General features: G+C 43.0%; 53 protein-coding genes, 1 pseudogene and 1 riboswitch. Of the genes and pseudogenes, 29 read left to right on the plus strand and 25 right to left on the minus strand.

Annotation, left to right across the window (positions count from 1 at the left end; genetic code table 11):
• The 7 genes and pseudogenes from FTU82_RS03300 to FTU82_RS03330 form a co-directional block, all read left to right on the plus strand.
• Window positions 1-111 (plus strand): annotated as a pseudogene (locus FTU82_RS03300) (IS701 family transposase); the annotation flags it as partial.
• A gap of 66 nt (window positions 112-177) precedes the next feature.
• Window positions 178-564 carry a hypothetical protein gene (locus FTU82_RS03305; protein WP_005097047.1) on the plus strand — a complete coding sequence of 129 codons (387 nt, stop codon included), beginning with the start codon at window positions 178-180 and terminating at the stop codon, window positions 562-564.
• Between the two features lie 205 nt (window positions 565-769).
• Window positions 770-1,780: a 50S ribosomal protein L3 N(5)-glutamine methyltransferase gene (gene prmB / locus FTU82_RS03310; RefSeq protein ID WP_034609000.1), complete on the plus strand. Its 1,011-nt coding sequence runs from the start codon at window positions 770-772 to the stop codon at window positions 1,778-1,780.
• 13 nt (window positions 1,781-1,793) lie between these two features.
• Window positions 1,794-2,888, plus strand: coding sequence for a chorismate synthase (aroC, locus tag FTU82_RS03315; protein WP_180085341.1), 1,095 nt, complete (start codon window positions 1,794-1,796; stop codon window positions 2,886-2,888).
• A gap of 69 nt (window positions 2,889-2,957) precedes the next feature.
• Entirely contained in the window at window positions 2,958-3,476 is a 519-nt protein-coding gene (locus FTU82_RS03320; protein ID WP_180085343.1) for a GNAT family N-acetyltransferase, read from the plus strand.
• A 127-nt stretch (window positions 3,477-3,603) separates the two neighbouring features.
• Complete coding sequence (locus FTU82_RS03325; RefSeq protein ID WP_180085345.1) at window positions 3,604-4,512, plus strand: AEC family transporter; 909 nt, start codon at window positions 3,604-3,606, stop codon at window positions 4,510-4,512.
• A gap of 330 nt (window positions 4,513-4,842) precedes the next feature.
• Window positions 4,843-4,930, plus strand: a riboswitch (glycine riboswitch).
• 135 nt (window positions 4,931-5,065) lie between these two features.
• Complete coding sequence (locus FTU82_RS03330; protein ID WP_180001435.1) at window positions 5,066-6,310, plus strand: D-amino acid dehydrogenase; 1,245 nt, start codon at window positions 5,066-5,068, stop codon at window positions 6,308-6,310.
• A gap of 84 nt (window positions 6,311-6,394) precedes the next feature.
• On the opposite strand, the gene FTU82_RS03335 is transcribed toward FTU82_RS03330, so the two are convergent.
• Window positions 6,395-7,048 (minus strand): hypothetical protein, encoded by a 654-nt coding sequence (locus FTU82_RS03335; protein WP_005097039.1) that lies wholly within the window; start codon window positions 7,046-7,048, stop codon window positions 6,395-6,397.
• 100 nt (window positions 7,049-7,148) lie between these two features.
• On the opposite strand from FTU82_RS03335, the gene ispF reads away from it, so the two are divergent.
• The gene (ispF, locus tag FTU82_RS03340) at window positions 7,149-7,637 is read left to right on the plus strand and encodes a 2-C-methyl-D-erythritol 2,4-cyclodiphosphate synthase (RefSeq protein WP_005170695.1); all 489 of its coding nucleotides are present in this window, start codon (window positions 7,149-7,151) and stop codon (window positions 7,635-7,637) included.
• A gap of 2 nt (window positions 7,638-7,639) precedes the next feature.
• Here the strand turns inward: ispF and FTU82_RS03345 are convergent, their stop codons facing one another.
• The 3 genes from FTU82_RS03345 to FTU82_RS03355 form a co-directional block, all read right to left on the minus strand.
• Window positions 7,640-8,164 carry a protein tyrosine phosphatase family protein gene (locus FTU82_RS03345; RefSeq protein WP_100535153.1) on the minus strand — a complete coding sequence of 175 codons (525 nt, stop codon included), beginning with the start codon at window positions 8,162-8,164 and terminating at the stop codon, window positions 7,640-7,642.
• 63 nt (window positions 8,165-8,227) lie between these two features.
• Window positions 8,228-9,319 (minus strand): 3-deoxy-7-phosphoheptulonate synthase, encoded by a 1,092-nt coding sequence (locus FTU82_RS03350; RefSeq protein WP_180000403.1) that lies wholly within the window; start codon window positions 9,317-9,319, stop codon window positions 8,228-8,230.
• Window positions 9,320-9,446: 127 nt separating this feature from the next.
• The gene (locus FTU82_RS03355) at window positions 9,447-10,337 is read right to left on the minus strand and encodes a sulfite exporter TauE/SafE family protein (RefSeq protein WP_005097034.1); all 891 of its coding nucleotides are present in this window, start codon (window positions 10,335-10,337) and stop codon (window positions 9,447-9,449) included.
• Between the two features lie 389 nt (window positions 10,338-10,726).
• Here FTU82_RS03355 and lpxB point away from each other — a divergent pair, with 389 nt between their 5' ends.
• Window positions 10,727-11,899 carry a lipid-A-disaccharide synthase gene (gene lpxB / locus FTU82_RS03360; protein ID WP_005097031.1) on the plus strand — a complete coding sequence of 391 codons (1,173 nt, stop codon included), beginning with the start codon at window positions 10,727-10,729 and terminating at the stop codon, window positions 11,897-11,899.
• A gap of 15 nt (window positions 11,900-11,914) precedes the next feature.
• Here the strand turns inward: lpxB and FTU82_RS03365 are convergent, their stop codons facing one another.
• The gene (locus tag FTU82_RS03365) at window positions 11,915-12,838 is read right to left on the minus strand and encodes an AraC family transcriptional regulator (RefSeq protein ID WP_180085347.1); all 924 of its coding nucleotides are present in this window, start codon (window positions 12,836-12,838) and stop codon (window positions 11,915-11,917) included.
• A 187-nt stretch (window positions 12,839-13,025) separates the two neighbouring features.
• Between FTU82_RS03365 and FTU82_RS03370 the strand changes: the two genes are divergently transcribed.
• On the plus strand, window positions 13,026-14,243 hold the full coding sequence (locus FTU82_RS03370) for an alkane 1-monooxygenase (RefSeq protein WP_005170714.1): 1,218 nt from the start codon (window positions 13,026-13,028) through the stop codon (window positions 14,241-14,243).
• 404 nt (window positions 14,244-14,647) lie between these two features.
• Here the strand turns inward: FTU82_RS03370 and FTU82_RS03375 are convergent, their stop codons facing one another.
• Window positions 14,648-16,435: an acyl-CoA dehydrogenase gene (locus FTU82_RS03375; RefSeq protein WP_180085349.1), complete on the minus strand. Its 1,788-nt coding sequence runs from the start codon at window positions 16,433-16,435 to the stop codon at window positions 14,648-14,650.
• Between the two features lie 114 nt (window positions 16,436-16,549).
• Between FTU82_RS03375 and FTU82_RS03380 the strand changes: the two genes are divergently transcribed.
• Window positions 16,550-17,530, plus strand: a complete 981-nt coding sequence (locus FTU82_RS03380; protein WP_180085351.1) for a GlxA family transcriptional regulator — start codon at window positions 16,550-16,552, stop codon at window positions 17,528-17,530.
• A gap of 6 nt (window positions 17,531-17,536) precedes the next feature.
• On the opposite strand, the gene FTU82_RS03385 is transcribed toward FTU82_RS03380, so the two are convergent.
• Window positions 17,537-18,736, minus strand: coding sequence for an MFS transporter (locus tag FTU82_RS03385; protein WP_180085353.1), 1,200 nt, complete (start codon window positions 18,734-18,736; stop codon window positions 17,537-17,539).
• A complete protein-coding gene (locus FTU82_RS03390) occupies window positions 18,736-19,176 on the minus strand; it encodes a MarR family winged helix-turn-helix transcriptional regulator (RefSeq protein ID WP_159138084.1) in 441 nt (146 codons plus the stop codon). The genes FTU82_RS03385 and FTU82_RS03390 overlap by 1 nt, the downstream gene beginning before the upstream one ends.
• A gap of 256 nt (window positions 19,177-19,432) precedes the next feature.
• On the opposite strand from FTU82_RS03390, the gene FTU82_RS03395 reads away from it, so the two are divergent.
• From FTU82_RS03395 to FTU82_RS16135, 3 genes are read left to right on the plus strand one after another with little or no spacing between them, the layout of a single operon-like run.
• Complete coding sequence (locus FTU82_RS03395; protein WP_180101019.1) at window positions 19,433-20,878, plus strand: cytochrome ubiquinol oxidase subunit I; 1,446 nt, start codon at window positions 19,433-19,435, stop codon at window positions 20,876-20,878.
• A complete protein-coding gene (gene cydB / locus FTU82_RS03400; protein ID WP_005097023.1) occupies window positions 20,875-21,879 on the plus strand; it encodes a cytochrome d ubiquinol oxidase subunit II in 1,005 nt (334 codons plus the stop codon). Before FTU82_RS03395 ends, cydB begins: the two co-directional genes overlap by 4 nt.
• A gap of 9 nt (window positions 21,880-21,888) precedes the next feature.
• Window positions 21,889-21,996 carry a DUF2474 domain-containing protein gene (locus FTU82_RS16135; RefSeq protein WP_100328576.1) on the plus strand — a complete coding sequence of 36 codons (108 nt, stop codon included), beginning with the start codon at window positions 21,889-21,891 and terminating at the stop codon, window positions 21,994-21,996.
• Window positions 21,997-22,063: 67 nt separating this feature from the next.
• On the opposite strand, the gene FTU82_RS03405 is transcribed toward FTU82_RS16135, so the two are convergent.
• Window positions 22,064-22,618 carry a thermonuclease family protein gene (locus FTU82_RS03405; RefSeq protein WP_005170726.1) on the minus strand — a complete coding sequence of 185 codons (555 nt, stop codon included), beginning with the start codon at window positions 22,616-22,618 and terminating at the stop codon, window positions 22,064-22,066.
• A gap of 221 nt (window positions 22,619-22,839) precedes the next feature.
• On the minus strand, window positions 22,840-23,757 hold the full coding sequence (locus FTU82_RS03410; protein WP_074382731.1) for a LysR family transcriptional regulator: 918 nt from the start codon (window positions 23,755-23,757) through the stop codon (window positions 22,840-22,842).
• 92 nt (window positions 23,758-23,849) lie between these two features.
• Between FTU82_RS03410 and FTU82_RS03415 the strand changes: the two genes are divergently transcribed.
• The 5 genes from FTU82_RS03415 to FTU82_RS03435 all read left to right on the plus strand — a co-directional run bounded on the left by FTU82_RS03415 (window position 23,850) and on the right by FTU82_RS03435 (window position 29,303).
• Window positions 23,850-25,091, plus strand: coding sequence for an acyl-CoA dehydrogenase family protein (locus FTU82_RS03415; RefSeq protein ID WP_180085357.1), 1,242 nt, complete (start codon window positions 23,850-23,852; stop codon window positions 25,089-25,091).
• Window positions 25,092-25,146: 55 nt separating this feature from the next.
• Window positions 25,147-26,268: a phosphotransferase family protein gene (locus tag FTU82_RS03420; RefSeq protein WP_005097016.1), complete on the plus strand. Its 1,122-nt coding sequence runs from the start codon at window positions 25,147-25,149 to the stop codon at window positions 26,266-26,268.
• Window positions 26,265-26,963, plus strand: a complete 699-nt coding sequence (locus tag FTU82_RS03425; protein WP_005097015.1) for a histidine phosphatase family protein — start codon at window positions 26,265-26,267, stop codon at window positions 26,961-26,963. Before FTU82_RS03420 ends, FTU82_RS03425 begins: the two co-directional genes overlap by 4 nt.
• 53 nt (window positions 26,964-27,016) lie before the next feature.
• Window positions 27,017-27,760, plus strand: a complete 744-nt coding sequence (locus FTU82_RS03430; protein ID WP_100354797.1) for an SDR family oxidoreductase — start codon at window positions 27,017-27,019, stop codon at window positions 27,758-27,760.
• Window positions 27,761-28,241: 481 nt separating this feature from the next.
• Window positions 28,242-29,303, plus strand: a complete 1,062-nt coding sequence (locus tag FTU82_RS03435; protein WP_180101020.1) for a fatty acid desaturase — start codon at window positions 28,242-28,244, stop codon at window positions 29,301-29,303.
• A gap of 41 nt (window positions 29,304-29,344) precedes the next feature.
• Here FTU82_RS03435 and FTU82_RS03440 read toward each other — a convergent pair whose 3' ends face one another.
• A complete protein-coding gene (locus tag FTU82_RS03440; protein WP_257221893.1) occupies window positions 29,345-30,715 on the minus strand; it encodes an alpha/beta hydrolase-fold protein in 1,371 nt (456 codons plus the stop codon).
• Window positions 30,716-30,897: 182 nt separating this feature from the next.
• Here FTU82_RS03440 and FTU82_RS03445 point away from each other — a divergent pair, with 182 nt between their 5' ends.
• Window positions 30,898-31,608, plus strand: a complete 711-nt coding sequence (locus tag FTU82_RS03445) for an SGNH/GDSL hydrolase family protein (protein ID WP_180049332.1) — start codon at window positions 30,898-30,900, stop codon at window positions 31,606-31,608.
• Between the two features lie 32 nt (window positions 31,609-31,640).
• A complete protein-coding gene (locus FTU82_RS03450) occupies window positions 31,641-32,225 on the plus strand; it encodes a uracil-DNA glycosylase family protein (RefSeq protein WP_005097010.1) in 585 nt (194 codons plus the stop codon).
• A gap of 96 nt (window positions 32,226-32,321) precedes the next feature.
• Here the strand turns inward: FTU82_RS03450 and FTU82_RS03455 are convergent, their stop codons facing one another.
• The 3 genes from FTU82_RS03455 to FTU82_RS03465 all read right to left on the minus strand — a co-directional run bounded on the left by FTU82_RS03455 (window position 32,322) and on the right by FTU82_RS03465 (window position 35,122).
• Window positions 32,322-32,798 (minus strand): hypothetical protein, encoded by a 477-nt coding sequence (locus FTU82_RS03455; protein WP_005097009.1) that lies wholly within the window; start codon window positions 32,796-32,798, stop codon window positions 32,322-32,324.
• Between the two features lie 161 nt (window positions 32,799-32,959).
• Window positions 32,960-33,397 carry a hypothetical protein gene (locus tag FTU82_RS03460; protein ID WP_005097007.1) on the minus strand — a complete coding sequence of 146 codons (438 nt, stop codon included), beginning with the start codon at window positions 33,395-33,397 and terminating at the stop codon, window positions 32,960-32,962.
• Between the two features lie 168 nt (window positions 33,398-33,565).
• Window positions 33,566-35,122 (minus strand): phospholipase D family protein, encoded by a 1,557-nt coding sequence (locus tag FTU82_RS03465; protein WP_180077809.1) that lies wholly within the window; start codon window positions 35,120-35,122, stop codon window positions 33,566-33,568.
• 120 nt (window positions 35,123-35,242) lie between these two features.
• On the opposite strand from FTU82_RS03465, the gene FTU82_RS03470 reads away from it, so the two are divergent.
• The 4 genes from FTU82_RS03470 (at window position 35,243) to FTU82_RS03485 (ending at window position 40,113) form a co-directional block, all read left to right on the plus strand.
• Window positions 35,243-36,355: an S-(hydroxymethyl)glutathione dehydrogenase/class III alcohol dehydrogenase gene (locus tag FTU82_RS03470; RefSeq protein WP_005170751.1), complete on the plus strand. Its 1,113-nt coding sequence runs from the start codon at window positions 35,243-35,245 to the stop codon at window positions 36,353-36,355.
• Between the two features lie 210 nt (window positions 36,356-36,565).
• Entirely contained in the window at window positions 36,566-37,096 is a 531-nt protein-coding gene (locus FTU82_RS03475) for a hypothetical protein (protein WP_005097004.1), read from the plus strand.
• Between the two features lie 519 nt (window positions 37,097-37,615).
• Window positions 37,616-38,665, plus strand: coding sequence for a 3-deoxy-7-phosphoheptulonate synthase (locus FTU82_RS03480; protein ID WP_180085359.1), 1,050 nt, complete (start codon window positions 37,616-37,618; stop codon window positions 38,663-38,665).
• Between the two features lie 251 nt (window positions 38,666-38,916).
• Entirely contained in the window at window positions 38,917-40,113 is a 1,197-nt protein-coding gene (locus FTU82_RS03485; protein ID WP_180075408.1) for a PilT/PilU family type 4a pilus ATPase, read from the plus strand.
• Between the two features lie 55 nt (window positions 40,114-40,168).
• Here the strand turns inward: FTU82_RS03485 and FTU82_RS03490 are convergent, their stop codons facing one another.
• From FTU82_RS03490 to FTU82_RS03510, 5 genes are all read right to left on the minus strand, one after another.
• Window positions 40,169-41,353, minus strand: coding sequence for an MFS transporter (locus FTU82_RS03490; protein ID WP_100328583.1), 1,185 nt, complete (start codon window positions 41,351-41,353; stop codon window positions 40,169-40,171).
• A 242-nt stretch (window positions 41,354-41,595) separates the two neighbouring features.
• Entirely contained in the window at window positions 41,596-41,970 is a 375-nt protein-coding gene (gene gcvH, locus FTU82_RS03495) for a glycine cleavage system protein GcvH (RefSeq protein WP_005097000.1), read from the minus strand.
• An 82-nt stretch (window positions 41,971-42,052) separates the two neighbouring features.
• Window positions 42,053-43,081, minus strand: a complete 1,029-nt coding sequence (locus tag FTU82_RS03500; RefSeq protein WP_005096998.1) for an AraC family transcriptional regulator — start codon at window positions 43,079-43,081, stop codon at window positions 42,053-42,055.
• Window positions 43,082-43,232: 151 nt separating this feature from the next.
• Window positions 43,233-43,682, minus strand: a complete 450-nt coding sequence (locus FTU82_RS03505) for a MaoC/PaaZ C-terminal domain-containing protein (RefSeq protein WP_005096996.1) — start codon at window positions 43,680-43,682, stop codon at window positions 43,233-43,235.
• Window positions 43,682-45,535 (minus strand): ABC transporter ATP-binding protein, encoded by a 1,854-nt coding sequence (locus tag FTU82_RS03510; RefSeq protein ID WP_180085361.1) that lies wholly within the window; start codon window positions 45,533-45,535, stop codon window positions 43,682-43,684. Before FTU82_RS03510 ends, FTU82_RS03505 begins: the two co-directional genes overlap by 1 nt.
• A 207-nt stretch (window positions 45,536-45,742) precedes the next feature.
• On the opposite strand from FTU82_RS03510, the gene FTU82_RS03515 reads away from it, so the two are divergent.
• Complete coding sequence (locus FTU82_RS03515; protein WP_180101021.1) at window positions 45,743-46,399, plus strand: hypothetical protein; 657 nt, start codon at window positions 45,743-45,745, stop codon at window positions 46,397-46,399.
• A 132-nt stretch (window positions 46,400-46,531) separates the two neighbouring features.
• Here the strand turns inward: FTU82_RS03515 and FTU82_RS03520 are convergent, their stop codons facing one another.
• The 6 genes from FTU82_RS03520 to FTU82_RS03545 all read right to left on the minus strand — a co-directional run bounded on the left by FTU82_RS03520 (window position 46,532) and on the right by FTU82_RS03545 (window position 53,039).
• A complete protein-coding gene (locus tag FTU82_RS03520) occupies window positions 46,532-47,770 on the minus strand; it encodes a mechanosensitive ion channel family protein (protein ID WP_180085364.1) in 1,239 nt (412 codons plus the stop codon).
• A 187-nt stretch (window positions 47,771-47,957) separates the two neighbouring features.
• Window positions 47,958-48,494 carry a DUF2058 domain-containing protein gene (locus tag FTU82_RS03525; RefSeq protein ID WP_005096992.1) on the minus strand — a complete coding sequence of 179 codons (537 nt, stop codon included), beginning with the start codon at window positions 48,492-48,494 and terminating at the stop codon, window positions 47,958-47,960.
• Window positions 48,495-48,509: 15 nt separating this feature from the next.
• Window positions 48,510-49,184 carry a YoaK family protein gene (locus FTU82_RS03530; RefSeq protein WP_180049344.1) on the minus strand — a complete coding sequence of 225 codons (675 nt, stop codon included), beginning with the start codon at window positions 49,182-49,184 and terminating at the stop codon, window positions 48,510-48,512.
• 42 nt (window positions 49,185-49,226) lie between these two features.
• Window positions 49,227-50,423, minus strand: a complete 1,197-nt coding sequence (gene sstT, locus FTU82_RS03535; protein ID WP_180085366.1) for a serine/threonine transporter SstT — start codon at window positions 50,421-50,423, stop codon at window positions 49,227-49,229.
• A gap of 328 nt (window positions 50,424-50,751) precedes the next feature.
• Window positions 50,752-52,500 carry a SulP family inorganic anion transporter gene (locus tag FTU82_RS03540; protein ID WP_180085367.1) on the minus strand — a complete coding sequence of 583 codons (1,749 nt, stop codon included), beginning with the start codon at window positions 52,498-52,500 and terminating at the stop codon, window positions 50,752-50,754.
• Window positions 52,501-52,721: 221 nt separating this feature from the next.
• A complete protein-coding gene (locus FTU82_RS03545) occupies window positions 52,722-53,039 on the minus strand; it encodes a helix-turn-helix transcriptional regulator (protein WP_005096987.1) in 318 nt (105 codons plus the stop codon).
• A 281-nt stretch (window positions 53,040-53,320) separates the two neighbouring features.
• Here FTU82_RS03545 and cysK point away from each other — a divergent pair, with 281 nt between their 5' ends.
• The 3 genes from cysK (at window position 53,321) to cueR (ending at window position 57,612) form a co-directional block, all read left to right on the plus strand.
• Window positions 53,321-54,319: a cysteine synthase A gene (gene cysK / locus FTU82_RS03550; RefSeq protein ID WP_180085369.1), complete on the plus strand. Its 999-nt coding sequence runs from the start codon at window positions 53,321-53,323 to the stop codon at window positions 54,317-54,319.
• Window positions 54,320-54,505: 186 nt separating this feature from the next.
• Window positions 54,506-57,205: a heavy metal translocating P-type ATPase gene (locus FTU82_RS03555; RefSeq protein ID WP_180085371.1), complete on the plus strand. Its 2,700-nt coding sequence runs from the start codon at window positions 54,506-54,508 to the stop codon at window positions 57,203-57,205.
• Entirely contained in the window at window positions 57,202-57,612 is a 411-nt protein-coding gene (cueR, locus tag FTU82_RS03560; RefSeq protein ID WP_005246196.1) for a Cu(I)-responsive transcriptional regulator, read from the plus strand. Before FTU82_RS03555 ends, cueR begins: the two co-directional genes overlap by 4 nt.
• Window positions 57,613-57,671: the final 59 nt, after the last annotated feature.

Raw genomic sequence — 57,671 nt, forward strand, 5'->3', positions numbered from 1 at the left:
GAAAATGTATATCGTTGGCAGAAGAAATTATTTAGACCAGTTATCAAAAACTTCATTGATGACTTTATTCTCGATAAAAATCATCTGCTACCACAGAGAATCTATAAATAATAGTGCGTAAGTCCTAGATTGTTAAACATTTATTGGAATTATACCAGTTTAGGTAAAGGGGATTTTATGCGTCTTGCATGGTTTTTGGTTGCAGTTTTTGCGGGTAGTGCAGTTCAGACTCAGGCTGCTGTAGGATATTCCAAGGAATATTCGCAGTGTATGAACTTTAGTTATGGTAATACCGCTAAAGCAGAGAAATGCCTAAAGAAAGAGCTGAAACTACACAACAAACGTCTGAAGAAAAGCTATAAAAATTATCTAAAGCTGAATCCGAATCAGACCGCGGCCATCCGCAGTCAGCATGTGCTTTGGGAACGTAAACTGTCGCAGCAATGTAATTTAAGAGTGTCTGGAAAATATGCCAAACAGCAACAAGGTCAATGTATGCTGGCCTTGATTATGGATCAGGCAAATCTTTATCAATCCCGCTCCTATGCACCAGGTTCACGATAAATCACCACATGAGGCATAGTTTGAATTGTCTGAACTTGCTCTGAAAAAACTAGAATGACAGGTTGAGGATTGGGTAAAAAAAACACGAATTTTATCATTTTTATGAGCCTAGAGAATTCGTGTTTTTCATACTTTTAGCATTATAAAAGCAGGCAAAACAAGGTATCATAAGGCGTTTAAAAAAATGACCTTGGAGACGCCCTACGTGGATCGACCGACTATTAGCCCTGAACATATTCAGGAAGCCGCTGAAAACCTAAGCACAATTCGTGATTTTATCCGCTTTGGTGTGACAGCATTACGTCAATATGATGCGCACTTAGGCCAAGGTACAGAAGATTATTTTGCTGAAAGTTCAGCATTGGTATTACAAAGTATGTCATTGGAATGGAAAGCGGATGCTGAAATTCTCGAGGCAAAATTACTCCCAAGTGAAAAAGCTGAATTTTTAGGATTGTTGGAGCGCCGTATCAATGAGCGTATGCCAACTTCATATTTATTGAATTTAGCCTACTTTGACGATAAACCTTATTACGTGGATGAGCGTGTACTGATTCCACGTTCACCGATTGCTGAACTGATTCAAAATCGTTTTGCACCTTACTGTCTGGATGAAAATTATCAGGCTCGTGAAGGGGTAAACAATCTACCTGAAAATCCAGATCCAAAAATGCCTCGCCGTATTTTAGATATGTGTACAGGTTCAGGTTGTATCGCGATTGCTCTGGCTTATGCTTTTCCGGAAGCCGAAGTCGATGCCACTGATTTATCTAAGGATGCTTTAGAAGTAGCACAAATTAACTGTGAACATCATAACCAACAGTTTAATGTGGCCTTGCTTGAGTCTGACCTGTTTGAAAAAATTCCTGCTGAAAATCAATATGATTTAATCGTATCGAACCCACCATATGTGGATGCAGAAGATATGGCTGATCTTCCCGATGAGTTCCATCACGAACCTGAAATGGCATTGGCTGCGGGTCAGGATGGTTTGGACCTTGTACGTAAAATGTTGGCACAAGCTGCAGATTACCTGACTGAAGACGGTCTTATTGTCATTGAAGTCGGTAACTCGGAATGGGCGATGAAACAGAACTTCAATTCAGTCGATTTCTACTGGTTACAATTCCAGAAAGGTGGTTCAGGTATCTTTGCACTCACTGCACAGCAATGCCGTACTTACCGCGATTTATTCATTCAGTCTATTCAAGCATAAGGAGTCGTGTGACATGGCAGGTAATAGTATAGGGCAACTGTTCCGTGTGACGACTTGTGGTGAATCTCACGGTGTGGGCCTGATGGCCATCGTTGATGGGGTTCCACCGGGTATTGAGCTGTGTGAAGCCGATTTGCAAAAAGATTTGGACCGTCGTAAGCCGGGTACATCGAAATTTGCCACCCAGCGTAAAGAGCCGGATGAAGTAGAAATTATTTCTGGTGTGTTTGAGGGTAAAACCACTGGAACATCGATCGGGCTCTTGATTCGTAATACGGATCAGAAATCGAAAGATTATGGCAATATCGCGCAAACTTTCCGTCCGGGTCATGCAGACTATACCTATACCCAGAAGTACGGTTTCCGTGATTATCGTGGTGGTGGCCGCTCAAGCGCGCGTGAAACAGTGATGCGTGTGGCAGCGGGTGCCATTGCCAAGAAATTCCTGTTAGAGAAATTTGGCATTGAAATTCGTGGCCATGTCACACAAATTGGTACTGAAAAAGCAGAAAAACTGGACTGGAATGAAGTGCCAAATAATCCATTCTTCTGTGGTGATGCTGATGCCGTGCCACGTTTTGAAGCGCTCGTGACTTCACTACGTGAACAAGGCACCAGCTGCGGTGCAAAACTTGAAATTATTGCGTCTAAAGTACCTGTGGGTTGGGGTGAACCGGTCTTCGATCGTTTAGATGCAGATATTGCGCATGCCATGATGTCGATTAACGCGGTCAAAGGCGTTGAAATTGGTGATGGTTTTGGCGTCGCTGAGCAATTTGGTCATGAAACACGTGATGAGTTAACAACAGACGGTTTTCTGGCAAACCATGCCGGTGGTATTTTAGGCGGTATTTCTAGCGGTCAGGACATTCGTGTCGCGATTGCACTGAAACCAACGGCTTCAATCACTACTCCGGGTAAAACCATTAATATCGATCGTGAAGATACAGACGTGTTGACCAAAGGCCGTCATGATCCTTGTGTGGGCGTGCGTGCGACACCAATTGCAGAAGCGATGCTGGCGATTGTGCTGATGGATCACTTTATGCGTCATCGTGCGCAAAATGCCGATGTAGTTGCGCCTTTTGAGCCGATTGAACCAAAATAATTCGCTTTTCATCTGAAGCGGATACGATTAGAGTCAGACTTCGGTCTGGCTTTTTTTTATATTTATATAATGAAAAATAACAATATTCGCTTGGCAAAAACTACAGATATCCAGAACATTGTTGTATTGATCAACACAGCTTATCGTTCCAATCATGGCTGGACACATGAACATAAGATGGTTGCTGGTCAACGGATCAATCGTGATCAAGTAGTGAGTCTCTTGGTGCAGAGCAACGTTAAGCTTTTTGTATTAGAGAATCATGATCAGATCATTGGCTGTATTGGGCTGACTGAATTCGATGACTCTATGGAAATTGGAAGTTTTGCCATTGATCCAGACCAACAAAACTCAGGTTATGGAAAGCAGTTACTAGATTTTGCTGAGTCTTATATTCTTGAAACGTATCAGAAGAAAGTGATTCGCATGTCAGTATTGAATGTCCGTACAGAATTGATTGCTTATTATCAGCGCCGGGGCTATCAGCTGACTGAAAAGATCGAGGCATATCCACTAGATCAAAATGTCGGAGAGCCTTTGATTCCATTACATTTACTGATTTTAGAAAAAATGATCAGATCAATATAATGAGTTGATGAAAATTCAAGCATTTTACTTCTTAAATTAATTGGTGAAACAGCCATTAAATATGCTAGTTTTTGTGCACCGTCTAAAGGGTGTTGAAAAATAGACGGGAAACAGACCAGGATGGCACATGCTGCAAATTATTTTAACTTCTTTATTTCCTCTTATTGGCTTGATCAGCTTTGGCTATTTGCTTAAGCATGGGCAATGGTTGAGTGAAGACTTTTGGCGCGGTGCAGAAAAGTTAAATTATTATGCACTATTTCCAGTGATGTTATTTTTAAATCTGGCCACTGCCAAGATTCAGATGAATGTGATTCAGGATGTGGTACTGGTGGTATTTAGTATCATGATCGTGGTCAGTATCGTACTGTATATCTTGCGCCATATGTACCAGATATCTTATGCGCGTTTTGGCGTCTATGTTCAGGGCTTGTTGCGCTTCAATACCTATATCGGACTTGCTGCGGTCAGTAGCTTATTTCATCAGCAGGGCATGACCATCTTCGCTGTGATCATGGTGTTGTGTATTCCTTTGGTGAATATCTTATCGGTACTGGCATTTACCCGCAGTCACGATATGCAGCTGAAAAAAATCATTCTGGATTTGTCTAAAAATCCATTAATTTTAGGCTGTATGGTGGGTGGTGTGTTTAATCTTTCCGGTTTGGCACTCTGGGCAGGAGCAGAGCAATTTCTTAAACAGATTGCACTATGCAGTTTGCCACTCGGTCTGATGTGTGTAGGAGCAGCCTTAAAGTTTCAGGGCTTTCAGCGAGATGTATTGCCACTCAGTCTGATGACCTTTGGTCGCCTGTTTGGAATGCCGCTGATTGCATTTTTAGTCTGTAAAATTTTCCAGATTGATACATTCACCACGCAAGTATTGGTATTGTTCTTTGCCTTACCTACCGCCTCAGCGTCTTATGTGTTAACCCGGGTATATGGCGGCGATAGCCAGTTAATGGCGAGCATCATTAGTGTACAAACCGTCGTAGCGGCGGGAAGCTTAATATTGGTACTTTCCTGGATTATTTAAAATTCCTTGATTCTCAAATAGATGATATAAGATCTAAATCCTGAATTTAAACTCTCTATGCTTTGAACCATTAAAATAGCCTAAGCAATAAAGGTTCTATTTAAGCGCCAAAATCAAATCAATCCTAAAATCTTATAAAGTTTAGAATCTGTTGTATCTCGCTGAATAGAGCAAAAGTGAAATCTAAAAATTTGGTAGATGGGCAATATCAGTCAGCAGCAATAACTCAGTTTAATTCGGAACAGTAATTACAAATTGATTCACGTGAACTCACATAAATAAAAACTGTCTTATTGAATAAAATGGTATATAAATTGCTCATGATAATAAAACATTATTGCAGGAGAGAAATGCTTCTGCGTTCGCCGAAGGAGCAAGTTCCCAGGAAACTCTCAGGCAAAAGGACTGTGATAATGGATAAAAACTCTGGAGAGAAGTGTTCAATCACTCACCGAAGGGGAAGGTGCTCGCATTGATGTGCAATGCAGCGACCGAAGCTCTCAGGTACACATGACAGATGGGAAAAGACATCAATATAATCAAGGAGGTGTCTATGTGTCATGTCGTGGTGATTGGGGCGGGTATTACTGGGGTAACCACAGCGTATGAGCTTGCTTTGGCAGGCTATCAGGTGACTGTGATAGATCGACATCTCTATCCGGCCATGGAAACTTCTTTTGCCAATGGCGGCCAGCTTTCAGCCTGTAATGCCGAAGTATGGAACCAGAAAGCTACGGTACTCAAAGGTATCAAATGGATGTCTCAAAAAACTGCACCACTTTTGCTCAATCCTTCTTTTAGTGTGCATAAATATAGTTGGCTCATGGAATTTTTGGGAAATATCAAACATTATGAAGCCAATACCCGAGAGACTGTACGTTTGGCTTTATTGGCCAGAGCACGTTTGTATGAAATTGCCCAAACAGAACAGATTGATTTTGATCTGGAAAAACGCGGCATTTTACATTTTTATCATAACAAGACGGATTACGATGTCGCGATCAAGGTCAATGACCTGTTGTGTAGCGGCGGACTGGAGCGCAATGCCATTTCCAATGCGGAAATCAAGCAGATCGAACCTGCATTAACAGGCGATTACTATGCCGGATTTTACTGCCAGAGCGATGCGACCGGAGATATTCATAAATTCAGTACAGGACTGGCCAAAGCCTGCATGCAAAAAGGCGTGAAATTTGAATTTGGCCAAGATGTCTTTGCCGTCGATCATCAGGCTCAACATATTCGGGTGAAATGCAAACCCAGTACTGAAAATGTACATCATTCTACAGATGACATTCTGGAAATTAATGCAGATGCCATTGTGGTGTGTGCGGGTGTGGGCAGTTATCAATTGGCCGAGATTTTAGAGGAACGAGTCAATGTTTATCCGGTCAAAGGTTATTCAATTACCGTGCAGCTGAATGATGAACAGAGCCAAAACAATGCACCATGGGTCAGCTTGCTCGATGAAAGTGCCAAAATTGTCTTGTCACGTCTGGGTAAGGATCGTTTACGAGTCGCAGGAACCGCCGAGTTTAATGGCTATAACCGGGATATTCGTGCAGACCGGATTCAACCACTGATTGACTGGAGCAATCGTAACTTTGATCTGTGTACCGAGCATGTCGTACCTTGGGCTGGCTTACGCCCGATGATGCCAAATATGATGCCTGTGGTGCGCCGTGGTAAACATGAGCGGGTATTTTATAATACCGGCCATGGTCATCTGGGCTGGACCTTGTCGGCTGCAACGGCTGCACTGATTAGCAAGGAAATTGCTCAATACTATCCTGCTTAAATTGATGGCCCGCATGCGGGCTATTTTTTACATCAAATTTCTCATTTTATATAAGGTTAAGTTTTTAATATTTTTTAAATTGAATCAATCATATAAGCGATAAACCCCAGTAAAACGTTCACAACCTTTTTGCTGAGTGTTGACGGCTAGAATCGCTTTACTATAGTTAAACTCATAGCGGCAGTCATTTTCATTATCCATGATCTGTTCTTTTGCTGCAGGCGTGGTATAGGCTAAAAATGGAACAGTCTGCGTTTCGGCCCGGTTATTGGGATTGCGATAGGCCAGACCTTCAATCTTGATGCGGTCTTTAGTCAGTTGATGAATCTTGATATGCACAGGCTGTTTGGCCATTTGTCCCTGCTCGAACTTAATATAATGCTGAGTTAGGCTTTGATTCAGTGAAATATAGATATTTAAATCATCGAGGCGCCATTCAAACTGCTGTTTAAAACAGTCCAGCGTTTTGCATTGCTGTAACCGATTTGCCCATAACTGTTGGGTGTCTTGCAATAAGCGAACGGGGGCATCAGTAATTAAAAAAGCGGTCAAGTATTGGTCAGCGAGTTTTTCCCGAGCTTCGGACAGCGCTACTGAGCAGACTTTATTCATGGCCGCTGTTTTTTTGCTGTCGTTGTTACAGTCGAGTGGGTTCGCTGAACTACCCGCAGATATCATCCCCAGGCCGAGCATCAGGCCAATTATTTTCAACATATTTATATCAGTTTTCAGTAGCATGATCGCTTATACTTTCACTGTGTTACGCTTGGTCTAACTATAGCGAAATAGAAAGCAAGTGTACAAGATTTCAATGGGCTATTTCTAAAGGATGTATAAGGTGATCGCACAAATTCGTATTGGTCAGGGTCTGGATGTGCACGCATTTGAAGAGGGTGAGTTTGTCACTTTGGCCGGCATTCAAATTCCGCATACGCACGGTCTGAAAGCACATTCGGATGGTGATGTGATTCTGCATGCACTCTGTGATGCATTGTTGGGCGCGTTGGCACTTGGAGATATTGGCCAGCATTTTCCGGATACCGATCCGGATTTTAAAGGTGCGGATAGCCGGGTATTGTTGAAGCAGGTTTATCAGTTAATTCTGGATCGTGGCTATCAGCTGAACAATGCTGATATTACCGTCGCCTGTGAACGTCCAAAACTGGCGAAACACAATCTGGCCATGCGTCAAAGTATCGCAGATGTGCTCAATGTCGATGTCACTCAAATCAGTATTAAAGCCACTACCACTGAGCAGCTCGGTTTTACCGGTCGTCAGGAAGGTATTTTATCTATGGCAACCGTGCTGTTGAGCCATAATAAATAGGCTCAGACAAAATAATTTGGATTAATCAGGGATCGTTCCAGTTCCTGGGTTGCTTTACGGCCTTGCAGCTGTAGGGCAACTGCATGCATGAGACCTGTCCAGGTTTCATTCGGTTCCCAGATTTGATGCAAATGTTCATGCGCCGTAGGAAGATCCACGTCCATATAGTATTGACGATATAAATACATCAGACAGCTGACATGATAGTTTTGTGAACAGTGTACCCAGACCATCTGTTCCTTAATCAGGTGATTGATCAGCTCGAGTACCAGTAAACATTGATTGTCTGAAGGGGTTTCCCATGAAATCGGTAACTGGATATAGTTCAGGCCCAGCTCAAGGCAAATTTTATCTTCATGTGGCAGATATTGGTCGTTATCTGTTAATGCTACATTGATGACCGTAGACACACCGTATTCTTTAATCAGCTGCAGCTGCTCAGTTGTCGGTTGACCGGATGTAAATAAATGGTCATGTATAAACTGAAAATTATCAATCTGGCTTAATGCTGTTTCAATATCATTCATCAGATAAAATTTCCTTGTTCAGAAATGCAAACGCCATCTTGGCGATGGCGTTTGTCAGATCATTTAACGATTAGCTAAAGTATCTTTTAATGCCTCATGCATGTCGAGTAAGACTTTTTCAGTCGTTTCCCAGTCGATACAGCCATCAGTGACTGATTGGCCATACTCCATATCACAAAGGTTCGTAGGAATGTCCTGACGACCGCCTTTAAGATGACTTTCTACCATAATACCAACAATTGACTTGTTTCCATCAAGAATTTGTTCGGAAATATTTTTGAGTACAAGCGGTTGCAGGTACGGGTCTTTGTTTGAGTTGGCATGGCTGGCATCAATCATGATTTTGGTGCTGACTTTGGCCTTGGCTAATGCGGCTTCCGCATCTGCGACCGAGCCGGCATCATAGTTAGGCTTACCATTACCGCCACGCAGTACCACGTGGGCATACGGGTTGCCTGAAGTACGGATCACAGCGACCTGACCTTGATCATTTAGACCGAGGAAGCTGTGACCATGTTTGACCGATTGCATCGCATTGGTTGCCACGGTTAAACCGCCGTCCGTCCCGTTTTTAAAGCCGACTGGTGAAGACAGACCTGAAGACATTTCACGATGCGTCTGGCTTTCAGTCGTACGTGCACCGATGGCTGACCATGAAATCAGGTCTTGATAATACTGCGGTGAGTTCGGATCAAGTGCTTCAGTGGCACATGGTAAACCTATTTCATTCAGTTCAAGTAACAGCTTACGACCGATACGCAGACCTTTTTCGATATTGAACGAGTCGTTCATATCCGGATCGTTGATCAGGCCTTTCCAGCCCACTGTGGTACGTGGTTTTTCAAAATAAACCCGCATCACGATGTATAAGCTGTCTTTAACTTTTTCGCTTAACACTTTTAAGCGTTCAGCATATTCGTGTGCAGCCGCAGGATCATGAATAGAACAGGGGCCGATGACAACGAACAGGCGTTTGTCTTCACCATCCAGGATTTTACGAATCGTTTCACGACCATGCAGTACGGTTTGATAAGCAGTTTCAGTCAAAGGTAATTCTGCTTTAAGCTCAGCAGGGGTTACCAAAGGAATCATGCTGTGGATATTCACGTCATCAATATCTGATGCTGAAATGGGATTTGACTGTTGTGTATTCATTGCCGTCACTGGTTCGATCATACAAAAGGTTGTTTAATAGCCCGAATATAACATGAATGATGCGTCACTTTGTTATAAAAAAGATGAATACTTCTTTGAAAAAAAAGTGATGAATCGCATAGTTAAATTAAACGGACTGGGAATTCTGGCTCATGACGACCATCGCTGTTTCGGCAGGTTGAGCCGGTTTTGATTTTACAGGGTTAAGCATGAAATTCAGGCCGAGCCCAAATAAGGTAATGCCTAAAATTTTGCGAATCAGTTTTTCTGGCATCCGTGAACTGAGCAAAGTACCAACAATAATCGCGGGAATAGAGCCCACCAATAACCACATGAGCAGCATGAAATCGACATTGCCTGATGACATATGCCCCAAGCCTGCAACCAGCGTCAGTAACACGGCATGCACCACGTCTGAGCCAATGATACGAATCATCGGCAGATTCGGGAACATCACCACTAAAGCCATGATGCCAAATGCACCTGCACCGACTGAAGAGAGGGTGACAAAGATGCCCAAGATAACGCCCATAATCATGATAGCGATGCGCTTTTCCTTGGCTTGCAGTTTTACTTTTTCCAGATCCTGCGTCATATCTGGCAGTTCTTGTTTTCGGTATTTGTTGAAAAGATTTTCGATCTGGGTGCGGAACAGAATAGACAAGCCGGTAATGGTCAGCATAAAGCCCAATACCATGGTCAGGACGGCCTTGTAATGTGTCGATTGGCTTAAATAGTTGTCGAGTACCCAATGCGTGGCAAAAGATGCTGGAATACTGCCTACTGCCAGCCAGATCACAATTGGCCAGACAATATTCATTTTTTTGGCATGCACAAAAGAACCGCAGAATTTTGAAATCGCGGCATAGAGCAGATCCGTACCAATTGCAATGTGGGGTTCAATCCGGAATAGGCTGATCAGAATGGGTGTCATCAATGAGCCACCACCGACACCGGTTACTCCAACACAAAAACCTACCAACACACCTGCTAAAATAAACTCAATCGGACCAAACATGCATATATGCCAAAATCAAAAAACGTGGATATCTTATGACTTTTGGATATAAGTCGTTGTCTTGATTATTGATTTACTTATGCATAAAAAAGATAAAGCACTGGGCTTAAAATTAAATGAAGTTTCATGTTCATCCTCGCTATAGAAAATAACGTGAAAGACCGGTCACTTATTTTAAAGGACACTTTGATCTGCCTGAAAATGAAGATGAATCAGGAAAACCACTTCAATAGAAAAAATCATCAGGGAAGATTAAGAGTAGGCTAAGTAATTCTAAAGCATACCTTTCTTAAAATATAAGATGCTCACTGCTTATTCAGGCATAAACCCAGCTTTATGTTAGAATTACGATTAAATACAGTTCAATACGGATCTGAGAGGGAACTCACTTGCTAAATCGAAAACTAAAAATTGGAATCGTGGTCGGTGAGGTCTCTGGAGATACGCTTGGCGCAAAGTTGATTCGCTGTTTTCGTGAGCAAGGGATTGATGCCGAATTTGAAGGCATCGGTGGTCCACAAATGATCGCAGAAGGCTTTAAAAGCTATTATCCGATGGATGTTTTATCGGTGATGGGCATTGTTGAAGTTCTCAAGGATATTAAAAAACTCTTTGCTGTACGTGATGGGCTGGTCGAAACTTGGACTAAAAACCCTGTCGATATTTTTATTGGTATAGATGCACCTGATTTTAACCTGCGCCTGTCGAAAACCATTAAACAAAAACAGTTGCCGATTAAGACCGTGCAATATGTCAGTCCTTCGGTCTGGGCATGGCGTCAGGGACGTGTGCATGGTATTAAGGCCAACATTGATCTGGTGCTGTGTTTATTCCCATTCGAAAAAACCTTCTTTAAAAAATGGGATGTGCCAGCCGCTTTTGTGGGTCATCCTCTGGCCAGTCAGTTGCCGCTTGAAAATCCGATTATCGATGCTAAACAAGAACTGAATCTTGATCCGAATCAGAAGCATATTGCACTATTACCGGGAAGTCGCCGCGGTGAGATTGAACGTTTGGGGCCTTTGGTTCTGGATGCAGCCAAGATTCTGCATCAGAAATATCCGGACTATACTTTCCTGATTCCGGCAATTAATGAGGCGCGCAAGCAACAGATAGAACGCTTGCTGGTGACTTATCCTGAAAGTCTAAAGATTCAAATCCGCTTAATGGAAAACAGCGGTACCGAGTCAAAAATCGGCCGTCAGGTCATGAATGCATCCAATATTATTGCGCTGGCGTCAGGTACTGCGACATTGGAAGCGATGTTATTACATCGTCCGATGGTGACTTTCTATAAGCTGAATTGGTTGACTTATCATGTGGTGAAATTTCTCATCAAAATTCCTTATTATTCGCTACCAAATATCATTGCCGGCAAAAAAGTCATTCAGGAGCTGATTCAAGCCGATGCTACGCCTGAAAAGCTGGCGGCTGAAATTGAAAAACTAATGAATATTGAAACTGCACAAATTCAGGTGATGCAGCATATCACCATGCATAAGCAGCTATTGTCTGGTAATAGCGAAGACCCGGTCAAAGCCGTGCTCGCGCTAATCCAGTAATTTGACGTTATTGTTCTAACAATTCAGCCGGTACTGGGTGGGCGTCTGTTCAAACTGTTTTTTAAAACTTTGACTGAAGGCTGTCTCGGATGAATAACCGACCAAATAAGCAATTTGCTGAATGCTGAATCCGCTATTTCGCAAATATTGTGCCGCCAGTCGCAGGCGATGCTGTTGTAAATAAGCCAGTGGCGGCTCACCAACAATCTGGGTAAAGAGCTGGGCAAATTTGGAACGTGACATATGACATTGCTCAGCCAGACTTTCTACGGTCCAGAACTGCTCAGGTTTGCCATGAATTGCAGCCAGTGCATTGGACAGTTCCGGATGCGAGAGCGCATTCAGCCAGCTCGAGGCATTTTTCAGATTTAAAATATAATCCCGCACACATTCAATCAGTAAAATACTGACCAGATGATCCAGAATCTTGTCACGTCCCGGCCGCATCTGCTGGGTTTCCAGCGCCAGAAACTGCAAACCGACCTGTAACCATTCCGGTGCGGTGTCGCCCAGAATATGCTGAATATGCAGATATTTAGGTAAGGCACTTAGTAGAGGTTTTGCCATCTGCATATCCAGACTGGAACGAAGGGTGAGCATGAAGCTGTGTGCTGCTGAACTCTCCCGATTAAGATCAACACATTGCTGTGCATGGGTCTGGAAATAAGCATTAATTGAACGATGCTCAGAAAAATCGGCACTGCCGGGGCAAGAAATGCGATGGGCAGAACCTGCGGGTAAGAGTACCAGATCACCTTGTTGCAGCTCGAGCAGATCGCCGTTGGCGAACTTTAATTGTGCCTGTCCTTGTAACAGGATATAAGCCAGCATAAAAGGCTCATGCTGATAGTCAAAGCCGCTCGGATGAAACACATTCAGATAAAGATATTCAGATTTTGCCAAATGAATATCATCAAAAATTTTACTCAAAGCATCCATGCCTAACTCTATTCTTCTATTTATTTCACTTAATTGACTATAAATTTTTTAACTTTTTGATTTTAGGCCAGAATTTGGCTGCATGTGCCAAAGACGCTGACATAGGTTTTCTGGACGTTGAATACTGTTCGCTGTTGCTGAAATATTCAACTATAAGTGCAGAGTAACATAAAAAAGGAAGCTCGCAATGAATGCCCCTGCACAAATCCAGAAAGCGCAGTTTACGCAGGAAGCGTCAGCACTAAAAGGTGTAAAGCTGGATAAAAAACGTTTTGGCTGGTTGCTCAGCCCAGGTTTGCCTGTGATCGGAATGGGAATTTTGGCCGGTTATCATTTTGGCCCCAAAGCGACTAAAAAAGTCTTTGCTTTGGGCGGGCCTTTATTATTGCATGTGATTATTCCGACTCTGGATGCCCTGATTGGCGATGATGCTAACAATCCGAATGACGAACAGATTCAGGCGCTGGTCAAAGATCCGTATTATGACCGGATTGTAAAAGCCTTTATTCCCTTGCAAATGGCAGCCAACGCTTTTGCCGGCTATGTGGTGACACGTCCAAATGTATCGATACTGGATCAGCTCTTATTGGGAGTTTCCATGGGTGCGATTAACGGCATTGCGGTCAATACGGCACATGAACTGAGTCATCGTCCGCAGAAAAAAGACCATTACTGGTCGCATGCCAGCCTGATGCCTTTGGCCTATAATCATTTCCGTATTGAACATCCTTATGGGCATCATAAACGGGTGGCAACGCCAGAAGATCCGGCATCTTCACAAATGGGCGAGTCTTTTTACCGTTTCTGGCCACGCACTGTGTTTGGCGGATTAAAGTCAGCGATCCAGATTGAAAAGAAACGTCTGGAACGTAAAGGATTGAAATTTTTGAGCAAGGAAAATGAACTGTTTCATGGCTGGGCGATGAGTGCAGGCTACCATGCCTTGATGCTAAGTGCTTATGGTAAAAAGCTCATTCCTTATACACTGACTCAGGCCTTTTATGGGGTAACTCTGTTTGAAATCGTCAATTATATTGAGCATTATGGTTTGAAACGCACAGAAAAAGATGATGGCAGTTATGAACGGACCTTGCCTGAACATAGCTGGAATAATAACAATATTGTGACCAATCTGTTTTTGTACCAGTTGCAGCGTCATTCAGACCATCATGCCTTTCCAAGTCGCCCATTTCAGGCACTGCGACATTTTGATGAAGCACCCGAATTACCCAGTGGTTATGCCACCATGTTGATTCCGGCTTTAATTCCGCCGTTATGGTACAAAATGATGGACCAACGGGTCTATCAGCATTATCAGGGTGACCTGACTAAGGCCAATATTCATCCAGGCAAACGTGAGAAAATTTTTAAAAAGTTTGGACTTATTTTAAGTACTGAAGCATAAACCTAGTTTTAAATAAAAAATGCGCTTCTTACAGCTAATGCCAGTCAGTTAAGGAATTGACTGGCATTTTCTTTTTCAAATTCATGATTATATCTGATAGATAAAAAAGTCATCCGCAACTGTTTGAGGCAGGACTACATTTAAAAATGATTGTTTCTGCGACAAATTTACTAGTCGATGGTGGCTGACGAGTTTTGCGGTGAGGAGTGTTGCTCCGCAAGATGCCCTCCTTGCGAAGCTTCGCTTCTCATTTGGGCGAAACCAAAGTAACAAATAATTTACAAGAATTTGATTTATAACATTAATACTCCGCATTGAATGACTAAAAATTAAAGAGTCTGTTTCTAAACTCCTTAACTGATCAGCATTACTTCTTACAGCGCATTTTTATTTAGCTATGAACCTTAAAACCAGTCAGCTTGCATATTCCTGCAGCTATCATCAAAGTTCATCAGTAACTTGGCCTGATGTTCAATTTCAGGCAATTCCCAGCGGATAAAATATTGGGCTGCCTGAAACTTGCCCGCCAAAAAGTCCTGATCTTCTTTTTGATCGGAATTGCCAAATTTAAGATATGCCTGCTGCGCTATGTCTAAGCAGAGCCAGGCAATCATGGTTTTTCCCATCATGTCTAAATAAAGCCCAGAGTTGGCTAATGCTTCATTGATTTGGCCTTGATGCAGAGCCTGACCTAAAACCTGGGTGGTTTTTTGCACGGTAGCCAGATGTTGTTGAAAGCTTTCTGCCAGTGCGACTAACTTGGGATTCTGAATCTCAGACAACGTATGCTGGATGCGTTGCATCAACAGGCTGAGTCCCTTGCCATTGTGCTGCCAGAGTTTACGCCCAAGCAAATCCAGGGACTGAATACCATACGTGCCTTCATGAATCGGATTGAGGCGGTTATCGCGGTAGCATTGTTCGACCGGATAATCACGGGTATAACCCGCGCCGCCCAAAACCTGAATCGCCAGATCATTGGCTTTTGGGCCATAGGCTGAAGGGAAGGATTTGACCACTGGAGTGATCAGATCAAGCAAGAGGGCACTGTCCTCATCATGTGCTGCCTGATGTTCATCAATCAGACGCGCCGCAAATAAACACAGGGCCAGTGATCCTTCGACATAAGCTTTTTGTGCCAGCAGCATACGTTTGACATCACTATGCTCAATAATATTGACCGGTTTGGAATCAGGCGATTTTTCATGTGCAAGACGACCTTGCGGACGGTTTTTGGCATAGTTTAAGGATTCCAGATAACCGCGATAGCCAATCATGGCTGCGCCCAAGCCTACGCCGACACGCGCCTCATTCATCATTTTAAACATATACTTTAAGCCATGACCTGCTTCACCAATCAAATAGCCTAAGCAAGCATCATTTTCGCCAAAGCTTAAAACCGTTGAAGTCGTTCCTCTATAACCCATTTTGTGCAGTAAACCAGCCAGCTGTACATCATTGGATTCACCTATAGAGCCATCTGGATTGGTTTTAAATTTCGGCACAATGAACAGGGAAATACCTTTGACCCCTTGCGGTGCATCCTGAATCCGCGCCAGAACTAGATGAATAATATTTTCGGTAATATCCTGATCACCACCAGAAATAAACATTTTCTGGCCTTTAATGTTATAAGTTCCATCTGCCAGAGGAATAGCTTTGGTCGTTAGATCACCCAGAGAAGAACCGACATTCGGCTCGGTCATGGCCATAGTGCCGGCAAAGCGGCCGCTCAACATATGCGGTAAAAATAGCTGTTTTTGTTCCGGTGAAGCAAAGGCTTGAATCAGATTTGCCGCCGCCGCAGTCAGAAAAGAATAGGCAACAGTTGAAGGATTGGCCGCCATAAAATAGGCATTGCAGGCCATATTTAATAAAGTCGGGAGTTGCATACCGCCATGTTCATAATCATGCTGGGCACAGAGCAGGCCGGCCTCGGCAAACTGCTGCCACGCCGTTTTGACTTCAGCAATGGTTTTGACCTGCTTCCCATCAAAGCTCGGTTCATGCTGATCGGCTTTGGCATTATGCGGGGCAAAGTAATCGGTCGCGATACCCTTGGCTGTATCTAAAATACTGTCAAAGGTATTTTTATCATGCTCCTGATAACGTTCCAGTTTTGTCAGAGCTTCAAGTTTGAAGACATCATAAAGTAGAAAATTAAGATCTTTATCATTTATTAGCTGGGTCACGATACTGTCCTGAATGTAAAATCCTTAAGATAGCGCCAAGACTAACAGTTGCTTTTATTCAGCAGGATTGTCAATAATGACATCAAACAGGTAAAAAATGACAATGAGATCAAGATGCAGCGAGTTGTAGTTTTGGGTTTTGATGGCGCTCTGGCTTCTGCCATTACCGGTGTCGTCGATTTATTTGCCATGGCCGGTGTGAGCTGGAACCGCATTCAGCAGCAGGATGTACAGCGCCTGTTTAAAGTCAGTATTGCCAGTCCGGATGGACAACCGATTCGTTGTATTAATGGTCTGGAATTACAGGCACATTGTTCCTATCAAGAGATTCAAACTGCAGATATTGTGGTGGTGCCAACCATAGCTGCACCGATTCAGGATGTATTGCAACAAAACCCTGAGCTGATCCAGTTTCTAAAATCTGCTCATGCAGATTCGACCTTAATTGCTGGAAATTGCACCGGAAATTTCTTTCTGGCAGAAGCCGGTATTTTAGATAATCGCGTGGCAACGACGCATTGGGGCTTTCAAGATATTTTCCGGAAGCATTATCCGCAGGTCAAATTGAATGCCGATCTGATGATTAGCCGCGACCAGAATATCTATTGCGCGGGTGGTGGCCTGGCCTGGTTCGACTTAGGTTTGCATCTGATTGAACGTTTTTATGGCTTTGAGGTGGCCATGCAATCGGCCAAATCTTTTGTGATTGATTATCGACGCGATAGCCAGCTGTCTTATTCCTTACTCAAGATTGGACAACCGCATCATGATGAACTGGTGCAAAATGTCCAGAACTGGCTGGAGCAGCATTTTCATGAGTCTTTTAGCTTGGATGATATCGCAACACGTTTTAATGTCACCACGCGTACCTTGATTCGCCATTTTAAACAGGCACTGGACTTGCCGCCGAATCAGTATCTGCAAGCGATCCGGATTGAAGCTGCACGCAAACGTCTGGAAGAAACCGATCAGGCGGTGGATGTGATCATGCAAAATATTGGTTATCAGGACCCAAGTTCATTTCGCCGTTTATTTCATAGAAAAACTGGCTTGACGCCGTTGGAATATCGGCGCCGCTTTAGCCGTCGCTTTTAGAAGTGTTTAATAAGAAGGTTGTATTTCCCCCGCTTTACGGCCATGCAACAGGTAATACCAGATCAGACAGCTGATGGTCAGTACAGCAGAGTACAGGTAAAGCTGACGATAACCGATCTGATCCAGAAGCATGCCGAGGAAATAAGGTCCAAAACCCAAACCTGCATCTAGCGCAATAAAGAAGGTTGAAGTCGCCAGCCCCATACGCTGCAAACTGGTACTTTTTACCGCAATGGTCTGACAGACGGACTGGAGATTACCAAAGCCAAAACCAAGCAGTGCGGCGCTGGCCAATAACATCATAGCATTATGGGCCTGACTGAGTAATAAAATTCCTAAGGCCATAATCACAATGGCCGGATAGATGATGATGTTTTCACCTTTACGATCCATTAGCGGGCCGGTAAATGGACGTGAAAGCAAAATCGCAATGGCATACATCAGAAAGAAAAAAGAAGCCGTTTCGACTAAATTAATCTCTTTGGCATAGAAATGAATAAAAGATAAGACGCCGGAATAGCAGGTTGCCACAATCAGAACAATCATCGAAATCGGCAAAGCCTTGGGTTCAATATATTGCGCCAGTCTGCTAGATGATTGATTTTCTATATGATTGACTGGATTCGTTATTTTAATCTGTGGCGGCTGAATAAACAGGCTGCAAATCAGGCAGCTGAGTGCGACTACACTGGTAAAAACAAAAATCACCTGATAGTTAAAATTTGACATTAGCCAGATGCCTAAGAAGGGGCCAATCGCTGTGCCAAGTGTGCTGCTCATACTAAAATAACCAATGCCTTCACCACGTCGAGTCGCAGGAATGGTCTGGGCAATCACGGTGCCTAATACCGTTGAGGCCACACCCATCATAAAACCGTGCATCAGACGGATGCCCAGTAAAATTTCCAGCTTGGCCGGAATCAGATAGAGGCCAGAAAAAAGCAGAAAACCTGTCAGACCGGCCACAAGCGTAATTTTTAGGCCCAAACGGTTTAGCAGTTTCCCGATAATAAGACGGCCGAATAAGGTACCGACAATAAACAAGCCAGAAACCAGCCCTGCCTGTGCCGTGGTTGCACCTAATTCTGCTACCGAGTAGCCGACAATCACAATCACCAGCAAATAAAACACCAGCACCGACTGGAAATTCACCAGACTGATCAAAATAAAATTGGGAGTCCATAAAGGCGTTTGTTCTTGGCTCATTAAAGTCGATCCTGCGAAGCGGGTTGTAACTGCTGAATGAGCTGCATCAAGATATTTTTACTACTTTCAATATCATCTGAGGCAATTTGCTCAAGCAACTGCTTTTCAAATGCCTCAATCTGTGTGGAACCCAGGGCAAAAGTCTCGACTCCTTGCTCACTCAGTGTGAATAGCTTCTGACGCTTGTCTGCAGTTTCGAGTTGGCTAATTAGACCGAGTTCCACTAAATTCTGGATACGTTTACTGATGCTGGGTTTAGATACGTTCAAATAATGAGAAATATTCATCAGGGTACATTGCTGATGCGTCTGAATCACATACAGCACTTGCCATAAGGAATAATTTAACTGTGAAGATAATAAAATCGTATTGATTTCATCACTGAGTAACCGTGCACAACGTAATAACAAGGCGCGAAATGGAAGAGAGGCAGAAGGCATATAGTTAACCTGGCTAACTAATTTAGAGCCAATTTACGCCTATTTTTTGGATTACACAAGTGGTCACCGTTCAATTAAATATTCACTTGCATATTTAATTAAATAGCGCTTACACATTGTTAACTTGAGTAAAAAATAACCGACAAAAGTCTACATATTGCCAAGCCAAATTAAGCCTAAGCTAAGACCAAGAAAAAACACTTCACTAATAAATCTAAGCAAGGCTCCTACAAATAATTATATATAGGTGAAATGTATGACCCTGGGTTTAACCGCATTAGAGTTAGCGCGAATACAATTCGCCTTTACTGTCTCTTTTCATATTATTTTTCCTGCAATCTCAATCGGATTGGCCAGCTTTTTGGCGATTCTGGAATGGCGCTGGCTCAAAACCCAAGACCCGATTTATCGGGATCTGTTTAAGTTTTGGGTGAAAATCTTCGCTGTAGCATTTGGGATGGGCGTGGTCTCTGGCGTGGTCATGAGCTATCAGTTCGGCACCAACTGGAGTGAATTCTCCCGGATTGCAGGTGGCGTGACTGGCCCATTACTGGCCTATGAAGTTCTTACCGCCTTTTTTCTGGAAGCGGGCTTTTTGGGAATTATGCTCTTCGGCTGGGGACGGGTGGGGCCACGTGCACACTTTTTCTCGACCTTGATGGTCGCGGTAGGCACCTGTATCTCGATGTTCTGGATTTTATCCTCCAATAGCTGGATGCAAACGCCGCAAGGCTTTGCCATCGAAAATGGTCTGTTTGTCCCCAAAGACTGGATCGCCATCGTATTTAACCCGTCATTTCCCTACCGTTTGGCGCATATGGCCATTGCTGCCTTTTTGGTTTCTGCATTGCTGGTGGCAGCCACAGCAGCCTGGCATCTTATTCAGGGCCGTCGTGATGCCTTGGTCAAAACTTCATTTTCCATGGCAATGTGGCTGATTCTGGCACTTGCGCCGCTACAGGTTTTGGTGGGTGATGTACATGGTCTAAATACGCTTGAACATCAACCCGCCAAACTGGCGGCAATGGAAGGTCATTGGGAAACCAATCATGATGGCGGCATGCCTTTATATCTGTTTGGACTGCCAGATATGCAGGCTGAGGAAACCAAATATGCCATCGCCATTCCTAATCTGGGCAGCTTGATCCTGACACATTCCATGGACGGTACTGTCACCGGCTTAAAGGATTTTGTACCTGAAGACCGTCCTAATTCGGCAATCGTGTTCTGGAGTTTTCGGATCATGGTCGGGCTAGGAATGTTGATGCTACTGCTGGCAATCTGGGGGGCATGGTCACGTAAAAAAGGTCGCTTTTATGAATCCCGAGGATTACATCGGTTTGCCCTGATTATGGGGCCTTCCGGTTTTATTGCCATGCTGGCTGGGTGGTTTACGACGGAGGTTGGCCGTCAACCCTGGGTGGTCTATGGCATCATGCGTACCAAAGATGCCCTATCGCCGGTATCGGCAGAGCAGGTAGGCTTGACCCTGATTATCTTTGTCGTGGTCTACTGTGTGGTCTTTGGCGCCGGTATTTATTATATGTTGCGACTCATGCACAAAGGCCCGGAATTTATTCATTCTACACCCCCACATGAAATTGATAGTGACGTAATTCAGGCATCTCGCCGGCCATTGATCAGTATTCGCGAGAGTATTGAGGATGGGGCCGATAATGCAGATCAGGAGAATAAAAAATGATTGATTTGTCATTGATTTGGGTGGTGATCATCGCCGTTGGTGTCCTGATCTATGTCATTCTGGATGGTTTTGATCTGGGCATTGGCATTCTATTTCCGTTTTTTCCGCATCAGGATGACCGTGATGTGATGATGAATACTGTTGCGCCTGTCTGGGATGGCAATGAAACCTGGATGGTATTGGGTGGCGCAGGTTTATTTGCAGCATTTCCGCTGGTCTATTCCACCGTATTATCTGCACTGTATATGCCGATCATCCTGATGGTGATTGCGCTGATCTTCCGTGGTGTTGCTTTTGAATTCCGTTTTAAGGCCAATCGCAGTAAACATTGGTGGGACAAAGCCTTTATTGGTGGTTCTGCGCTGACCAGCTTCCTGCAAGGGGTGATTTTAGGCGCTTATATTCAGGGAATTGAAACCCGAAATGGCATTTATGCGGGCGGCGGGCTGGACTGGTTGACACCATTTAGCCTGTTTACCGGTCTGAGTGTCATGGTGCTGTATGCTGCCTTAGGCTGTGGCTGGCTGATTTTTAGAACGGCCGATCAGTTACAAGACCGTATGTATCAGCTAATGCCAAAAATGATTATCGCCTTATTGATTATCCTGGGCGCTGTCAGTATTTATACGCCGCTGACTCATCCGCAGATTGCGGAACGCTGGTTTAGTCAGCCACAATTTATGTATCTCATGCCCGTGCCGATCTTAGTCCTGTTATTTACCTGGCTGGCTTTACGTGCCTGCAAACAACGTAAGGAACTTAGCCCATTCATGTACATGCTGGTGCTGGTTTTTCTGGCCTATACCGGATTTCTGATCAGTCTCTGGCCTTATATCATTCCACCGTCAGTGACCATCTGGGAGGCGGCAGCGCCAGAAAGTAGTCAATTATTTACCTTAATTGGTGCTTTATTACTTATTCCAATCATTCTGATTTATACCGGCGTGTCGTACTGGGTATTCCGCCATAAAGTGCGGGTCGGGGATGATGGCTATCATTAAGGAGCAACAATGAAAGGGAAGCAGATATTATGGTTTGTGGGCCTATGGATTTTAGGCTTCGTTACTCTGGCTTTAATTGCAGGCGCATTCAGGTTTTTTGTCCATCTGGCGTATTGATTTAAAAATTAAAAAGTGATCTGGCGAGCCGGATCACTTTTTAATAGCGAAGAGAAATCAGCAAAGATTAGGATTTTACCTGTTTTCGATACACACTTGGGCGTACAGGTCGGCTACTTTTCCAGAGTCCTTTTTTCTGTTTTTTGGCTTTGTTTTGCAAGTCCAGCATATAGCGTAAATGGTTTTTATCTTTAATATAATCTTCGTAGACCCATGCTGCGCCGCGTTTCACGATTTCTTCATTGATATTTTTACGATAGCGGTAAACGACGCCGACGCAGCGACCATAACGGTCAATATCTGTAATTTTCACGCGAACTATTTTGTTTTTCACCATGCTTTTAACTAGACGCTGTGACTCTTTGCCATAGCTTTGGCTGGATTCTGGCGCATCCACATAGGCAAAACGTAGTCTGGTTTCAGAACGTCTAATATTGAAACGGTAGCAGGTGAGGGTATCCCCATCGCTAACCGCCTTAACACGACACCAGTATTTCTGTCCTTTTTTAAAGGGACGAAATATATCCTTGAGGTAAATGGTGAGTTTGTGCAGCAAATAATAGGAAAAGCATAAGGCAAATAAACCCAGCACAATTTGCCAGGTGGGAGAAAGAGGCAACAAGCTAAAATCCAGATCATCAAAAGAAGCTGTAGAAGAACAACAGCAAGCAGATGCATGATTGTAGAGGAAAGCCCCAAGCACTAGAGTTCAAAAGCTAAACAGTCAGTGTTTCATTTTGTATTTATAAATAGCCTAAGCAATTTAGGTTGAGCCTGACATTTCAGGCTACAATACCAACCATTAGAATAGCCTAAGCAAAATTCATATCTACTTAAAATAGCCTAAGTAAAAATGTTATTAATTTCGCTTCGCAAAAATTGATGTCTCTTATTTTCCTGTAAATCTTTGTGCCAATACATTCCCATATTAATCTTAGGCAGTTGCACAGGCACTTCAAAAAAATTCAGAATTTTGGCTATCTGTAAATGTTCTAAGATATTGCGTGGCATAGTCAACATCGCTTGGGGATATTGCTCCAAAATTTGCAACGCAGTTGAATAATGCTGACAGCGTAAAAAAATCTGTCTTGAAAGCTGCTTACGGCTCAAATACAGATCTTCAATTAAGATACCTGTACGGCGAGATGATACGCCTATATGTGGGGAGGAAAGATAGGATTGTTCTGAAATTTTATTTTGCTGCGTACAGACGACAAATTCATCTTGTACTAAGGGTTCAAACTGAATTTTATCTCCCAGTTTTTGCTCAAGATCCATGACAAAATCGACCTGCTGCGCCGCCAGGTCAGCACTGATATTTTTACGATCCAGCTTGATGCTACTAAACTGAATATCCAGATTCATTTTCTGAAAATGTGCCACCAACTTTGGAAAAATCATTGGTTCAATTTCATCATGTACGGCAATTTTTAAACTTTGCACCATATTTGGTTGAAATTGTTGATGCTGAATAGAAATACTTTGAATCGTCATCAGGGCATTTTTAATGGCGGGATAAATCTGTTCAGCAAACGGCGTGGGTTGCATTTTTGCACCAAAACGTACGAACAGATCATCCTGCAACTGATTTCTGAGCCGCTGCAAAGCGTGACTAGCAGCAGATTGGGTGATACATAATCGCTGTGCTGCTTTAGAAATACTGTTCTGTTCAAAAATAGCGACAAAAAGTGGATATAAATTGATATCTATACGATGGAAAACACTCATATCCATCAGTGTTTTATTATGAATGCTATGCATGATGAGCTATGGATTAAAATCATTTTATTCATAATAGTTTTTAAGTTAAGGTCTTGTAAAGCAGAATACAAAATATCCAGAGGGAAATAGCCATGTTTGAGTTATCCGCACGCGCGCAAGACTATGTTGAACGGACTAAAAAATTTATTAAAGATGAAATCGAAGCTGTTGAAGCCGATTTTTGGCAGCAAGTGCATGAGTTAAATCAAGGCAGTGACTGGACCAAATGGCAATGGCCGACTGAACTGGAAACTTTAAAAGCCAAAGCCAAAGCAGCAGGGCTGTGGAATATGTTTCTGCCATGTCCTGAACTGGGCCAAGGTTTATCAGTCAATGAATATGCTCATATTGCCGAGCTTTCGGGCCGTAGCCTGATTGCACCGACCGTATTTAACTGTAATGCGCCAGACAGCGGCAATATGGAAGTCCTCTGGCGTTATGGCTCTGAAGAACAGAAACAGCAATGGCTTCTGCCATTACTTGAAGGCAAAATCCGTTCTGTATTTTGTATGACTGAACCGGCGGTGGCTTCTAGTGACGCGACCAATATGCAAGCAACGGCGGTCATCGAAGGCGATGAAATTGTTCTAAATGGCCGTAAATGGTGGTCATCAGGTCTGGGCGATCCTAATGCCAAAGTCATTATTTTTATGGCGCATACGCCAGATGAAAGCAAAGACCGTCATCATCAGCATTCCATGGTTCTGGTTCCTGTCGATACGGCGGGTGTGAAAATCGAAAGAATGTTATCGGTATTTGGCGACTATGATGCACCGCATGGTCATGGTGAAGTCAGTTTTGAAAATGTCCGCGTTCCAGTTGCCAGTTTTATTGGTGGTGCCGGTCAAGGCTTTGAAATTGCTCAAGGTCGTCTCGGGCCAGGCCGTATTCACCACTGTATGCGTTGTATCGGTGCTGCGGAAAAATCTTTGGAGCTGATGATTGACCGCGGTATGAGCCGGACTGCCTTTGGTAAAGAAATTTTAAAACTGGGTGGTAATCTGGAACGTGTTGCTGAAGCACGGGTCGCGATTGATCAGGCACGTCTTTTAACCTTGTATGCAGCCTATAAAATGGATACTTTAGGGAATATGGCGGCTTTGACTGAAATCTCGGCCATTAAAGTGGTTGCGCCAAGTGTATTAGAAAAAGTAGTGGACATGGCCATACAAATTCACGGTGGTGCTGGTATCTCCCGTGATACGCCACTCACCGGATTCTTTGCTCAGGCACGTGCCCTACGTTTGGCGGATGGACCAGATGAAGTGCATAAAGGTATGATCGCAAAACTGGAACTGGCTAAACGTGGTTACAGTACACGCCATAAAAAATAAGCTTAAACACGATATAAAGTTTGAAGACATTTGAAAAAGAATTGAAGGAAAAATTATGGCAGTTATTGATGTCGGTGGATCGGTTCGTGCAGGTGAGGAACTGGATGTTCAGGCTGTAGGAAACTGGCTGATTGGGCAGGGAGTTCAACTTGAAGGTCCGGTCGAAGTTACTCAATATTCGGGTGGCGCATCGAACTGGACTTATCGTCTGAAATATACCAATGCCGATCTAATTCTGCGTCGTCCACCCAAAGGTACCAAAGCCAAATCTGCCCACGACATGGCCCGTGAATTTAAGGTTCAGCACGCACTTTCCGAGTTTTATCCGGTATTACCAGAGATGGTGGCACTTTGTCAGGATGAATCCGTGATTGGCTGCGACTTCTATGTGATGAAACGCATTGAAGGCATTATTCCACGCGCCAATTTACCCAGAGAACTGAATTTTAATGAAGCTCAGGTACGTGAACTGTGTATTAACGTCATTGATAAGCTGATTGAGTTGCATCAGGTGCCTTATGTGGGTACTGAACTGGAGAAATTAGGCAAAGGCGAGGGCTATTGTCATCGTCAGGTAGATGGTTGGGATGCACGTTATGCCAAAGCCAAGACCTTGAATGTGCCATCTTTCAGATATGTCCGTCAGTGGCTTAAAGACAATACCCCAGTGGATGCTAAAACCTGTCTGATTCACAATGACTGGCGTTTTGATAATGTCATTTTAGATCCAAACGATCCGACTCAAGTCATTGGCGTTCTGGATTGGGAAATGGCGACACTCGGTGATCCATTGATGGATCTGGGTTCAGCTTTGGCTTACTGGGTTGAAGATACGGATAATGCAATTTTTAAAGCCACACGTCGTCAACCCACCAACTTAAAAGGCATGTTTAGCCGTAAAGAAGTGGTGGATTATTATCTGGAAAAAACCGGATTAACCCCTGAAAACTGGACCTTCTATGAAGTCTTTGGAATTTTCCGTTTAGCGGTGATCGCGCAGCAAATTTATTATCGCTATTATCATAAACAGACCAATAATCCAGCATTTAAGGATTTCTGGATTGTGATTCATGCCTTGCATATTCGTGCCTTAAAACTGATTGGCCGCCAGAAAATTGAGGCCAATGATATTGCACAGAAATATATGACCAAATTTAAGGAGTTCATGCCGAAATGACGACGATTTATTTAATCCGCCATGGACAGGCGTCTTTCGGTGCAGAAAGCTATGACAAACTTTCTCCAAATGGTGAATTACAAGCCAAATTATTGGGCCGCTATTTTGATGAAATTTTAAAAGAAGCACCTTATGTGGTGGCAGGCTCCATGCAGCGTCATCAACAAACGGCGCAATTGGCCTTGGCTGAATGTTTTCCTGAAAGTGAGCCAGTTACAGATTCAGCTTGGAACGAATTTAATCATCAACAAGTCTTTGCTCAATATGAGCCACGCTTTAATCAGCCAGAACTGCTGAAAGAAGATGTATCGCAGCATGCCAATCCACGCGCCTATTTAAGTAAAATTTTTGAAGGTGCAATTGAGCGCTGGACTGGCGGTGACTATCACCATGAATATGAAGAATCCTGGCCAGATTTCAAACATCGGGTGGAAACGGCATTGCAGCATTTGTGTGATGATCTGGCTGAAAAGAAACCGCGCTATGCTGTAGTGTTTACGTCGGGCGGAGTCATTTCGGTTGCTGCGGGCAAAATTCTCGGTTTGTCTCCGAATAAAACTTTTGCTTTAAACTGGGCAATTACCAATACCAGCATGACCACGCTACGTCTGGTAGGCAACCAACCCCAGCTATTAAGCCTAAATGAACATCATTATATTAAAGCGCAACGTCCGGATTTATTGACCTGGATTTAAATCTATATTGCAAATCTGATTGCTTAGAAAAATAAAGGAATAAGGTAAAACACATGGCAAAAACAATTTTAATTACTGGTGCAAGTTCAGGAATTGGTGCAGGTATGGCACGCGAATTTGCTCAGAAAGGCTATAACCTGGCCATCTGCGCGCGTCGCCTGGATCGTTTGGAAATACTTAAACAAGAGTTGGAGAGTCAATACGGCATTCAAGTAATTGCTAAAACTTTAGATGTCACTAATTATGATCAGGTCTTTGACGTATTTCGTGCTTTTAAACAAGATTTTGGCACGATTGACCGGGTGATTGTCAATGCCGGAGTTGGTGAAGGCCGTCGTATTGGCAAGGGAAACTTTGCCATTAATAAGGCCACAGTTGAAACCAATTTTATTTCGGCCTTGGCGCAATGTGAAGCAGCAGTAGAGATTTTCCGGGCGCAAAATTCAGGCCATCTGGTCATGATTTCTTCAATGAGTGCCATGCGCGGTATGCCTAAACATTTAACCGCTTATGGTGCAAGTAAAGCAGGTGTTGCACATCTGGCCGAAGGGATTCGTGCCGAACTGATTGATACGCCAATCAAAGTCACCACAATTTTCCCGGGCTATATTCGTACCGAACTTAATGAAGGCGCCAAGAAACTGCCATTTGAAGTGGATGAAAAAACCGGATCGCGTTTACTTGCTGCTGAAATTGAAAAAGTGCCAGTAAAGGCTTATGTGCCAAAATGGCCATGGCTGCCATTGGGTCTGGCGATGAAAATATTGCCGCTGAAATTGGTGAATAAATTAGGCTAAGATTTAAAATCTAAAAGCTCCATAAGGGGCTTTTTACTTTTCTAGAACTTCAGAAATTTTTTTGCTGGTAATTTCACTTGAAAAAATTGCTTTGCAAAGTCAACGCTAATGCTGGCGTTATCAAAGTTACAGATAAAAATGTGCCAAATACATGCACTATCCTGTGTAAAGAAAACAAAGCTCGTTAATTCGATTAATCAGGATCAGGTAGTTTGATAAGCTTTTAATAATGAAATATTTATTATTTCAAGGCAAACCAAGTTTAATTAATATAGAGATAAATTGCTGTTAAAAAACAGATTTTTTAGAGACTGAATCTCATAAAAAATTACGCATGACCTCCCTGTATTTTTATTCATCTTAGAAAAAGTGCCAAAATTGTCCAAAACTTGGACATACTCGCTCGGACAGTCAAAAGATCACTTTTCTTTTTTTTAATTTCCTTTAATGTGCAACTGTCCAGAAATTAAAGGTTCTCTATATGTCTACATCTTCAGAGATGACAGACCAGCAGCGTATCTCCAAAGTTAGAACTGTGGTGACACAGGCAGGTGAAGATTTACGTAACCGTTATCCAATATTGAAACATCAAAATTTTATTGGTGCCAGTATTCTCGGTTTTGCCTGGATCGGTATGGTTTTATGCGCATTGGCCTATGCCTATGGCTATCTTTCTGTATGGCTGACGATTCCTTTAATTGCAATTTTTGCTTCATTAACGCATGAATTAGAGCATGACTTAATTCATTATATGTATTTCAATAAAACGCCCTGGGCACATCACTTGATGCTGGCTTTGGTGTGGTTGGCGCGTCCAAATACCATTAGTCCGTGGGCACGTCGTCGTTTACACCTGCATCATCATAAATATTCTGGAACTGAACATGATCTGGAAGAACGTGGAATCAGCAATGGTATGCCCTGGGGAATTCGCCGGATTTTGATCATCAGTGATCAATTGATGTCGGTTTATCTGCGTCCTTTTCAGATGTTTAAAATGATCCATCTTTTTCTGGAAAAACAGCCTGAAAAAGAACGTAAAATTGCCATGATTTCCCAGCTATTGGGCTTTGTGCCATTAAGCATTCTTTATTATGGCTTATTTTATTTATTTGTCGTGTTCCATGTTTCAAATGCAATCGTGCCTTTATTTGGCTATGAGATGCGCTGGTCGCAAGTCGTAATCGAAGCAATGCCAATCATTAATTTTATTGCAGTCATCTGGCTGATTCCCAATTTTATCCGTTCATTTAGCCTGCAATTTGTCAGCTCGAATATGCATTATTATGGCGATATTGATCCGAGGGATGTCATCAAGCAAACACAAGTACTGACGCCTTGGTGGATGATGCCATTTCAGTTGTTTTGCTGCAATTTTGGGGCCACGCATGCGATTCATCACTTTGTCGTTAAAGAGCCTTTTTATATTCGTCAAATGACCTCGAAAACGGCGCATAAAGTGATGAAAGAAGTGGGCGTACGTTTTAATGACCTGGGCACATTTAAACGTTTAAACCGCTGGAATGATATTCAAACAAAATAAAACTAAATTAAAAAAATCCTGCAAATGCAGGATTTTTTTATCTACTCTTTGGAATTTGCAAAGAAGTGCAGCAAAGCATCTTGCAATATCACCTGCCAAATTGCATAGGAATGTGCGCCTTCATAAACCTGATATCTGACCTCATGCCCTTTGGATTTTAAAGCTTGTGCCACGATGGGTGACGTTTCCAGAATACTTAAGTCATTGTTGGTACGCGAAGATTCATAACGATTCGCTGAAATATGAAAATACTGTTGAGGCTGATTCTTTAAGTTATGAATCAATTGATTCATACCATTGATTTTTGAGTGTGGTTCAGGTGACCACCAGAACGAGCCGGATAAAGGCACAGCATGACTAATGTGCTGCGGATTTTCCAAGGCAAGATAAGCTGCACTCAGCCCTCCCAAACTGGAACCGAGAAGAACTGTTTTTTGCTTATCACGTACAATTTTCTGATCGAGCCAAGGCAAAAATTCCTGATTAAAAAAACCTGAAAATTTCGGGTTTGGTGTCAGCTCTTTAGGACGAAGTTCACTATTCGGTGCATGTAAAAAAACCGCTTGAATCGGTGGAAGTTTGCCTTGTTCCACCAGAATATCCAGCACTTTTGGCACATCAACCAAATGGGCATATTCATTTCCATCAAAGAAAATAGCCGTGATATAAGATTGTTGTGCAGTTTTTTTAGATTGATAGATTTCAACGCGACGTTGATTTTTTAAAAACTGGCTGGATAGCTGATAACGTTTTAGTTCAGGCTGCGGATGATCTGGATAGCGTTTAGGATCGATAAAGGGAGGGGCTTGATCCAGGGCGATAATATTTTCATTCCTCAGTTTAGAGGCAGTATTTTCTTTAAGCCAGCGTTTTGGATTCAATGGATCAAGTTGTAATACCTGCAATACAACACGGCGCTGCGCCCGGGGCTCTTTGAGTTCTGGGTTTAAATGTGCACAGTAATTCGATAGATAACCCTCCAGATTTGGTAAATCCACTGCAAAACTATAACTGCCGATATAGCGACGGTTCACAATATTTTCCTTAAACCAGATCTCGGTATCGGGCAGGCGAGTCAACCATTCATGATCATTACTCGGGCCACCGACCAGACGCACATTATGTTTGGCTGCTTTCCATAAAAAAATCAGTCGAACATGATCCTGATCAAGTGGCTCAATAATCGGTGTAGTTTGATTTTGCACTTTTTCCCAGAATTGTTGGATTAATCCGGCTCGGTTTTCAGGAGACTGCTTTAATTGCTGCTGTAAACTTTTTAACAGGTCGCTTTCGGGTTGAACTGCTTCACACGCTGCAGCATAAGGTGCTTGCTCCATTGAGGAAGGTGAATCTGCCAAACTATGTAATGATAGTGCGCTTAGTAAGAGTGTGCTTAAGTATAAGTATTTCAAATCATCCCCCAATTAATTTTAAAAATAGTAATGATAATTATTATCAATTATAAACACAGATTTGTCTTTCAATTATTTTTATATATTTATTCAATTATTTACATGATGTTTTATCAAAACTCATAGCATGACAGGTTACAATAAAGTTCTAATTCATTGTTTTATATTTAAAGTATAGATTTATGTGGCTGAAAATATCGACTCTTGCATTAATTCCAGTATTGGTAATTCAGGGCAATCGCGTCAAAAAAAACACTGTGCAACTCCCAGAACCGGAGGGTGAACGTGAAGGAACGTGCGGTCAAGGCCAGCCGCTTTCTATACTGATTGTCGGCGATTCTGCGGCTGCCGGCGTTGGGGTAGAGCATCAGGATGATGCATTGCTGGGCGCCATTTTAAAAGATTTGCAGCATGACTTTAAAATTCAATGGAAATTGCATGCAAAAACAGGGGATAGCACAGCTAAAGTGATTCGTGCCATAGAACAACTGGAGACAGAACATTTTGATGTGGTCATTAGCTCAGTTGGTGTAAATGATGTAACCAAGCTCATGCCGGCTGATATCTGGATTCAAAAACAGAAAAAACTATATGCCATGATTCAACAAAAATTCAGTCCTGAACTGGTCATTGCAGCAGGTGTGCCACCCATGAATATGTTCCCGGCATTACCAAATCCTTTGGCCTGGTTATTTGGACAATATGCCAAAAAAATGAATCAGCAACTGGCGAAATTCGTAGCAAGCCAAGACAGCATGCAATGGATTGAATATGATATTGAAAAATATCGTGCCATGAATTTAGAAATGGCTGCAGATGGTTTTCATCCGAGTAAGGAAGTTTATACACTTTGGGGACAAGAAGTGGCTAGCAAGATTCGGCAGACACTCTAAAATAGTTGAAAGTTCTCAATTTAAGGAATTCTATGTCTGATATTGAAACGCATCCATTACCGCCTTTTTTACCGCCAAATGCCAAATTACTGATGTTGGGTAGTTTTCCACCACCAGCAACTCGCTGGAAAATGAATTTTTATTATCCAAATTATCAAAACGATATGTGGCGGATTTTTGGTTTAATTTTCTTTCAAAATAAAGATTATTTTCTGGATATTGAGAATAAAAAATTTCAGGAATCATTGATCCGTGAATTTCTATTGGAGACTGGAATTGCGATTTTTGATAGTGCCTCTCAGATCAGACGGCTGACGGGCAATGCTTCAGATAAGTTTCTGGAAATTGTGGTACCGACCAATTTAAAGGATTTATTGCTACAGATCCCAGAATGTACCTACATTATGACCACCGGTGATAAAGCCACCGATACCATGATGCTGTCTATGCCTGAAGATGCAGAAAAGCCCAAAATTGGAGAGCCGACGCAAACCAACCTGGAAGGACGCGAACTGCATTTATATCGAATGCCTTCATCTTCTCGAGCATATCCGGTTTCTCTGGAGAAAAAAGCCGAAAGTTACCGGATGATGTTTGAGCATGTGGGTTTGGTTTAATATTTAATCTAATAATCAGATAAAAAATGGTTAAAGAGGTTTTAGGTTGTAGATAAGAAATAAACTTACTATTTGTAAGTTAGTAGCTTTATTCATTCACATATTTGGATATTTGACCCAGCGATAGCTATTGATTTTAATCTCCCGGACATGATGAAAGCTGGACCAGATTAACTGGCTACCTTTGGTCCATTTTAAAGCTCGAATACGAGACTCCACCTGCTGTATTTCCTCTGGCGAGGCCGGACGTAAAGGGCCAATTTCTGCATATAAGCGTACTCCTGGATAACGCTTAAATTTACCTTTAAGCAACGAATGAATCCAAAACAGTTTGCTACTGTTGACGGCCTGTATGCAGGCCATGGGTTGATGCTGTAAATTTTCAGAAAAAGTAGTGGAATAAGTATCAAAAAAGAAACCCGCACTGGTCTTTTTGTTGAGAAATATGGTTCCAATCGGAGTAATACTAGGAAAACCTTTGCAATTGACTGTTGCAATAGAGCAATGCATGGCAGCCCGTTGTGCATCAGCGACCACTTGGCGTATCTGATGCCATTCATTATCAGAAATCATGTCTTGATTCTCTTATTATTTTTTATAAATTTTATAACAACTTACTTAGCTTGGCATTGTCTGAAAAAATTGAAGATAGGGCAATTTAATCAATCTAAAATGCTATTTACATCATAAAAAAAGAGCCACATGAGCTCTTTAAAAAATAGAAAACTCGGCGATTAACCATCATATTCCACATAGTCCCACAGGTTTAAACGGGTTTTAATTTCCTGACGGATCTCTGGCAACATCGGCAATAACGTCCCATCAATCCATAAACTGAGCGCCTGTGCAGAGAGCAATTGCTGTTGTTCATCGACTAGTTGTGCGCCTTTTAAGATCACGCAGGTTTCTTCAAGCGCTTCAGTTTCGACACCTTTGAATAATACCTGTAAATCATGACCGCTATCGTGAATCAACCACTCTAACTCGAGCTGTATATTTTCACTGGATTTTAGAACAACTTGACCCTGAATAATATCGGATTCAGACAGACAATCATGTTCTACCCGAATTTTGGCCAAATACCATTCTTGCTGAGATAAATCATGGAGAGTTTTTACAGGCGTCAGAATATCACTGAATTTAAACTGACGGCTTAAATCAAAAAATTGCATGGGAGTAGAGGGCGAAAAAATCGCAAAATATTGGAAAAGTTGAATTTTAAAGCAAGGCTAATCGCCTGTAAAACCCTTTAAGCGATGATAGCGCCAGATGACTTGACGCTACCATGCCCGGAAAATAGATTCTGTACGTTGTATAATACCAAAGTCATTACAATGTCATTACATTAGCCATTCCCCGGGGAATTTTGTCACCAGATTCATCATAAAACGCTGAAATTTTGTGGTTTCAGGGTCATGTACATGCTGAATAGTACGGCCATCTTTTTGATGCTCTAACCAGATTATTTCATCTTTTTCATTTAGTTTGAGCTGATAGGCCACGCGCGGTAAAAATTGATTCATCGCATTAGAGATTTCCTTTTGAAAATCTTCCGATTTAACCACCAAACCGACTTCGGTGTTCAGATAAGCTGAACGCGGATCAAAATTAAATGAACCCACAAACACCATACCATCCAGATCAAAAAATTTGGCATGTAGACTCGAACTGTTTTTATTTTTGGCAGGGATGATGTCACCGGTCATAATTTCATACCAAGTCCGTTCTGGCCGGACTATATAAGGTTTAAACTCCCAGAGTTCGATGCCATTTTTCAAGAGTTGCTGACGATATTGCTGATAATAAGCATGTACCACAGCTACATCATTGGCCTGAAAAGAATTGGTCAGGATTCTAATTTTGACACCCTGTTGTGCACGCATACTTAAATAATCTGTGCCTTTTTGTGTGGGAATAAAATACGAGGAGACCAGTTCCAGATGATTTTTCGGCTCGCCCATCAGTTCAAGCATATGGGTGTAAATATAATCGCCATTTTTTGCATGCGGACGTGCTTTTGCAGGTGTATCCGCGACAAAATAAGCCGGTGCCCAGTAGATAGGTTGTTTCTTTAAGTGCTCTGCAACTTGTTTTTCGGCAATACCTACTCGGCGTTTTAATTCAGTTTCATCCACTTCTTCGCGCGCAAAATCAGCTCTTAGCCTTTTTAACATTTCCGGATGACCTGAATCATTCAGAGTCTGCCGAACATCATAACTCAGTTTATCATTCCAGAAATTGATGAAGGTCTGATTGGCATTTTCGACGGGTTGACCTGCAAAGAAAATATCGACATCGGTAAACTGGAAATTTTCGCTGGCATCAAAGTATTCACTGCTGATATTGCGGCCACCAGTGACAGCTGCGGTACCGTCTGCAATGATCAGTTTATTGTGCATGCGATGATTGATCTGTTTCATTCTAAAGCCATAATCCAGCGCACGCAAATGACGGAATTTATAAGGATTAAAAATCCGCACTTCAAAGTTTGGGTGTTGGCTTAAGGCCAGCAGTTTATCATCAAGCTGGGTGCCATTTTGGTCATCAATCTGCACTCGCACCTTGACACCGCGATCTGCGGCTTTTAACAGCTGGGCCAGCATTATGTTGCCGATAAAATCATCCTTCCAGATGTAATATTGCAGATCCAGATGATATTGGGCTTTATTGATCAGGTGCAAACGTGCGGCCATACTCATAAAACCATCATAGAGTGGTAAAAAAGCAGTTTTTCCTTCATTCATCTGCTGTTTTGAAATTTGATTATCAATCCAGTGCGCAGGTCGAACCGGCGTGATTTCTGCTTGTTCAGCAGTATTTGCAGCCAGTTCGCAGCCAGAAAGAATCATGCTCAAAGTTAAAATGTTCAAACAAACAAAAGGTGAAGGGTTAGTCATTGATGTTCCATTAATTATAGGATTTTTTATTCCTTATCTTCTGATGTTAATAGTTGAATCTCCGAATAGAAAGAGGTTACTGTTAGTCATCTGTAAATCAGCAAAAAAGGATAGTTTTACATGAAATCACGTGCAGCGGTTGCGTTTGGTCCAGGTCAGCCCTTAAAGATCGTGGAAGTAGATGTTGCTCCACCCAAAGCAGGTGAAGTATTGGTAAAAATTAGCCATACCGGAGTGTGTCATACCGATGCATTCACGTTGTCTGGTGAAGATCCTGAAGGCGTATTTCCGGCGATTTTAGGCCATGAAGGCGCAGGTGTGGTGGTCGAAGTTGGTGAAGGTGTCACCAGTCTGAAACCGGGCGATCACGTAATTCCGCTTTATACTGCTGAATGTGGCGAATGCTTGTTCTGTCAATCTGGCAAAACCAACTTGTGTGTGGCTGTGCGTGCAACTCAAGGTAAGGGTGTCATGCCGGATGGAACCACACGTTTTTCTTATAATGGTGAGCCGATTTATCATTATATGGGCTGCTCAACCTTTTCTGAATATACCGTGGTTGCTGAAGTTTCCCTGGCAAAAATCAATCCTGAAGCCAATCATGAGCATGTCTGCCTGCTCGGCTGTGGCGTAACCACTGGTATTGGTGCGGTGCATAACACGGCCAAAGTCCAAGAAGGCGACAGTGTTGCAGTATTCGGTTTAGGCGGTATCGGTCTGGCTGTGGTACAAGGTGCACGTCAGGCCAAAGCAGGTCGTATTATTGTGGTAGACACCAATCCGGATAAGTTTGAACTGGCAAAACAGTTTGGTGCCACAGATTTCTTAAATCCAAAAGAATTTGATCAGCCAATCCAGCAGGTAATTGTAGAAATGACGGGTTGGGGCGTAGACCATTCATTTGAATGTATCGGTAATGTTGATGTGATGCGTTCAGCGCTTGAATGTGCGCACCGTGGCTGGGGTCAGTCGGTGATTATTGGAGTCGCTGGAGCAGGTAAAGAAATTTCCACCCGTCCATTCCAGTTAGTCACAGGCCGTAAATGGATGGGGACTGCATTCGGTGGAGTGAAGGGTCGTTCACAATTACCAAGCATGGTAGAACAATCCATGAAAGGTGAAATTCAACTTGAACCTTTTGTGACGCATACCATGCCGCTTGAACAGATCAATGATGCTTTTGACCTGATGCATGAAGGCAAATCAATTCGTACCGTTATTCATTTTGAATAAGTGAGCGTTTGATTTTGAAAAGACTGGTTTAATACCGGTCTTTTTTATGTGCGTTTCACTTAATTCAGGATACATTAGTGCATGAAAGCCTGACAGAGAATCACTGAACTAACACAAAGCTGCTAATGTCATTACATTCGAGATGCTTATATTAAATAGAGCGTATCAAAATACGTGATTAAACCATTTTAAAGAATAAGGATAAGCGCTATGTCGAATGATAATTTTGATCGTGATGTAATAAAAAACTCTCCTAAAGATGTGCGTGATGATTTAAATGCCGATCCAATTACCGGTGAACCGGGCGCACACCCTGTTGGTACAGGTGTAGGCGCTGCAGGTGGCGCAGCGGCAGGTGTAGCCATTGGTGCAGCAGGTGGCCCTGTAGGTGCAGCTGTGGGTGGGGTTGTTGGTGCAGTGGTCGGCGGTCTGGCAGGTAAGGGTGTCGGCGAAGCAATGAACCCAACAGAAGAACAAGCTTATTGGCGTGATAATTCCATTAATACACCATACTATTCAGAGGCTCGTACCACCTATAGCGATCTGGATTATGACCGTGATTATGATACGGCGTATCGGGTCGGTTATGAAAACCGCGGCAGCTATGATGCCAATACCCGTTTTGAAGATGTTGAACCTGAGCTTAGAGTAAAATGGGAACAGATGAAGGGCCAATCGCGTTTAAACTGGGAACAGGCGAAATATGCGGTACGTGATGCCTGGAATCGCGTTACACACTAATTTTTAATCTGTGTATTGAAACAAGTTTGATTGGCAAGACCTATATTAAATTTACAGGTTTTGCCAATTTTATCGATATTCAACACTATTCAGTAAATTGATAAATAAAAGTAGAAAAGTTAATAAATATTTTTTTATATTTAATGCTTGTCAAATGCGCAGAGACCGCGTATTTTAATTTTAGATTCACATTTTATGAAAGACATAACATGTTAAAGCAACCTATCATTTCAAACGCATATTTTTATTTCTGGCAGTTTAGATAATTGCCTGAATGCGTTTGGGCAATGAACAGGTTGCCCACCAGTTTATACCTGATCGGCAACCCTGATCAGGTTTTTTTATGCTTATCATTTTTACAAAACTTTGGAGACAGCCATGACAAACTTTAACTATTCATATTTTAACAACTTTTATTGGTCTTACTTTAGTCAGCTCATGACACTCTCGACCTCGTTAATTAGACCCATAACGCTCAAATAAAAGTTTGGACTGATTGCCAGTCCCAGGATTAAAGTCATGAATACCTTAAATACATCACAACAACATCACGCTGAAACCATTTTAACTTTACCTCAGCAACTGAAACAGCAATTGCCCCTGTCTGCGCAATTGGCTCATCAAGTCGCTGAACAACGTCAAACCATTCAAAATATATTAGAAGGCAAGGATCATCGATTAATGGTGGTTACAGGCCCGTGTTCCATTCATGACGAAGCCTCGGCTTTAGAATATGCAGAAAAATTAAAACAGCTACAAGCTCAGGTGTCTGATCAAATTTTTCTGGTCATGCGTGCTTATATCGAAAAACCACGCACGACCGTGGGCTGGAAAGGTTTTCTTTACGATCCGAACCTCGATGGTTCTTCCAATATGCAATTGGGCCTGGAAAAATCCCGTGCTTTATACCTTAAAATTATTGAAATGGGCTTGCCAATTGCATCTGAAATTTTAAGCCCGATGGCAACTGCTTATTTTGATGATCTACTGGCGTGGGGTGCCATTGGTGCACGCACCAGTGAATCGCAAATTCACCGTGAAATCTCAAGTCACATGCCCTACAGCATCGGTTTCAAAAACGGCACTGACGGTTCAATCCAGATTGCTCTGGATGCAATCCAGTCTGCCTCTCATCCGCATCAATTCCTGGGCATGAGTCAGTCCGGTTTACCCTGTATTTTAAACTCTCAGGGCAATCCTAAAGCACATTTGATTTTACGTGGCTCAAACAGTGGGCCGAATTACCAGTGCTCAGAAATCGAGAAAATCAAAGCGAAATACTCAGCAGAATTGCCAGCACTGGTGATTGACTGTAGTCATGGCAACAGTGCGAAAAATCCAATGCTGCAAGCTAAAGTGCTGGAGCAAATCGTCGCAGAACGCCTGCAGACCAATGTTCGCGGCGTGATGCTGGAAAGTCATCTGGTGGATGGCAACCAGAAAATTTCTGCAGAGATGGTGTATGGTCAGTCAGTTACTGATGGATGTCTGGGCTGGGCAAAAACTGAACAGTTGTTGCTTGGCATTGCTCAGCATTTATCGCTTCGCTGTCTAAAACACAGTGCATAAAGCTTTAAAAGCACTTTCTCTGAACAGGTTTGGTGAAAGTGCATTTTATTTTAGAAGCTTAAAGTGCTTCCCAGTAAATTGACTTAACATGAAATACATCACACAAATAAGATGATAAATTTTATAAAATAAATAAAATCTGTTTGTGTCCTCTGATAAATCCCTACACAATTAAAAGACAATATATCCATTTGAATATATAACCTTTTTTTCAATAATTTAATGTCATGGCAGGTTGTTTGGGGATCTTGATGTTTGCAACAGAGCTCTTAGAAGAAGCACGAAAATTCATGCACCACATGCTGACCAAAGTGGTCGAATATGGTGGTTCAGATTTATTTATTACCGCCGACTTTCCACCGAGTATTAAACATCAGGGTTTAATGAAGCCTTTTGGACAGCAAGAACTGACGGCTGAAAAAACCAAGCTGTTTGCCTATAGCCTGATGAATCAAAAGCAGCGCAAGGAATTTGAAACAGAACTGGAGTGCAACTTTGCTATCACTGTGCCGGGTGTTTCGCGTTTTCGGGTCAACGTGTTCCAGCAACAACTCAATGTTGGCATGGTGATTCGTACTATTACTGCAGAAATTCCAAATTTCCAGAAGCTCAAACTTCCTGATTCACTTAAACATGTGATTATGGAAAAACGTGGTCTGGTGCTGGTGGTCGGGGGAACCGGCTCAGGAAAGTCAACCTCGCTCGCGGCGATGATTGACTACCGCAATGAAAATTCAGCCGGGCATATTATTACCGTGGAAGATCCGGTGGAGTATGTACATAAACATAAAAAATCCATGATTACGCATCGTGAAGTCGGTGTGGACTGTCATTCCTGGCACAATGCGCTGAAAAATACCTTGCGTCAGGCACCCGATGTGATTCTGATCGGGGAAATTCGTGATACTGAAACCATGGAACATGCGATTGCTTTTGCCGAAACCGGGCATCTTTGTCTGGGAACTTTGCACTCCAACAATGCCAATCAGACTTTAGACCGGATTATTAACTTCTTCCCGGAAGAACGCCGCAATCAGTTATTGATGGATTTATCCTCGAATATGAAGGCGATTATTTCCCAGCGTCTGATTCGGACGCAGGATGGTAAAGGCCGTCGTGCAGCGATTGAAATCATGTTAAATACACCATTGATTTCCGACCTGATTTTGAAAGGTGAGTTTCATGAGCTGAAAGCGATTATGGCAAAATCCCGTGAATTGGGGATGCAAACCTTTGACCAGGCCTTATTTGAATTGTATAACCAGGGCGAAATTTCTTATGAGGAAGCGTTACGCAATGCCGACTCCACCAATGAATTACGCTTACAGATCAAGCTAAAAAGTAATCGTCAGGATAATGCAGCAGTCGGAGAAAGTACGCAGTTTTCTATGCTACAAAAACCAAAACCTGAAGAAAAATCAGCAGAAAATCAAGCTGTAGCTGAATAAAGACTGTCTTGGGAAACAATCAAAACAGGTAGATTTGAATTCTGCCTGTTTTGGGTTAGCTATTTTTGACTGCTTTAGCCTGAACCACCAGATGAAAATATCCCATACTACTTAGGGTCAAGACAGCACAAATCACAAAAGCAGTTTGATAACTATAAGCGGCAATGATAGCACCGATCAGGACTGAGCCAATGGCAATACCCAGATCATAGCAGGTATAAAAAGTCGAAGTTGCGTAGCCAATCCGGTGTTTTGGTGCACGTTGAATGGCTAAGGTTTGAATGCACGGTTGCACACTACCAAAACCGACTCCGACCAGAACCGCAGCCAGCATAAATCCCCATAAAGTCTGAATCTGGCTCAGTAAAAACAGACCCAGACTAAAAGCCAGCAGTGCCGGATAAATCACGTATTGTGGACCTTTGCGGTCATAAATTTTTCCAGTGATCGGACGCAGGCTCATCATGGAAATTGCAAATATCACAAAGAATAAACCGGCATAGGCCATTAAATCCTTACTGGCTGCAAATGGCGCGATAAAAGACATGATGCTGGCATAAGAAAAGGAAATCAGCATGGCAAGTCCTGCCACAGGCAGTGCTTTCTTTTCGACAAAATCAGTCAGCCCTAGTGATGTTTTCTTGTCGGTGTTGTCGATCATTTTTTCAGGCTCTTTGACCGGAATCAGTAAACAGAAGATAAAGCCGATAAAAACCAAAGCGATCAACAAGGTGCTGACCTGAAAATAAGACCAGTATTCAATTAAACTCAGACCAATTAAAGGCCCCAGGACAATTCCCAGATTGACAGACATGACAAAATAACCCATGCCTTCGCCTTTACGCTGTTCTGGAATAAACTGGTTGACCACCGGCACACAGGCTGTGGTCAGAATACTAAACCAGATGCCATGCAAGAAACGGATGATAAACAGAATCGTGAGCTGATCAGCGAGCAGGTAAGCTAAGGAAAAAAGACTGAAAAATATTTCTGAGACAATTAAAGTTTTGCGTATGCCAAATTTTTCGATAATTAAGCCACTAAAAGGACGTACTGCAATGGCAGAGACCATAAATAAGGTCATGGCCAGACCAGCTTGGGTCAGATTACCACCTAATTCTTTTAAGATATAAATCGGCAAAATTGTGGTTTGCGCAAAATAGAAAATAAATAAAAACAGGTTGTTGGCCAGACACAGTACAAATGACTTGGTCCATAACGGCGCTACAATGGCATTCATGATTATCCTAAAATGATGGGTGATGAGACGCTGGTCTTAGAATGGGGGAATTATTGTTATAAATAAGTGTGGCATATTCAGGAGTGCAGCGCGTCCTGTTCAGTACTTTAGGAAATATACGTGAAAAATACAATAATATTTTAATATGAATATATGTAATTGAAGCCGATTGGGAAAGCGGAACAATATCTATGGCATAAAAAAAATCAGCCCGCAGGCTGATTTTCTAAATATAAGCGGGTTTATAGGCCAGCTTCATATGCTGTATTGGAAAGCAGGTGTTCAACATCTGACATATTGTCTGGTTTGATTTTATAGATCCAGCCTTTGCCATAGGGATCGTCATTAATAAAATCAGGATCATCTTCAAGATCAGGATTGATTTCAACAACAATACCAGAAACAGGTGCATGAATATCAGACGCAGTTTTGACCGATTCAACTACACCGGCTTGCTGACCCGCAGTGATGTGTGAATCAAGATCTGGTGCCTCTACATAGACCAAATCACCTAATGCATCCTGTGCATGGTCGGAAATACCGGTCACAACAAGATCACCCTCAATGCGTACCCATTCATGCGTACTTGCGTACTTTAATTCTGAAGGATGATTCATTGATAACTCCTTAAAAATCTTTAGATCATTTTTGACATGTTTTATACATTCTTTTTGGCCAAAACAAAAGGCTTATGACCCTTTATAAATAAGGATCTTTGCGCCAGTTGCTCGGGCTGCGACCACTCCAGCGTTTAAATGCCCGGCTAAAATTGGCGACATCACTATAACCAAGTTCATCAGCAATCTGCTCCAAGCTAAAGTCGGTCCGGGACAATAACGACGTCGCATGCCGGTAGCGTACTTCATCGACCAGCGTAGAAAAAGAGGTACCTTCAGCCGCCAGCTGACGTTTTAGGGTGCGGTCGGACATATGCAGACGATCTGCCACACTTTCAATACTCAGATAATGCTGCTCGGAATGGGTTAGAATATCACGGACCCGCATCGCAATCCGGTGTCGCTCGCCCAAGGCCGAGAGTTCAGTTTCACACTGGTTAATTGCAATCTGACTGGCAATCGGGTCGGCATGTACCAGCTTGTTCATCAGGTAGCTCTTATCAAAGCTCAAGATCAAATGCGGCTGTTCAAAGCGAAACTGATGATGTGGAAATTTGGCCATAAAGCGCTCAAAGCCTTCCGGTTTTTTGAAATCAAAATCGATTTCTCCAGCGGCATAATCAATTCCGGTAATGGCCTTGGCCATACTGATCATGCCAAAAATCAGTGCAATCGAGATTTCGGTGCGTAAGGGTTCCAGCTGAATATCGGTTTGCAACTGGACTGTAGCCTTGGCACCAAAGGTCGAAAAGAATAGCTGTAAAAAGGGCATACGCAGCTGGATGAAACGGTTGGCCAGTACTAATGCATCGGTAATATCCTTGGCCGTCATGATGGCATAGCCGATAAAACCATGAATAGAAATCCGCATCTGGGTACCCAGATGATAACCAAGTGTCGGTTCACCGCTCAGCTTGAGGGCATGTTTGACCAGTTCATTGGCCACAGGTGTCGGGATGCGAAAATCAGGATCCGCCAGCTGCTCCGTACTTAGGCCAAAGGACTTGAACAACGATTCGTCATTATATCCCCAGCGGGAAATGACATCGAGCAGCAAAAGAGCGTATACACCTGGAATTCCCTGATCTTGGCGTGGAGCAATTGTTTTCATGCGCGATCCGTTGCACTCACTTAAATTTTTTTATTTATGGTCTGATATTGGCATGAAACTGCCATTTTTTTCATTAAAATTGTTGGACAAAGTTTTGGCTATTGCCACAATCATTGTGGCAGATTAGCCTGAATTTCGCCTAAAAATCAATTTAAACCGGAGAAAATCCTCGTTTAAATACCACAATTTTAGTGGTTGAACTAAAAATCATTTTATGATGCTGGTCAAATGCCTGCGTCTGGTAGCTAACGATCCCACGATCAGTTTTGCTTCTGGAGGGCTGAATATCCATGATTTCGACTTCGACGTGAATTTCATCCCCGGGGCGGGTCGGACAAGGCCAACGCAGATGCGACTCTGAACCAATGAGCCCATAAGCCACAGGAAAACATTCAGTCCACAAGCGCATAACCACTGCCGCAGTATGCCAACCACTGGCGGCAATTCCCTGAAATACCGGATGGGCTGCAGCTTGCTGTTCATCAGTATGAAAGACTTGTGGGTCATAAGCCCGGGCAAAATTTTGAATTTCTTCCAGTCCCATATGATATTTACGGCTGCTAAAGCGGTCAGCGATGTTCAAATCTTCCAAATACAGCATTATTCACGATCCTTCGTTGCTTTGATCTGTTGTTGTATCAGTAATCCGCCCGTTTGACGCTGCCAAAGCTGGGCGTAGATTCCATTTAATGCTACCAGTTCATCATGGGTACCTTGCTCGGCAATTTTGCCTTGATCCATTACAATCAGGCGATCCATCTGGGCAATTGTCGATAAACGATGCGCAATGGCAATTACGGTTTTGCCTTGCATCAGATCATCGAGGCTGTTTTGAATGGCCGCTTCGACTTCAGAATCCAGCGCACTGGTGGCTTCATCCAGAATCAAAATGGGTGCATCTTTTAGAAATACCCGTGCGATTGCAACACGTTGACGTTGACCACCAGAAAGTTTTACACCACGCTCACCGACATAAGCCTCATAGCCTCTTTTGCCGCGTAAGTCGGTCAGATGAGGAATAAACTCTTCTGCTTTGGCTTTACGTACCGCTTCATACATCTCTTGATCGGTTGCATCAGGACGACCATATTTGATGTTCTCTGCAACGGTACGATGCAGCAGCGAAGTGTCTTGAGTCACTAAAGCAATGTTCTTACGCAAACTGTCCTGCGTCACATCTTCAATGTTCTGCCCATCGATTAAAATACGACCTTGGTCAAGATGATAAAAATGCAGCAATAACTGAATCAGGGTCGATTTACCTGCGCCTGAACGTCCCACAATCCCGATTTTTTCACCCGGGCGAATGGTCAGGTTAAACTGGTCAATGACATTTTTATCATTATAGGCAAAGCTGACATTGTCGAATTTAATTTCACCATGCTGAAGCTGTAGCTCTTTGGCATTGGGTTTATCTTCAATGGCAATCTTGCGGCCTAAAGTTTTCATACCATCCTGAATGGTCCCGACATTTTCAAACAGGGCAGAGGTCTGCCACATCATAAACTCGGCAATACTGTTCAGTTTGAGTATCATGGCCGTGGTGGCTGCAATAATGCCCAATTCGGCCTGTCCTTCCAGCCATAGCCAGATGGCCGTACCCAACACACCGCCATAGAGAATAATGCTCAGAAATAAAATACTGATTTCATACTGAGCCCCCAGACGCATCTGTTTGTAAACCGTGACCATAAATTCCTGCATGGAGGTTTTAGCATACTGGCTTTCTCGACCAGCATGGGCAAACAGCTTGACAGTCTGGATATTGGTATAGGCATCGGTGACACGGCCGGTCATGACGGCACGCGCATCGGCCTGTGACTTGGAAATCTTGCTTAAACGGGGAATAAAGTACCAGGCCGCACAGATAAATAGCAGTAGCCACACCATCAAAGGGATAACTAAATAGGGAGAAATATTGCCTAAAACGATATTGATGGTGACGAAATAAATCAGCACATAGGCCAGCATATCTCCCAAAATGACCCAGAATTCCCGGATGGCCAGCGCCGTTTGCATGACTTTGGCAGATAAACGTCCGGCAAAATCATTATGGAAAAAATCCAGACTTTGTTTCATCAGTAAATTATGAAAGCGCCAGCGTAACCGCATCGGAAAGTTGCTATACAAAATCTGGTGCTTGATCAGGGATTGGGCACTGGCAAAGAAAATATTGGCCAGCAGGATAATGCTCAGCAAGGTTAGGTTGCTGGCATGTTGTTCCAGAAAAGTATCTGGCTGGCTTTTGCTGAGCCAATTTACCAGATCGCCAATTTTTGAGTAGAGTAAGGCTTCAAAGCTGGCAGCACCGGCCGTACACAGCACCAGAATCAGCAAATAACGGCGCACACCGTAGGCTGCCTGCCAGACAAATGGAAAAAACTTGGTCGGTAAAGGTTGGTTCAGGTTTTTGGTGGGATAGGGATCAACCAGTCTTTCAAGCCATCGAAACATTATCGTACTCTTATCATGCATTTTGCTTTGTAGTGATTATAAAGGATTGAATTTTTTTAAGCCTAGGATTAGATGAAATAGCCACAAAATTATTATCCAAATCAGACTTTACTTTTCATGCCAGATACGTAATTCTAAATCCATAATTATATTAAAGTTTAAACCATTTTTCCTCATAAAAAGAATCAAAAACGAGAGAGCTTAAAGATGAGTATTTGGGTAGTGGCTAGCTGTAAACGAGGCTCAGGAAAAACCACGATTGCGATGTATATCAATGAGTTATTACGTGGGCAAGGCGCGACCTTGCTAATTGATGCCAATCTGGAACCGTATGGTTATGAATGGGCAATTCTGAAAAATAAACAATTTTCTTTCGAGCATCTGGATATCTTAAAACAAGATGGTCGTAGTCTGGATCATCGTCTGGAACTACTGAAACAGCAGTTCGCCTATATTATTGTTGATATTGACAGGCAGGATACATCTGCCTTGCGTTCAGTCCTGAAACATGCAGATAAGCTGATTATTCCCAGTTCCATCAATCCAGAAGATATTCAACTTGAAACCGAACTGGTGCAATTGGCGATTGGGATCGCACAATATAATACTCAATTAAAAATTTATACGGTATTGAATAAGATTCCTGAACAGCAGCAACTTGCAGAAATGAAACAGACACAGCACCTGCTCAAGCATATGCCCGGTGCACAGTTTCTGAACACGGTGATTTATGAGCATCAAAGCTATCATCATTTATTACTAAACGGCGAAAGGATCTGTGAAGAGCAGTTTGACTCAGAACATGATTTTTATAAAATGCTACAAGAACTGATGCAGCCGCAAGCGTCTGTAATCTCAGCCTGAGCATCTCAATATCCAATCTAATATTTGTTTAAGTTGTCGTTTTTTATATTTTTATTTAATTAGACCAATTAAAAAGCCTGAAACTGTAGCCAGTTTCAGGCTTTTATTTTATTTGAAGATTGTCGCAGCTTTTCAGGAAACGCTAAAAGATTCCTTGAGGTCGAAACCTGAAGGTGCCTGATACACTTTTAGGCCAAATTCAGGAATAATCGCCAACAGGTGATCCAGAATATCCGACTGGATATTTTCATACTCGACCCAGACCGTGGTATTGGTAAATGCATAAATTTCCAGAGGCAAACCTTCACTGGTCGGTTGTAACTGACGAACCATCAGCGAGTGATTTTTACTAATTCCCGGATGCTGTTGCAGATAAAACTCCACATAGGCACGGAAAGTCCCCAGATTGGTCAGACGGCGCTGGTTATATTGCGAATGATGGCTGAGCTGCAAGTTAAATTGCTGCAGTTCTTCAGTTTTGGTATTTAGATATTGATCCAGCAGAATAAATTCTTTCAGCTTGTTCTGTTCCTCAGCTGACATGAAATGCACGCTGCTCTGATCGACATGAATGGAACGTTTAATCCGGCGCGCACCGGCTTCCTGCATGCCACGCCAGTTTTTAAAGGTATCCGTCACCAGTTTATTGGTCGGAATGGTGGTGACTGTTTTATCAAAGTTCTGCACGGTAATAGTGTGTAATGACATATCAATGACATCGCCGTCCGCATTTAAAGATGGCATTTCAATCCAGTCACCAATACGCACCATGTCATAAGAGGAAATCTGTACCGAAGCCACCAGCGATAGGATAGTATTTTGGAACACCAGCATCAGTACCGCAGCCATGGCACCAAAACCGGCCAGCAAGGTAAAGACATCTTTCTTGAGGAAAGTCCCCAGAATCATCAGACCACAGACGATGAAGATAATCAGCTTGACCAGTTGCAAATAACCTTTAATCGGTTTGTTGCGCGACTTCGGATTGCGCTGATAAATCAGGTTGAAAATATTCAGCAATTCACCAATTGCCAGAGCAATGGTCAGGAAGATAAAGGCTTGCGCACCCATCTGGATAAAGGTCTCGACCTTGTCAGATAAATGCGGAACGGTGGTAATTCCGTTCATAATCACAATTGCCGGTACAATATTGGCGATACGGCGAATGACGCTATGCTCGGCAACAATTTCATTATGGGCAAAAGGCATTTTGGAAATCAGTTTGCGAATTCCACGAACAACGACTTGTTTGGCAAATAGATTTGCAATAATTGCCAGTAAAATCACGATGCTCAATGAAGAGAACATTTCTAGCCAGGGATACTGATCAGCCCACACTTGTATATTCTGGACAACCTTAAACTGTTCCAACTTATCTTTTCTCACACTGTTAAAATTGTGAAAGAGTTTATAGCTTTAAGCTGAGTTTTTTAATTTTAATTAAACTTTTAATACATATCTTTGGAAAGTGTTTACCTGAAATAGCTTTTAGACTGTGATCTGATATAAAAAAACCGGCCTAAGCCGGTTTAGTATGATATCAAATACTAATAATAACTTACCACATCAGGTCATCCGGAATGACATAGGCTGCATACGGATCTTCTTCATCGGTAATTTGTTCATTTTTCTCTGAATTATTCACAATGATAAAGCCTTGCATCTTGGCATTAATACGATCTCCCAAAGCCTTAGGCAAGAACACATAACTGTCATTTTCACGTGCAATCACCAGACTGCCTGCCACCAGTGCATTATAGATCTGCTGGTTCAGGTAAACCTTCTTGATCTTGCTGTCATCAATAAACTGATACACCGCATCACCATCCGTATCGCGGATTTTGTGCTGGTTAATCATCTGGATGATCGCGGCTTTCAGTTCTTTTTCCTGTAAGGCCGCTTTTTTCTCTAACTCGATGGCTTGGTCTTTGGCCAGTTTCTGCTGCTTGTCTTGCTCAATTTTCGCCTTGATTTCAGCCTCGGTGCTATCACCGGTGCGTTTTTCATGCACAGCCTGTTTAGACAGTTTTTTGGCTTTTTTATTATCGACCAAACCTGCCTTTAACAATTGTGCCTGCAATGCATTTTTAACCATGAGAATGTCCAGAAATTAATCGTGTTGATGTCGATAACGTAAATAAATCACCCAGTAAATCAGACTGAGCATCAGGCTCAGCCCTGCCGGGATCAGGAATGCATTTAATTTTAAATAAGGATAAAGCCAGCTGGCAAGAATACCACCGCTTAAAAAACCGAGCAAAATAAGTAAATGTAAAACGACTCGGCGTGGTTCTACATCTAAGCCGCGTAAACGGTAACCCATGGCCAAGCCAAGGTCGGTCAGTACACCAGATAAATGCGTGGTGCGAATAATGGCACCTTTATAATGGCTGACCATGGCATTTTGCAGACCCATCGCGACACAGGCCCATAACAGGGCATAGCGCGGGAAATAGGGCAATAATAACCAGCAGATCAGAATAAAAAAAGCCACCAGGCTTAAAGGGTAACCATAAAGTCGTCCCAAGCGAAAGTGACTATTTCCTAGAATCAGCCCGCTATACAGAGAACCAATGACATAGCAGAGTGTGACCAGAAGCAGATATAGCATCATGTCTGGCTGCCAGTCCAGCAGCGCCATGGCCAGCATACTGACATTACCGGTCATATGTGAAACAGACTGGTGTAATACCGTCACCAGACCCAGGACGTTAATCATGCCGGCATTGACCGCAAGAAAAAACGCCCCTAATTGTACCCAGGTAGGTAAACGCTGTAATGGCATAACAACATCATTGGCTAAACATATTGATTAATCAATATAAAATCAATTTGATGCGCGGTCTACTGCTGCAGTAAATAAAACATCAGTCGATGAGTTTAGCGCGGTTTCAGTAGAGTCCTGCAATACGCTGATGACCATACCAATCGCAACGACTTGCATGGCGATATCCGAAGAGATCCCGAACAGGCCGCATGCAACTGGAATCAGTAACAATGAACCGCCTGCAACACCAGAAGCACCACATGCCGAGACGGTTGCCACCACAGAAAGAATCAGCATGGTACTAAAGTCCACGCTAATGCCCAAGGTATTGACTGCTGCCAAGGCGAGAACCGTAATAGTCACTGATGCACCACCCATATTGATGGTCGCTCCCAGAGGGATGGCAATGCTTGAAGTCGATTCTTTAACACCCAGACGTTTCGCCAAGTCCAGATTGACCGGAATGTTGGCTGCTGAACTACGGGTAAAGAAGGCGGTAATGCCACTTTCACGTAAGCAGGTGAACACCAGTGGATAAGGATTTTTGCGAGTAACGGCAGCAACAAGCAACGGATTGATGACCAGTGCAACAAACACCATTGTGCCTAACAATACAGTCAACAAATGTACATAGCTCGTCAGCGTGTCCAGACCAGATTCAGCAAAAGTGACTGCCACCAGACCAAAAATACCCACAGGCGCAAAGCTGATCACTAAACGAATCACATAGTTCACTGCAAAGGCTGCATCATTTAAAAGCGTCTTGGTGCTATCCGATGCATGACGGAAAGCGATGCCTAATGCCACTGACCAAGCCAGAATACCAATAAAGTTTGCTTCAGCAATCGCAACGACCGGATTGGTAACAAAACTGAGCAGTAAATTCTTCAGGATTTCTACCAGACTGCCAGGTGGCTGTAAGTCAGCTTGTGCAGCGATATCCAGAAACAGCGTACTTGGAAATAAGATACTCGCAACCACGGCGCTCAGTGCAGCAAGGAACATACCCACTGCATACATGATCATAATCGGTTTGATGGGGGTGTTGGATTGACCCACCTTAAAATTCGCGATAGAAGCTAAAACTAAAATGAAAACCAGAATCGGTGCAACAGACTTCAAGGCTTTAATAAACAGGTCGCCCAATAGGCTTAATGAGGGAGTAGCTTCGGGAAATACCACAGCCACACCCACACCTAAAATAATGGCGATGATGATTCGAGAGACTAAGCTCATGCGCATAAGGGCAGAAAACATAAGGTTGCCTTGTGAAAATTACGAGGGCTAAATTTGGGAAAAAGTTGCGCTATTTTATACTTAATTTAAACAAGGCTTAAAATATATTTTCATATAAAAACCAACATATTGATATTATTGATTTATTCTAAAATTAATTGATTTAAAACAGCGCTTATATTGAAGAAAAACTTCTTAAAATGATGAATAAATAACCACTTTTAAAATTGTATTCATGAAATAAATATCAAAGTTAAATAGATAAATTCAAATTATATTTGAAAATTTAGAAAAGACTACACTTATGACCGGTCGAAATTTCCGGCCATAAGTTCAAGTATCGGCTTTCTTAAATCATATAATCTTTATGCTGCTCAAAGATCTCTGGCGCCAGATCCTGAATCGCCTGAAAATGAGTCAGATAAATGTGGCCGCTCAGATGAATCATCAGCTTCGAGGCTTGTAGCTTGTCCATCACCGGGCCTTTCACTTCGGCAAAATGCAGTCGAATTTTCAGTTTGGCCAATTCCGCATTTAAATCCTCCAGCATTTCCAAAGCGCTTAAATCAATGGCACTGATACTGGAGCAATTTAAAATCACATGTTGCAACTTGTCATTCAGGCTCATCTGATTGATCAGATAACCTTTGAAGCTATTGGCATTCAGAAAAGTCAGATTTTCATCAATCCGCAGTGACAGCACCCGATCGGAGGTACTGACTTGATGACGCTGAATATTACGAAAATGCTGTGTACCTTCGACCAGTCCGAGCACTGCAATATGCGGACGACTGATTCGCCATAACATCAGGATAAACGTCGATATGATCCCAATAATCAGGCCAGTGGAAATATCAATCAGTACCACACCCAGAAAGGTAATCCACATGGCAATACCATCGGCTTTAGAATAACGCCAGGCATCAAAGAAAGGCCGAAAATCGACCAGTTTCCAGATGGAAACAATAATCGTGGCGGCCAGAATGGTCAGGGGCAGATCTTCAAAAAATCTGGTAAAGAATAGGCTGACGAAAATAATCAGAATGGAGGAAAAAACTCCTGCCATGGGGGATTTGGCACCGGCATCGGCATTGACCACGGTACGCGACAGACTGCCAGTAACCGGAAAGGCTGAACTGACGCCTGCACTGATATTGGCAATCCCCAAGGCAATCAATTCCTGATTACTGTTTAAATGACTGCGTTGTTGCAAGGCTGTGGCTTGAGCAATCGACAGTGATTCCACAAAGCTGATCATGGCGATCATGCTAGCACCCGGTAACAAGGTCACAACCAGTTCCCAGTTCCAGTGCGGAAAAGACAAGGGCGGAAAACCGGACGGGATTGCACCCACTGTTTTAATGCCTTGGCCCTTTAAATTCAGAAATACAATCGCTGCAATCCCGAGACATACCAGAATGAGAGGCACAGCCCGTACCAGAAAATCTGTAGAGCCGATCCGGCTTTGTACTGCCTGAGATTTTAGCAACTTGGGCAGATAGATCAGTAAAGCCATCGACAACAGGCCAAATAACAGGCTTGGTAAATGCAGGAGCGGCAGATACTCCAGGAGACTTGTTGTAAATTCTGGAATGTTATTGGCTTTTAAGGGCAGGTCGACCAAGAACTTCAATTGTCCAAAAGCAATTAATAGTGCCGAGGCAATAATAAAGCTCTGAATGACCGGATGACTGATCAGCTGAATTAAGAAACCGAAACGGAATAATCCCAAGAGCAGGGAAATAATACCGACCATGAGTGCTAATAAGGTCGCAGCTTCGATATAGACCGGTGAGCCGACTTCAAACAGTGGATTGAGCGTGGCAAAAGTCATCATTGAAATGATCGCCACCGGGCCAATCGATAAAGTCGAACTGCCACCGAGCAACGCATAAATGATCATTGGCAGGATGCTGGCATATAAGCCCATGATCGGCGGTAAACCGGCCAGCATGGCATAAGCCATCCCCTGAGGAACCAGCATCGCCACGACAATCAGTGCGGCCAGCACATCGGATTTAAATTTGACCGGCGTATAGTCGCTTAACCATGCCCAGGCAGGCAGTCTATGCAAAAGTTTAGACTTGGAATTTGGCATAAAAAGGTCTAAATCACAAATATAGATATATTATGCACAAATTCTGCTAAGAAATCTTAAGGGGTCGAATTTGTGATGATTTATGTTTTTAAAATAAATCAGCTAGGTCTGGCCTCCATTTTCTTGAAGCAGCTATAGCGATTTTCTACAAAGTCGTTATTTCTGCCAGATCAATGGGGTAGAGAAGTGTGTTTTGGCGTTAAATAGTGTTTAAAAATAAACTATTTAATTTGATTCGCACAATACAGCTGATAAAGCGTAGTCAATACCACAATCAAATTTTGATCTTTAATTGAATAATAGATCTGTTTACCATCCCGACGGGTATTCACTACATCACTTTTGCGCAGCATCATGAGCTGCTGGGAAAGTGTTGGCTGTTTAATCTCAGTTATTTCCTCAATTTCTGAAACATTCAGTTCCGCTTGAGAGAGATGGCATAAAATAAGGAGACGGTCGGTATTGGCCAGGGATTTTAAAATGCCAACGACCTGTTCTGCTGAATCGCGCATAGTCGTGATTTCAAAATCGGTTTTCATTCAATATGTCCATTATAAAGTTACAGCCCGTTAATTATACGGGTCTTAGCTCGTAATACCTTGCTAAAAACAGTTAAGTTTTATGGTTTTTAATGAATTGAATTATCAATTAAAATTATATTTTAAATATTGATAGATAAGATAAATTTATTGCATAGTGCAGAAAGTATTTTAGTTCACATTCGTGCAATCAAGTGCAAGTTTCATCAAACATCTACAAAGCAAAAAAATGCTTGTATGATGTTTAAGCGACTTGAACCAATAACATCAGGGATATCATCATGAGTACAGATTCAGCTTTTCCAACACCGAATAATTTAGGTATAGCGGTGTATAGTAATAATGCAGACGCGATTGGAAATACACCGCTTGTTCGTATTAATCGTGTGATTTCCGGTCCAGCCACTGTACTTGCGAAAATTGAAAGCCGTAATCCGGCATTTTCAGTCAAGTGCCGTATTGGTGCAGCATTGATTAATGATGCTGAAAAATCTGGCAAGCTCAAACCCGGTATGCATATTGTCGAGCCGACTAGTGGCAATACCGGTATTGCATTGGCTTTTGTTGCGGCAGCCAAAGGTTATGACATTACTTTGACCATGCCTTCAAGCATGAGTATTGAACGCCGTAAGGTGGTGAAAGCATTAGGTGCCAATCTGGTACTAACTGATCCGGCCAAAGGCATGAAGGGCGCGATTGAAGAAGCACAACGTCTAGTCAATGAAAATCCTGAACTGTACTACCTGCCACAACAGTTTGAAAATCCGGCCAATCCTAAAATTCATGAAGAAACCACAGGTCCAGAAATCTGGGAAGCGACTGCGGGAAATGTCGATATTCTGGTGGCAGGTGTCGGAACGGGTGGAACCATTACCGGTATTTCACGCTACTTTGAAAAGGTAAAAAATAAGCCTTTATATTCAGTGGCGGTGGAACCTGCTGAGTCTGCAATTATTGGTCAGGCTAAACGCGGTGAAGACATTACACCTGGACCACATAAAATTCAGGGGATTGGTGCCAACTTCATTCCGGGCAATCTGGACCTAGACCTCGTTGATGAAGTGATTGCCATTAATAGTGCAGATGCAGTCGAGTGGGCGCGTAAAACGGCAGCTCAGGAAGGTATCCTGGTTGGCATTTCAAGTGGCGCGGCTATGGCAGCAGCAGCCCAATTGGCGGCTCGCCCTGAAAATGCTGGTAAAAATATTGTGGTGATTTTGCCAGACGGTGGTGAACGTTACCTGTCTTCGATCTTATTTGAAGATATTTCTGCCGAATAACATTGATGCATTTTATATTTTAAATACTGGCATACAAGCCCGAAGTCATCTTCGGGCTTTTTTATTGGGTGACTTTAAATCGCAGCAGACAGCTGCATTATTTTTAAAATAGTCAGATGAAAGACTTGACCTTACCATGATGGGAATGTTTAAGCTATAACATCAACAATGAGTTGAGGCATGGAGATGGGTATGGCAGAACAAGATAGCAACCGCTTATATGAGCAGCAGGTGCAGATTGGCGGTATGACCTGTACCTCCTGTGTCGCTCGCGTGGAAAAAGCCTTGAAAAAAATTGAAGGCGTGGTCGAGGCGTCTGTCAATCTATCGACTGAAAAAGCTTTTATTAAAAGCCAGCAGCCGATTGCTGCCGCTGCGCTGGTTCAAGCAATTGAAAAATCCGGTTTCGATGTACCGACGCAACAGTTTGATTTGAACATTGAAGACATGACCTGTGCATCCTGTGTGGCTCGCGTAGAAAAAGCCCTAAAAAAAGTGGAGGGCGTGCTGGATGCACAAGTGAATCTGGCCACTGAAAAGGCGCATGTGAGTGCGATCAATTCTGTGCCATTGTCCAAGCTGACTCAAGCCCTGCAAAAAGCCGGTTTTGATATTCAGAGCGATCGCATTGAACTGGCTATTGAAGGCATGACTTGCGCTTCATGTGTGGCACGTGTGGAAAAAGCTTTAATGAAAGTAGAAAGTGTCAGCGAAGCACAGGTCAATCTGGCCACCGAAACTGCCTGGGTGAAAGCCTCGCATGCCCAGATTCCGGCCTTGATTGCTGAGGTGGAGAAAGCCGGTTATCAGGCCACCATAAAATCTGGTAGGGATATGTCGACAGATAGCCATGATGCTTTTCAGGAAAAGAAAGCCAATGAAACGGCACAACTGAAACGAGATTTATGGCTTGCAGTCATTCTGACAGCGCCTGTATTTATTCTGGAAATGGGCTCGCATCTGATTCCGGCATTTCATCATTTTATTGCCCATACGCTGGGAACCCAGAACAGCTGGTATCTGCAGTTTGTGCTGACCACTTTGGTGCTGATTATTCCGGGGCGGCGTTTTTATCAGCATGGTATTCCAGCTTTATTGCGTCTGGCACCAGATATGAACTCGCTGGTGGCTGTTGGAACCATTGCAGCTTACGGATTTTCCTGTATTGCGACCTTTTTTCCGCAGTTGTTACCCCAGTCCACCGTACATGTGTACTTTGAAGCGGCCGCCGTTATTGTCGCGCTGATTTTACTGGGGCGTTATCTGGAAGCCAAAGCCAAAGGTAAAACCTCAGAAGCGATTCAGTATCTGGTCGGCTTGCAACCGAAAACGGCACGGGTACAACAGAATGATCACTGGGTTGATCTGGCAATTGCAGATGTGCAACAAGGGATGCTGATTGAAATCCGTCCAGGTGAAAAAGTTGCTGTCGATGGTGAAGTGGTTGCCGGACAAAGTTATATTGATGAAGCGATGATTAGCGGTGAGCCTTTACCTGTGGCCAAGCAGGTTGGCGATCAGGTGGTCGGCGGTACGGTAAACCAGAACGGAACCTTGCAAATCAAGGCTACTGCGGTCGGTCAGGATTCGGTACTGGCGCAGATTATTCAAATGGTAGAACAGGCGCAAGGCTCAAAATTGCCGATTCAGGCCGTGGTTGATAAAGTTACTTTATGGTTTGTGCCGGCTGTTATGGCGCTAGCGGCCTTGACCTTTATAGTATGGTTCCTGTTTGGGCCTGAGCCGAATCTGACCTATGCATTGGTCAACGCCGTGGCGGTGCTGATTATTGCCTGTCCATGTGCGATGGGACTGGCGACTCCTACTTCAATTATGGTCGGAACTGGACGTGCAGCAGAACTGGGCGTGCTGTTTCGTAAGGGCGAAGCATTGCAGTTATTGCAGCAAACCAAAGTCGTCGCCCTAGATAAAACTGGAACCTTGACTGAAGGAAAACCGCTTCTGACCGACTTTGAAGTTACGGCAGATTTTAATCAGCAGGAGGTATTGCAGCTCGTCGCTTCAGTGGAGGCTAAATCTGAACATCCGATTGCCCACGCCATCGTCCACGCTGCTCGTGAGCAAGAGCTGGAACTTTTGGAAGTGACGGACTTTGATTCGATCACTGGTGCAGGGGTAAAAGCACAGGTGTCCGGTCAGCAGCTGCATATCGGTGCGGAACGTTTGATGCAGGATTTGGGTCTAAATGTCGATCTGTTTAGAACCACTGCACAAAAGCTCGGTGATCAGGGTCGTAGTCCTTTATATGTAGCGATTAATCAAAAGCTGGCTGCGATTATTGCTGTCGCTGACCCGATTAAACCGACTACTTATAGCGCGATTCAGGCCTTACATGACCAAGGCCTCAAAGTAGCGATGATTACGGGTGATAATCAGCATACCGCACAGGCGATCGCCAAACAGTTGAAAATCGATCAGGTGATTGCCGAAGTCTTGCCGCATGAAAAAGTCGATGCAGTACGTCAACTCCAGCAGCAATACGGCGTGCTCACTTTTGTCGGGGATGGAATCAATGATGCACCTGCATTGGCACAGGCCGATGTCGGTATGGCGATTGGTACCGGCACTGATGTCGCGATTGAAGCAGCCGATGTGGTGTTGATGTCAGGCAATTTACAGCATGTGGCGACAGGCATCGGCTTGAGTCAGGCCACTATGCGCAATATCAAACAGAATCTGTTTTGGGCCTTTGTCTATAATATTGCCTTAATTCCGATTGCCGCAGGTGTGCTGTATCCGTTTTGGGGCATTCTGTTATCGCCAATGTTTGCCGCAGGCGCGATGGCACTATCCTCCGTGTTCGTCGTCAGCAATGCCTTGAGATTAAAAGCCTATCAACCGGTGCAGTTTAAGGAGTCAGTATGATGAATATTGGTCAGGCCGCAAAACGGTCCGGCATCTCTGCGAAAATGATTCGTTATTATGAAGACATTGGTTTGTTGCCGGCTCCGAAACGTAGTGATACAGGTTATCGGGTTTATAGTGACGCGGACATTAAAACCTTAAGTTTTATCCAGCATGCACGTGAACTGGGCTTTTCTTCAGAGCAGATGAAAGAATTACTCGGCCTGTGGCTGAACAGCTCACGCCAAAGTAGTGAGGTCAAACAGTTGGCACAAAAACATATCCAGTTTTTACAACAGAAAATTGCCGATATGCAGCATATGCTATTAATTTTACAGCAATCGGTTGAGCAGTGTGCCGGCAATGAACAGTCCGATTGCCAGATTTTAAAACAGATTGAACAGGGTATCATTCCTGAGCAGCACTGACCTGATCTTCAATTAAATTTAGGTTAAATATAGTCTGCTGAATCCTATAAACTTTAAAC

The sequence above is a fragment of the Acinetobacter sp. YH12151 genome (assembly GCF_013418355.1).
Lineage (GTDB): Bacteria > Pseudomonadota > Gammaproteobacteria > Pseudomonadales > Moraxellaceae > Acinetobacter > Acinetobacter pseudolwoffii.

Bases quoted from the DNA above. Each gene is read 5' to 3' on its own strand.
- FTU82_RS03430 (WP_100354797.1), top strand. From the start codon at position 27,017: ATGGCAAAAACAATTTTAATTACTGGTGCAAGTTCAGGAATTGGTGCA.
- FTU82_RS03450 (WP_005097010.1), top strand. From the start codon at position 31,641: ATGTCTGATATTGAAACGCATCCATTACCGCCTTTTTTACCGCCAAAT.
- FTU82_RS03370 (WP_005170714.1), top strand. From the start codon at position 13,026: ATGAATGCCCCTGCACAAATCCAGAAAGCGCAGTTTACGCAGGAAGCG.
- FTU82_RS03460 (WP_005097007.1), bottom strand. From the start codon at position 33,397: ATGCAATTTTTTGATTTAAGCCGTCAGTTTAAATTCAGTGATATTCTG.
- FTU82_RS03545 (WP_005096987.1), bottom strand. From the start codon at position 53,039: ATGAAAACCGATTTTGAAATCACGACTATGCGCGATTCAGCAGAACAG.
- FTU82_RS03320 (WP_180085343.1), top strand. From the start codon at position 2,958: ATGAAAAATAACAATATTCGCTTGGCAAAAACTACAGATATCCAGAAC.
- FTU82_RS03525 (WP_005096992.1), bottom strand. From the start codon at position 48,494: ATGGTTAAAAATGCATTGCAGGCACAATTGTTAAAGGCAGGTTTGGTC.
- FTU82_RS03365 (WP_180085347.1), bottom strand. From the start codon at position 12,838: ATGGATGCTTTGAGTAAAATTTTTGATGATATTCATTTGGCAAAATCT.
- FTU82_RS03390 (WP_159138084.1), bottom strand. From the start codon at position 19,176: ATGCCTTCTGCCTCTCTTCCATTTCGCGCCTTGTTATTACGTTGTGCA.
- cysK (WP_180085369.1), top strand. From the start codon at position 53,321: ATGAGTACAGATTCAGCTTTTCCAACACCGAATAATTTAGGTATAGCG.
- FTU82_RS03530 (WP_180049344.1), bottom strand. From the start codon at position 49,184: ATGCCATTACAGCGTTTACCTACCTGGGTACAATTAGGGGCGTTTTTT.
- FTU82_RS03455 (WP_005097009.1), bottom strand. From the start codon at position 32,798: ATGATTTCTGATAATGAATGGCATCAGATACGCCAAGTGGTCGCTGAT.
- FTU82_RS03435 (WP_180101020.1), top strand. From the start codon at position 28,242: ATGTCTACATCTTCAGAGATGACAGACCAGCAGCGTATCTCCAAAGTT.
- aroC (WP_180085341.1), top strand. From the start codon at position 1,794: ATGGCAGGTAATAGTATAGGGCAACTGTTCCGTGTGACGACTTGTGGT.
- FTU82_RS03445 (WP_180049332.1), top strand. From the start codon at position 30,898: ATGTGGCTGAAAATATCGACTCTTGCATTAATTCCAGTATTGGTAATT.
- FTU82_RS03505 (WP_005096996.1), bottom strand. From the start codon at position 43,682: ATGCTGTATTTGGAAGATTTGAACATCGCTGACCGCTTTAGCAGCCGT.
- sstT (WP_180085366.1), bottom strand. From the start codon at position 50,423: ATGTTTTCTGCCCTTATGCGCATGAGCTTAGTCTCTCGAATCATCATC.
- FTU82_RS03555 (WP_180085371.1), top strand. From the start codon at position 54,506: ATGGGTATGGCAGAACAAGATAGCAACCGCTTATATGAGCAGCAGGTG.
- FTU82_RS03305 (WP_005097047.1), top strand. From the start codon at position 178: ATGCGTCTTGCATGGTTTTTGGTTGCAGTTTTTGCGGGTAGTGCAGTT.
- FTU82_RS03425 (WP_005097015.1), top strand. From the start codon at position 26,265: ATGACGACGATTTATTTAATCCGCCATGGACAGGCGTCTTTCGGTGCA.
- FTU82_RS03420 (WP_005097016.1), top strand. From the start codon at position 25,147: ATGGCAGTTATTGATGTCGGTGGATCGGTTCGTGCAGGTGAGGAACTG.
- FTU82_RS03380 (WP_180085351.1), top strand. From the start codon at position 16,550: ATGCAGCGAGTTGTAGTTTTGGGTTTTGATGGCGCTCTGGCTTCTGCC.
- cueR (WP_005246196.1), top strand. From the start codon at position 57,202: ATGATGAATATTGGTCAGGCCGCAAAACGGTCCGGCATCTCTGCGAAA.
- FTU82_RS03330 (WP_180001435.1), top strand. From the start codon at position 5,066: ATGTGTCATGTCGTGGTGATTGGGGCGGGTATTACTGGGGTAACCACA.
- gcvH (WP_005097000.1), bottom strand. From the start codon at position 41,970: ATGAATCATCCTTCAGAATTAAAGTACGCAAGTACGCATGAATGGGTA.
- FTU82_RS03335 (WP_005097039.1), bottom strand. From the start codon at position 7,048: ATGCTACTGAAAACTGATATAAATATGTTGAAAATAATTGGCCTGATG.
- FTU82_RS03510 (WP_180085361.1), bottom strand. From the start codon at position 45,535: ATGTTTCGATGGCTTGAAAGACTGGTTGATCCCTATCCCACCAAAAAC.
- FTU82_RS03515 (WP_180101021.1), top strand. From the start codon at position 45,743: ATGAGTATTTGGGTAGTGGCTAGCTGTAAACGAGGCTCAGGAAAAACC.
- FTU82_RS03540 (WP_180085367.1), bottom strand. From the start codon at position 52,500: ATGCCAAATTCCAAGTCTAAACTTTTGCATAGACTGCCTGCCTGGGCA.
- FTU82_RS03385 (WP_180085353.1), bottom strand. From the start codon at position 18,736: ATGAGCCAAGAACAAACGCCTTTATGGACTCCCAATTTTATTTTGATC.
- FTU82_RS03415 (WP_180085357.1), top strand. From the start codon at position 23,850: ATGTTTGAGTTATCCGCACGCGCGCAAGACTATGTTGAACGGACTAAA.
- FTU82_RS03325 (WP_180085345.1), top strand. From the start codon at position 3,604: ATGCTGCAAATTATTTTAACTTCTTTATTTCCTCTTATTGGCTTGATC.
- FTU82_RS03355 (WP_005097034.1), bottom strand. From the start codon at position 10,337: ATGTTTGGTCCGATTGAGTTTATTTTAGCAGGTGTGTTGGTAGGTTTT.
- cydB (WP_005097023.1), top strand. From the start codon at position 20,875: ATGATTGATTTGTCATTGATTTGGGTGGTGATCATCGCCGTTGGTGTC.
- FTU82_RS03345 (WP_100535153.1), bottom strand. From the start codon at position 8,164: ATGAATGATATTGAAACAGCATTAAGCCAGATTGATAATTTTCAGTTT.
- FTU82_RS03500 (WP_005096998.1), bottom strand. From the start codon at position 43,081: ATGAAAACAATTGCTCCACGCCAAGATCAGGGAATTCCAGGTGTATAC.
- FTU82_RS03475 (WP_005097004.1), top strand. From the start codon at position 36,566: ATGTCGAATGATAATTTTGATCGTGATGTAATAAAAAACTCTCCTAAA.
- FTU82_RS03470 (WP_005170751.1), top strand. From the start codon at position 35,243: ATGAAATCACGTGCAGCGGTTGCGTTTGGTCCAGGTCAGCCCTTAAAG.
- FTU82_RS16135 (WP_100328576.1), top strand. From the start codon at position 21,889: ATGAAAGGGAAGCAGATATTATGGTTTGTGGGCCTATGGATTTTAGGC.
- FTU82_RS03410 (WP_074382731.1), bottom strand. From the start codon at position 23,757: ATGCATAGCATTCATAATAAAACACTGATGGATATGAGTGTTTTCCAT.
- FTU82_RS03485 (WP_180075408.1), top strand. From the start codon at position 38,917: ATGTTTGCAACAGAGCTCTTAGAAGAAGCACGAAAATTCATGCACCAC.
- FTU82_RS03490 (WP_100328583.1), bottom strand. From the start codon at position 41,353: ATGAATGCCATTGTAGCGCCGTTATGGACCAAGTCATTTGTACTGTGT.
- FTU82_RS03350 (WP_180000403.1), bottom strand. From the start codon at position 9,319: ATGAATACACAACAGTCAAATCCCATTTCAGCATCAGATATTGATGAC.
- FTU82_RS03480 (WP_180085359.1), top strand. From the start codon at position 37,616: ATGAATACCTTAAATACATCACAACAACATCACGCTGAAACCATTTTA.
- FTU82_RS03395 (WP_180101019.1), top strand. From the start codon at position 19,433: ATGACCCTGGGTTTAACCGCATTAGAGTTAGCGCGAATACAATTCGCC.
- FTU82_RS03465 (WP_180077809.1), bottom strand. From the start codon at position 35,122: ATGACTAACCCTTCACCTTTTGTTTGTTTGAACATTTTAACTTTGAGC.